Genomic DNA, 56,827 nt, shown 5'->3' with positions numbered 1-56,827 from the left:
TGCCGAACACGTCCGAGCCGTTGCACTCGTCGTGCACGCGCACCGCCAGCGGGACGTCCGGGTTGGAGATGGTGTCCATGTCCCCGAAGAAGTAGAGCGTGAGCCCGCCAATGGGCGGCAGGAACACCTCCAGGTCCGAGCGGGTGATGAGCTCGGGGAACATGCCGCCCGTCTGCTCGAAGAGGCCGCGGCGCAGCTGCGCCTCCGTGAGGCCGAAGCGCCTGGCGACGCCGGGCAGGTACCACACCGGCTCCACCGCGGCCTTCACCACGCTCACGTCACCGTTGGCGCAGAGGATGTGCCCGTCCGGCTTGAGGCGGCCGGCGGTGATGGCATCGCGCAGCTCGGGCATGTTGATGTGCGCGCGGGTGATGGCGATGGTGGGCCGGATGTCCACGCCCTGCTCCAACCAGGCGCGGAAGGCCTGCGGCGCCACCGCGCCCCACGGATCCATCGACACGATGCGCTCGGGGTCCGCCCAGGCCTTGTGGGGGCCAATCTGCACCGCGGGCGCGGTGTTGGTGAGATCCGGCCGGTGGTCCTGCGTCAGCTGCCCGGCGGCCACGGCCACGGCCCGGTAGATGGCGTACGAGCCCGAGTGCGTGCCGATGACGTTGCGCTGCGAGGGATCCGTCAGCGTGGCGATGACGGGGCCACGGCGCATCGGCTCCGGGTCTGCCCAACGGATGGGGGTGACCTGGGCGTCGCTGTCCGGATGCGAGGTGAGACGGATGTGATTGACGGGTTTCTTATCAGCCATGGGAATTCGATCCTCTCAGCTCATCCAGCTGCCATCGGTCCGCGAGGTCCACTTGCGGGTGACCTTCTTCAAGTCCGTCCAGAAACCGAGGCTGGACGCCCCCGTGATGTCACCGTGGCCGAACTTGGACTCACCGGTACCACCAAACGAAAAGGGCTCGCGAGGCACGGGCACGCCCACGTTCACGCCCACCATGCCCACGCGCGCGCCCTCGACCACCGCCTGCGCCACCGCGCCATTGGTGGTGAAGATGGACGCCGCGTTGCCATAGGGCGAGGCGTTCTCCACCTCGAGCGCCGCCGACAGCGTGGGCACGCGGACGATGGACAGCACCGGGCCGAACAGCTCCCGCTGCGCCGCCTCCATCTCCGGGCGCACCCCATCCAGAATCGTGGGCCCGAGCCAGTAGCCGCCCGCCCACTTCTCCCCGGCCGGCTTCTTCCCGCGCCCATCCAGCAGCACCCGCGCGCCCGCGCGCTCCGCGGCGGCGATGGCCGTCTCCAGGCGGGTGAGGCTCGCGCGGTCGATGAGGGCGCCCATGCCGGGCCCCACCTCCAGCCGCGAGGCGCGCTCACGCACCTGCTCGATGATCCGCTGCACGTCTCCCACCGCGAGCAGCACGCTGGCCGCCATGCAGCGCTGGCCGGCGCACCCGGTGAAGGAGTCCACCACGGACTGCGCGGTGAGCGCCTCGTCCGCGTCGGGCACGACGATGAGGTGGTTCTTCGCCCCGCCGAGCGCCAGCACGCGCTTGCCCTGCGCGCTGCCCTCCGCGTACACGCGCCGCGCCACCGCGGACGAGCCGACGAAGCCCACCGCGCGCACGTCCGGGTGGGCCACCAGGGCCTCCACCGTCTCGCGGCCTCCGTGCACCACGGAGAAGACTCCGCGCGGAATGCCCGCCTCCACCATCAGCTCGCCGAGCGCGCACGCCGTCAGCGGCACCTTCTCCGAGGGCTTGAGGATGAAGGCATTGCCCACCGTCACCGCGATGGGGAACATCCACATCGGCACCATGGCCGGGAAGTTGAACGGGGTAATCCCCGCCACCACGCCGAGCGGCTCGCGCCGGAACTCGCACGAGACACCGCGGCTCACCTCCATCGCGCCGCCGCTGTCCAGGTTCTGCAGCGAGAGCGCGAAGTCACACACCTCCAGGCCCTTGAGCAGGCCCGCGCGCGCCTCGGCCACCGTCTTGCCCGCCTCGCTCGCCGCCAGATGTGACAGGCGATCCAGGTTCGACTCGAGCAGGGTGCGGAAGCGGCTCATGAGCGTGGTGCGCTCGCGCAGGGGCGTGGCGCGCCAGCCGGGCGCCGCGGCCCGGGCCGCCTCCACCGCCTGGGCCACCCCCTCCGCGGGCGTCAGCGGCACGCGGCCAATGACTCCTCCGGTATATGGACTGTGGACGTCGAGCAGAGAGGCGTCTCGCGGCACCAGCCACTCGCCTCCCACGAGGTTGCGGCAGGTGGTGACGCTCTCGGGCAACTGGACGAAGGACACTCGCGCTCCCCCACTGTGACGACTGTGTGAATCCGAAGCATAACAACTGCTTGGCCAAACCCGGTAATCCGAGGGGAGCAAGCAGGCCCGGAAAGAAGGTCTGTTTCCCAACATTCGGCCCCTACGACGCGCCGCGCAGTGACAGCGGCGGGCCCCTGCGTCCCGGAGCGCTCGCACGGTGGGCTGCCGTTGAGCGCCGTCAGTTCAACGCGGCCGCACCGGCCCCGCCGTCTCCCACGTCCGCCACCAGCTCGCGCACCTGCTCGAGCTCCACCGGCTTGACGAGGTGCGCATCGAAGCCCGCCTCGCGCGCGTGCTGCCGGTCCGACGCCTGCCCATAACCCGTCACGGCCACCAGCCTCGGGCCCGCGCCGCCCGAGCGCTCGCGAATCCTGCGCGCCACCTCGTACCCATCCATCCCCGGCAGGCCGATGTCGAGGAAGACGACCTCGGGAGCCTCGGCGCCCAGGCGCTCCAGCGCCGCCATGCCGTCGTGCACCACCGTCACCCGGTGCCCATCCATCTCCAGCACCTCGCCCAGCAGCTCCGCGGCGTCCACGTTGTCGTCCACCACGAGCACGCGGCGTCCCCCGGTGGATGCCTCTCCCTCGGCTGGAGCCTCCACCGGCGCCACCGGCACGCGCGCCTCGGGCAGCAGCGGCAGGCGCACCGTGAAGACACTGCCCTTGCCCACGCCCTCGCTCGCGGCCTCCACACGGCCGCCGTGCATCTCCACCAGCTGCTTCACCAGCGTCAGCCCCAGGCCCAGGCCTCCCTGCGCCCGGTCCAGCGTGCGCGCCACCTGCATGAAGGGCTCGAAGAGGTGCGGCAGCGCCTCGGCCGGAATGCCCATGCCCGTGTCCGCCACCCGCACCACCGCCTCGCCGCCCTCGCGCGCCAGCGTCAGGGTGATGCGGCCCCCGGGCTCCGAGTACTTCGCCGCGTTGTGCAGCAGGTTGGTGAACACCTGCACCAGCCGCACCGGGTCCGCCTCCGTCCACACCGGCCCGTCCGGCAGCTCCACGCGCAACGTGTGCCCCCTCGAGTCCGCGAAGGGCCGCGCCGCCTCCACCGCCCTGCCCACCGAGGCCACCAGGTCCATCGGGTGCGTGCGCAGCTGAATCTTGCCCCGCGTCACCCGCGACACGTCGAGCAGGTCATCCACCAGCCGCCGCATGTGGTGCACCTGGCGCTCCACCACCTCGCGCTCCCGCTCCGTGCCCAGGCCCGCCTGCTGCTTGCGCTCCATGAGCTGCACGGCGGTGAGCACCGGCGCCAGGGGGTTGCGCAGCTCGTGCGCCAGCATGGCCAGGAAGTCGTCCTTGCGCCGGTCCGCCTCGCGCAGCTGCTCCTCCACGCGGGCCCGCTCGGCGAGCGCCACGCGCAGCCCGTCCGCGCTCCGCTCCGCCTCCCCGCGCGCCCGTACCTGCGCGAGCATCATCAAGAAGAAGACCAGGCTCACCAGCGTGCCCAGCCCCGAGAAGGGCAGCAGCACCATGGGCCGCGTGGCCGTCGCGTCGAAGGCCGGCAGCGAGGAGAAGGTCAGCGTCCAGGGCCGCCCCGCCACCAGCAGCGTGGTGGTGGTGGTGAACATCGGCTCGTACGCCAGCGCCTCGGGGCCGTGCGAGCGGTGCAGCAGCCGCGCCTCGTCCACCTCCAGGCCGTCGTAGAGCTGGAAGGCCACGCGCGGATGCCGCTCGGTGCCGAAGATGCCGTTGAGCAGATCATCCGCGCGGAAGGGGCAGTAGACGAAACCCAGGAGCCGCTCGCGCCGCTCCTCCAGCGTGGCCGGCACGTGCCCTCCCTCGTAGACGGGCAGGTACAGGAGGAAACCCGCCTGCTTGTCCTCGTGGATCTCCTGCTTGAGCGTCACCTTCCCGGTGAGCGCGGGCTGGCCCGTGTCCCGGGCGCGCGCCATCGCCTCGCGGCGGATGGGCTCGGAGTACATGTTGTAGCCCATGGCCGCCAGGTTCCTCAGGTCGCGCGGCTCCAGCAGGGTGATGGAGTGCAGCTCGTCCCCGGGCACCTCGGGCCAGGCCTGGAAGCCCGGCAGGCCCAGGGTGGCCCGCGCCCGGCGCTCGACCCGGGTGCGCTCCTCGCGCGAGAAGCGCCGCGTGAAGCCGAGCCCCTGGATGCCCGGGTACTGGGACTGGAGATCGAAGAGGTGCACGTACGCGGAGAACTCCGCCGGCGTCACCTCCTGCTGGGTGGCGAACAGGCCCTCGGTGCCCTGGAGGAGCGCGACGTACGTGTCCAGCCGGCGCTGGATGCGGTCGGACGTCGTCTGCACCAGGTTCTCGAAGCGCGCCTCGTCCCGCGCGCGCGCGGACAACCCCAGCAGCACACAGACACAGGCCGTGAGCAGCAGGCTGAGGGCGAGCACGCCCACGGGCACCAGGTGCCGGGGCAGGCGATGGAACGGTGAATGGCGGAGGAGCTTCATCAAGGCGATCAGGTAGACCAGCGTCCGCTGCCATCCCCGCTCACGTGCGGACCTGACTGGCCCGCCAGCCGGGGATGGACGGACCCGGTGCTCGGTGCACAACCCTTGTAGAAGCCCGCTCCATCCCCGGTGCGAACCGCCTGGCGGAAGTCACCCGGCCCGCGACGGGACTCTCTCCAGGGAGTGGATGGCCAACGCCTTCCTGCCCCGCCGGGCCACTTGCATTGCCCGGGGTCTGGACGCTCTCTACCTTGGGGCCCAGCCATGCCGGGTGCCGGGATGCTGGGGGAAGACCATGCCGGGAAACACCGGTCGCACTGGCGATGGAGACGGCTCGGGCTCCGGGTTCGAGGACTCGGACTTCGGGGATGACCTGCTCCAGGCCGTCTCCCAGGAGTCCGCCCTGCTGCGCATCCCCGCGCTCGGCGAGCGGTTGGGCGGGAAGGACGGCCAGCGGTTCGAGATTCTCGAGCCGCTCGGCGGTGGCTCCATGGGCCGGGTGTTCCGCGCCTGGGACGCGCGGCTGCGGCGCGAGGTGGCGCTCAAATTCCTGCTCCCCGGCACGCCCCTGGACGAGCGCCAGCTGTTCTCCCTGCTGCGGCAGGAGGCCCTGGCCATCGCGCAGCTCGCCCACCCGAACATCGTCCGCCTCTTCGACACGTCCGAGTGGGTGGGCGCCGCCTGGGAGCCGCGCGTCCCCTTCCTCATCATGGAGTGCCTGCGGGGCGAGTCCCTCTCGGCGCTGCTGCAACGCGAGCCCCGGTTGGAGCCCCGGCGCGCCCTCGCCCTCCTGGCGGGCATCGCCGCGGGGCTGGCCCACGCTCACGAGCACCACGTCATCCACCGCGACCTCAAGCCGAGCAACGTCTTCCTCACGAAGCAGGGCGAGGTGAAGCTGCTCGACTTCGGCCTGGCGTGGCTGCTGGAGGAGGGCAGCGCGCCGGGCTTCGAGGACCTGCCCAACGCCGGCACGCCGGCCTACATGGCGCCGGAGCAATGGCGGAGCGAGCGGCAGGACGAGCGCACGGACATCTGGTCCACCGGCATCGTGCTGTACGAGATGCTCACCGGGGGCACGCCCTACCCGAGCGCCAGCCTGCAGGAGCTGCGGGCCCGGGTGCTCTCGGCCGAGCCCGTCCCATCCGTGCGCGAGCACCACCCGGAGCTGCCCCGGGAGGTGGAGCCGCTCTTGCGCACGATGCTGGCCAAGGCGCCCGAGCGGCGCTTCCAGACGGGGCAGGAGCTCGTCGAGGAGCTGCGCGAGGTGAGGGAGTCGCTCGGGATGCGCTGGCAGGCCCCGCGCCGCGTGAGGCCCGAGCGGCGGCAGGTGACGCTGGTGGCGTGCCGGCTGACGGGACTGGCCATGCCCGGGCAGGTGCTGGACGCCGAGGACATCGGCGAGCTGGAGGAGGCCTTCCACCAACGGAGCGCGGAGCTCGTCCAGCGGTACGGGGGCTCCATCGTCCTGGCCATGGGTGACGAGGTGCTGGCCTGCTTCGGCTACCCGCTGGTGCGCGAGAACGACTCGGAGCACGCGGTGCAGGCGGGGCTGGCGCTGGCCCGCGAGCTGCCCGCCGCGCTCCAGCGCAAGCTGCCCCGGCTCGCCTCGGACGTGCTGGCGGTGAAGGTGGGCCTGCACACGGACCAGGTGACGCTGAGCGAGCCCACGCGCGAGCACGGCAACCGGACGCTCGTGCTCCAGGGCGAGGCCCCGAAGGTGGTCACCTGGCTGGCGGCCCAGGCCGGGCCCCACACCGTGACCGCCAGCGAGGCCACCTGGGCGCTGGTGCGCGGGAGGTTCGAGGCCGAGCCGCTCGGCACCTTCGTCTACGAGGGCCTGTCGGGGACGTCGCGCCTGGGGCTGTACCGCGTGCTGAGCGAGCGGCCCGCGTCGTACCGCTTCGAGAAGGCCATCGTCACCGGGGGCCTCACGCCGCTGGTGGGACGCGAGCAGGAGCTGCAACGGCTGCTCACGTATTGGGAGAGGGCGCGGCGGGGCCAGGACGGCTTCGTGCTCGTCACCGGCGAGCCGGGGGTCGGCAAGTCCCGGCTCATCCAGGAGCTGCACGCGCGCGTCTGCCAGGACTTCTGCATCCACTTCCAATGCCAGTGCTGGCCGCAGTCCAGCACCAGTGCCTTCCAACCCATCATCGAGGTGCTGCGCCGCCTCTTCGCCTCTCACGCGGTATGGCCGGAGTCCCTGGGGCTCTCCGCGGAGCACGTGTCCTTGTTGGGGCAATTGCTGTCCCTGCCCGAGTCCGAGGAGCGGCCTCCGCTCCAGCTCTCGCCGGAGCGGCGCAAGGAGCGCACCCTGGAGGCGCTGGCGTCGCTGCTGTCGAGCGTGGCCCGGGAGCACCCGGTGCTCGCCGTGGTGGAGGATCTGCACTGGGCGGACCCCTCCACGCTGGAGCTGCTCGAGTACCTCGTGGAGCGCGTGGAGCCCCAGCGCATCCTCTTCGTCCTCAGCGCCCGGCCCGACTTCCACCCGCCCTGGCCCATCCACCCGCGGCTGCACCGGCTCGTGCTGGAGCGGCTGTCTCCGGAGCACACCGCGGCCCTGGTGCGCGAGGCGGCGGGAGGCCGCGGCCTGCCCCCCGAGGTGGTCCAGCAACTGGTGGCCCGGACGGATGGCGTCCCCCTCTTCGTGGAGGAGCTGACACACATGGTGCTGGAGCGCGGCACCCCGGACGCCATCCCCATCACCCTGCACGAGCTGCTGCTGGCGCGGTTGGATCTCCTGCCTCCCCGGCAGAAATCACTGGCCCAGGAGTGCGCGGCCATCGGGCGCAGCTTCTCGCACGCGCTGCTGGCCACGTTGACCCGGCGGAGCCCAGCGGCGCTCCAGCGCGACCTGGAGGGACTGATCGAGGCCGGACTCCTGCAGCCCCTCCACGAGCGGGCGGGGCCAGGCTACCGGTTCCGTCATGCCCTCATGCAGGACGCGGCCTGTCAGTCGCTGCCGCGAAGCGCGCGCCGCAAGCTGCACCACCGCATCACCGAGGCCCTGCTGGAGCAGTCCCCCGAGGTGCGCCAGACGCAGCCGGAGCTGCTCGCCCACCACTACACCGAGGCCGGTGAGGACGCGCCAGCCATCCGCTACTGGTTCCAGGCCGGACAGCGCGCCAGCGTGCGCTCGGCCAACCAGGAAGCGGTGAGCCACTTCCAGCAGGCCCTGCGGCTGTTGCGCCTGCAGCCGGACACACCGGAGCGGATGCAGGAGGAGCTGCGGCTGCTCATCGCCCTGGGCATCCCGCTGGCCCAGGTGCAGGGCTACCGCTCGCCGGAGGTGGAGCGCACGTACGCTCGGGCGCGCGAGCTCATCCACCAGGTGGGCGAGGCACTGCCGCGGCTGCAACTGTCCTACTGGGGGCTCTTCGTCTACTCGTTCTCGCGCGCCGAGTACGGCGTGGCGCACGAGCTCGCGGGACAGCTCGTGGCACAGGGCGAGCGCCACCAGGACATGGAGCTGCTCGCGCTGGGACACCGGATGATGGCGGCCACCTTCTACATCTGGGGAGAGCTGGCCGCCGCGCGGGAGCACGTGGAGCGGGGACTGGCCTGCCCGGACCTGCCGCTCGAGGCGCACCGGGCCATCGCCGAGAAACAGTGGATCAACCCACGCGCCACGACGCTGGCCTTCGGGGCCATGGTGTATTCGGCGCTCGGCCGCGAGCAGGAGGCCTGGCGCTCCAGCCAGGAGGCGCTGGAGCTGGCACGGCGCATCGGCCACCCGCACACGACGGCCACCGTGCTGAACTACATCTGCGTGGCCTGCCAGCTGCGCCGCGAGGCCCGGTGTGCCCTGGAGTGGTCCGCCCAGGCGATCTCCCTCGCGCACGAGCACGGCTTCCGGGCCTCGGAGATCTGGGCCACGCTCATCCACGGCTGGGCCCTGGCCGAGCTGGGACAGGCGCACGCGGGGCTGAAGCTCATCCGTGAGGGCATCGCGGCCTGGAGGGGACCGGGGATCAGCGCCGGCCTGTTCCACCACGACCTCGGCCTGCTGGCGGAGCTGCACCTGAAGCTGGGACAGCCGCACGAGGCGCTGGCGCTCCTCAACGAGGCGCTGGAGCGGGCACCCACGGAGGGCCAGCACTTCTACGAGGCGGAGCTGCACCGGCTGCGAGGCGAGGCGCTGCGGGAGCTCGGCCACGAGCTGGACGCGCGCGAGTGCTTCCTGCGCGCCATCCAGGTGGCCCACGAGCAGGGGGCCCGCGCCTTCGAGCAACGGGCCCGGGAGGCACTGGGGGCCGTCCCCCCGGAGCACCATGCCCACTAATGGGAGCCAGAAGCGTCTGGTGGGGGGCCCAGGCGCGACGTATCCCAGACGAACTCCTCCGTGGGAATCAACTTCATGTTCGTCAGCGCATGGCGTTGGACGAAAGAGGCGAAACGCTCGGAGACGAAGATGAAACCCTGGATGCCCCGGGGGCGGAACACGTCCTCGCCCGCCCAGGTGCCCGGCATCAGCGAGAGGCCATGGATGGAATTCACTGCGATGGAGCGGCACTCGGCGCAGGTCATGGGCTCGCGAATGCGCAAGCGGCTGCGCGCCTCATCGACGGCGGCTCGGCCGAAACAGGGACTGGCAACGAAGTAACGAGGCACCTCGAGAGGTTGCGGATTCTTGCGCCTGACGCGCACGCGCGTCACCTCCACCGGGTGGAAGCCTTGCAACCCGGTCAGCCCGTCTGCCCGGAAGGCCTCGGCCATGCGCTCGGAGATGAGGATGTCATAGGCCGGCCCGTCCATGAAGTCGCCGAAGGCCTTGCCATACAGTTCCACTTCGCCTTGGTAGGGCGGCAGCCACAGCCGCATGCCGAGGATGGTTCCGCACACCGGGCACCGAGGGGCCGCTGCGAAATTGGCAGGAGAAGCCCTGTCGAACATCGTGTCGTGGGCTCCCCACGCCTCGTGCTCGAGCACGAAGAAGCGCGGGGTGGACGGTTGCTCAGTAGCCATCGCGGGTGCGGCCGAGCATAGGCGCAACACAGCCTCTGTGAGCCCCCCTTCAGGGGGCCTCCCCATCAGAAGGGCCGCTGGAGCCGGTGGTCCAGACGTCCCGCCGCGTGGACCTCCACCCCATCCAGGCCGGGCTGGAACCTGCCCTCGAAGCGCCCCCGGCGCAGGCCCCTGTCCAGCCGGAACACCGCGTTGTTCAGCCAGCCGCCCTCGAGGAGGAACTCCGCCATCTGCTGGGACTCCCAGCCCAGCCGCAGCTTCACCTTCTCGAACTCCTCCGGTCCGGCCGCCAGCAACCCGAGCACGTTGTTCCAGACACGGTCGCGGTAGTACCGCAGCCCCGCGCTGGTGAGCAGCTCGTCGAGCTGTCCGCCCATCCTGCTCAAGAGCCTCATGGCCCCCCGGAACTCCCGGCCCAGAATCTCCTGGATCTTCGGGTTGGTGCGCACGAGGACGTTGTTCATCTGGTCATGGTCGAACTTCCACCGCGCCATCTGCTCCGCGACCCGGCGGTCCCGCGTCTCCGGATCCTTCAACTCCTGCCGTAGGCGCCGCAGATCCTCCCGGACGATCTCATGAATGCCCTGGGCCAGGTCGAAGTTGATGTGCGCGTTGATGCCGAGCAGCATGCACAGAAGGATGCTCGGCCGGCGCCGGGCGGCCTGCTCCATCGCCATCCCCCAGGCCGCGCAGATGGGCTTGTTGTCGGGGGAGCACGCACGCGAGCGCGTGAGGGACTCGAAGTAGAGCGCCGCGAACCGGCCCGCGAGCCTGTCCACCCAGGCGGGGTCGAAGAAGATGGGGCCCGTCTGCTCGAAGTCCCCCGTCCCATGGACCGCCGCGTTCACCTGCGTGGTCATCACGAAGTAGGCGCGCAGGAAGATGGCGCGGCCATCATTGCGCGCGTAGAGCTGCTCCAGCTCCTTCTTCATGCAGAGCAGCGCCTCGCCCGTGTTCCGGGGCTTGTGCTGTCCGTCCTTGCAATCAGAGCCGCAAGCGAGCGTCGAAGCGGTGAAGGTATCGGCCATGGCCACTCTCCCTCTCGGTGCCGTCGTCCAGGAGGGATGGAGAGGGAGAGCGCCAGGTGTGACGCGGGCCGCCATCGCCCGCCTGCCCGCTCAGTCGCGGCGGTACATCGTCACCACGCACGCACCGCCGAGGCCCAGGTTGTGCTGCAGCGCCACGCGGGCGCCCTCGACCTGGCGCTGCTCGGCCTGGCCCCGAAGCTGCCAGACGAGCTCCGTGCACTGCGCGAGCCCCGTGGCACCCAGCGGGTGGCCCTTGGAGAGCAGCCCGCCCGAGGGGTTGGTGACGAACTTCCCGCCGTAGGTGTTGTCCCCGTCCCAGATGAACTTCTCCGCCTCGCCCTCCTTGCACAGGGCGAGCGCCTCGTAGGTGAGCAGCTCGTTGGCGGTGAAGCAGTCGTGCAGCTCGACGACGTCCACGTCCTCGGGGCCGAGGCCCGACTTCTCGTACACCTGCTTCGCGGCGAGGGCCGCCATGTCGAAGCCGACCATCTTGATCATGCTGTCGCCGAAGCTGGAGGGCAGGTCCGTGGTCATCGACTGGGCGGCGATGTACACGGGGTTGGAGTGCCCCAGCTTCCGGGCGAACTCATCCGAGCAGACGATGGCCGCGGCGGCGCCGCACGTGGGCGGGCAGCACTGGTAGCGGGTGAGCGGATCGAAGACCTCGTCCGAGGCGAGGATCTCCTCCACCGAGAGCGTCTGGGTGAAGAGCGCGAAGGGGTTCTTGCTCGCGTGCTTGCGGGCCTTCTCCGAAATCTTGGCGAAGGTCTCGCGCTTCGTGCCGTACTTCCAGCGGTACTCACGGCCGGCGCCGCCGAACATCTGCGCGGCGAAGGGCGACTGGTTCATGCCCTGGGCGCGGTTCATGGTGTCCACGTGGCGCTCGAGCGGATTGGCGCGGTCGTCGAACTTGGAGGCGAGCGCGCCCTTCTCCATCTTCTCGAAGCCGAGCGCGAGGACGCACTCGGCCATGCCGCCCTCGACGGCCTGGCGCGCGAGGTAGAGCGCGGTGGAGCCGGTGGAGCAGTTGTTGTTCACGTTGATGACGGGGATACCGGTGAGGCCCACCGAGTACACGGCGCGCTGGCCACAGGTGCTGTCACCGAAGACGTAACCGGTATAGGCCTGCTGGATGTCGCCATAGGAGATGCCCGCGTCCTTGATGGCCGCCTGGGCCGCCTTGGAGGCCATGACGTCGTACTCCTCGCTGGCGCCCGGCTTGGCGAACTTCACCATCCCCACTCCGATGACATTGACTCGACGTCCCATGGTTGTTGTTCCTTTTCGTGTGGGTTCACGTGACCGTCAGATGAGCTGCTTGAGGAAGCCCAGGCGCGAGGCCACCCGGACATCTCCGTCCACCCGCAGCTTGCCGTGCTGGTAGAGCCGCTGCACGGCCTGCGGATCCTGCACCAGGGCCGCCAGGTCCTCGTCCGAGAGGCGAAGCGTCAGGTCCGCCTTGCCGGCCTTCCCCTCGCGCACGCCGGGAGTGTCCCTGCCATCCACCACCCAGGAGCCCTGGGGCTCGGTGACGTGGAACTGGATGACGGCGCCCAGCTCGCGGGCCAGCTCGGGCTTCTGCGCCAGCCGCTCGCCGAGCGCCTTGAAGATGGCGGGAGCACGGCCGTTGCCCGTCTTCTCGCTGCCCGAGGCCGGAGCCGGAGCCGCGGCCGCCTTCGCGGGAGCATCCCCCGCGGGGCCCACCTTCGCGAGGAAGCCGAGCTTCTGCGAGGCCATGACGTTGCCGGTGATCTTGAGCTTGCCGCCGAAGTAGAGCTTCTGCGGATCGGCCTTGCCGGAGGTCATGGCGAGGAAGTCCGCGTCGGTGAGCTCCAGCGAGCAGTCGGCCTTGCCCTGCGCGCCCTCCTGCACCGAGCCCGCGCCGTTCTTCAGGTCCAGGGTCCAGGTGCTGTCCGGCTGGGTGAGCTTGAAGAGGTAGACGTTGGCCACCTTGGCGACGAGCTCGGGGTGCTGGGCCACGTAGGCGCGGATGGCGCCGAACACCTTCGCGCTGGCGGAGCTTCCACCGGCCGCGGCGGGAGCGCTCGCCTGCGCGGCGGGCTTCGCCTGGGCCGAGGGAACCTCCTTGTGGAGCTCCACGGCGGCGTTGCTGATGACGACCTTGTCGCGCTCGACGACCTTGCAGCGGATGATGACGCGCTCGCCGTCCTTCCACATCTCGGTGCGGAGCGTCTCGCCGGGCAGCACGGTGTCGGCGAAGCGCACGCGGATGCTCTTGAAGAGGCGCGGGTCGCCATTGGCGAAGGCCTTGATGACGTGGCGGCCCACGTAGCCGAAGGTGCACAGGCCGTGGAGGATGGGCTTCTGGAAGCCGAAGTTCCGGGCGAACTCGGGGTCGGCGTGCAGCGGGTTCCAGTCTCCGGACAGCCGGTAGAGGAGCGCCTGGTTCTCGTGCGTCTTCTCGGTGATGACGGCGTCGGGCGCGCGCTCCGGAGGAGGAATGTCCGTCACCGGCCCACGCTCGCCGCCCCAGCCGCCCGCGCCACGGACGAAGGTGGTGATCTCATTGCGCACGAGCGGCTCGCCCGTCTGCGCGTCGTAGCTGGTGACCTCGGTGACGACGAGCGCGTTCTTGCCCTTGTCGAAGATGTCCTTGATGCGGCCCTTGTGGCGCAGCGTGGCCTTGGCGGGCAGCGGGCGGAGCAGCTCCGTGTACTGCTCGCCGTGGAGGACGCGGTCCAGGCCGTAGTTGAGGCCCGGGGCCTGCTTGCCCTCGGCGGACATCTTCAGGACGGAGTTGAGGGCGGGGATGACACCGTAGGTGGGCAGCGGGCGGAAGCCCTCGCCGTGGAGCTCGTAGACGTACTGGAGCTCCTTCGTGTCGAGCGGATCCTGCGCGGCGCCCACGCCCAGGGCGTAGAGCGAGAGGTCGCGCTCGTCATAGGCGGAGCGCGTCTCGGGGAACTCGTAGCCGAGCGCGGCGTCGACGTCGATGAGCTCGTTACCGCCCTTGCTCTGGGAGGTGAGGTTGTCCATGACGGGCTGCATGCCGCCCGCCACGTCGGTGGGGTGGGTGGCGCCGGTGAAGTCGGTGATGGACTCCCAGGACTTCTGGACGGCCTCGGGAGTGATGGCGCGGCCGAGCTTGAACACCTTGCCGCGCGTGCGCTCCCAGCGCAGCTTGGCCATGAAGCCGCCGCCGACCTCGAAGAGGGCACCGGTCTCCTGACAGTCCTCGTGGCAGAGCCAGGCGGCGAGCGGACTGACGTACTCGGGGCGGAGCGCATCGACGACCTCCTTGGGGAGGACGGTCTCGGTCATGCGGCTGCCGGCGATGGGGGCGATGGCGTTGACGAGGATGTTCTTCTTGCGGCCCTCGATGGCGAGGGTGTTGGCGAAGCCGACGAGGCCGAGCTTGGCCATGCTGTAGTTGGCTTGGCCGAAGTTGCCGTAGATGCCGGCGGCGGAGGCGGTGAAGAGGATGCGGCCGTAGCCCTGGTCGCGCAGGTGGGGCCAGGCGGCCTGGGTGACGCGGAAGGCGCCGAGCACGTGGACGCGGTAGATGAGCTCCCAGTCCTGCTCGGTCATCTTCTGGAAGCTGGTGTCGCGGAGGATGCCGGCGTTGTTGATGACGATGTCCACGCGCTTCCACGTATCGAGCGCGGACTGGACGATCTTCGCGCCGTCCTCGACGGAGTCGTAGTTGGCGATGGCCTCGCCACCAGCGGCCTTGATTTCAGCGACCACCTTGTCGGCGGCCTCGGAGCCGCGGCCGCCGCCGGTGCTGGAACCGCCGAGGTCATTGACGACCACCTTCGCTCCACGGCTCGCGAGCAGCAGCGCGTGAGAGCGGCCCAGGCCGTTACCGGCACCGGTGACGATGGCGACCTTCCCGTCGAAACGAAGCTCGTTGCCCATTCAGTCTCCTTGCGGAGCGGGAGCAGACGACGAGCCGGTCACTTTGACAAGTGAGTCAATCCAGCACCCCACCAGAAGCCAGGCACCGCAAACAACCCCAGGACGCCATGTTCCCAGGTTCCCCAAGAACCCCTCTCCCCTCGGGAGAGGGACGGGGTGAGGGTGCCACGGCCCCCGGGTTTTGACTCCGTGTGCGCCCCAGTGGCTCCCGGGTTTCGCCGAGCGACACGACGCTCCGCGTTACGGATGCGCGGAGCGCTCACTGTCGAGGTGCTTCATCTGTTCCGCGCCGTACCGTTCACCCGAGATGGTCACGATGGAATCGAGGGCGGCGAGGTCCGCCTTCGACAAGGTCCGCGACAGCGCCCCGAGCGAGTCCTCGAGCTGAGCCACGGTCTTCGCGCCCACGACGGGAACGAAGCCGGGCTGGCGCGCGAGCACCCAGGCGATGGCGAGCTGTCCAGGCGTCCGTGACTGCCCGGGACTGAGCAGGCGTGCGGAGGAGCGTTCCTCCCGCCCGCGAGTGCAATTCACGCGTGAGAGCGGGAGCAGAGCCCCCACCCCGTCGCCCCATGGAAGAGGGCACCTCCGGGTCCCCACCCTGAAGACAGGAGGCGGGCACCTCGACTCGGCCCGCCAGCATGCGGCACGGAGGGAAGGGACATGCGGGGAACCTGGACGAAGACGGCGCTCTTCACGCTGGTGGCGATGCTGGGAGTCTCGGGTTGCGGTGGCCCGATGGAGGAGGAGGACCCCCTCGACGAGCAGGAGGAGCTGACGCTGGACGACGGAGACGGCGTGAGCGCGCAGTGGGACGACTCCTCCTGCAAGAGCGTGAAGGCGGACCCGAAGCTGCTCTGGCCGCCGAACCACAAGCTCCACACCGTCACGCTGAGCGGGAAGGACGAGTACGGAAAGTCCTTCAAGGTGACCATCAAGAAGGTGCTGCAGGACGAGCCCGTGGATGGCCTGGGTGACGGTGACACGGCACCGGACGCGAAGTGGGTGGGCGACTACCGGGATCGGGTGCAGGTGCGAGCGGAGCGCAGCGGCCGGGAAGACGGGCGCGTGTACTGCATCACCTTCACGGCGAAGGACAGCAAGGGCAGGACGTGCACGGGCACGGTGGAGGTCGGCGTCCCGCACGACATGGGCGGACATTCGGAGCCGATCAACTCCGGGTGCAGGTACAACTCGTTCGGCCACTGAAGTGGGAGCACCTCACGGGCCCACGAAACACCAGCGGCCGGCACCTGGGTGACAGGGGCCGGCCGCCGGGGCACGACAGTTCAGCGGTCTGTCAGTTCAACCAGCGGCGGCGGCGCAGCAGGCCGAGGAGCGCCAGGCCGAGCACGCTGGCCGGGGCGCCCGTGCCGGTGGAGGAGCAGCCGCCCGGCTCCGGCGTGGAGGTGGACAGCGTGGCCGTGGCCTCCACGGTGGCGTTGTGCGAGGCCCCGCGGGCATCCGTCACGGTGAGACGGAAGCTGTAGGTACCGGTCGCGGGCACGTCCACGTTCAGCACCGCCTGGTTGGCGTTGCTGAACTGCACGGACGGGCCGTTGATCTGCTCCCACCTGTAGGTGAGCGCGTCCCCCTCCCCATCGCTGGAGGCCGAGCCATCGAGCGTCATGGACTCCTGGCTGCCGGAGAGGAGGATGCGGGCGCGGGCCACGGGCGCCTGGTTGTCGGCGGGCGAGACGGTGACCGTCACCGTCGAGGGCTCGCTGGAGAGCGAGCCATCCCGCACCACCAGCCGGAAGACGAGGTCGGTGTTGGACCTCACGGCCGGAGCGGTGAAGGACGGCGTGGCGGTGTCCGCCCCCGCCAGCGTCACCCACGGACCCCCCACCTGCGTCCACTGGTACGTCAGGGTGCCGCCATCGGCGTCCGCGCTCGTGCTGCCGTCGAGGTTGACGGTGGCATTGGACACCGCGGAGAGCGCGGTCCCCGCCCTGGCCACGGGCGCGCGGTTGACGTTGCGCACGGTCACCGACACGTCACGGGTGGCCGAGGCCTTGCCGTCGCTCACCGTCACGCGGAAGGTGAGCACGCGGTCCGAGGGCACCTCGCCGGTGGCGAAGGTGGCCGTCGCCGTGTTGGCGCCGGAGAGCGTGACCGACGGGCCGGTCAGCTGCGTCCAGGCGTAGGTCAGCGCATCGCCGTCCGGGTCCGAGGCGATGGCCACGAGGGAGGCGGTGCTCCGCTCGTCCACCGTCACCGGAGACGCCGTCACCACCGGCGCGCGGTTCACGTCGTTGACCACCACGTCCACCGTGTCGCTGGCGGACAGCTTGCCGTCGCTCACCGTCAGCATGAAGGAGAGCGTCTCGCCGGAAGCCGTCTCCGGCGCGATGAAGCTGGCGGACGCCGTGCTGGCACCGGTCAGCGCCACCGGGGTACCGGACACCTGCACCCAGGCGTAGCTGAGAGCGTCACCGTCCACGTCGCTCGCGGAGCCGCTCAGCGTGTAGACGCTCCGCTCGTTCGCGGTGCCATCCACACCCGCGTTCACCGTGGGCGCGCGGTTGACGGTGACGTTGCGCACCGTCACCGCCACGTCGGAGCTGGCGGTGGTGAAGCCATCGAACACCTCCACGCGGAAGGTGAGCACGCTGTCGGCGCTCACCTCGCCCGCGGAGAAGGTGACCCGGGCCGTGTCGGCCCCGGAGAGCACCACCGGCGTGCCGGTCAGCTGCGTCCAGCTATAGGTCAGCCTGTCACCATCCGCGTCCGAGGCGATGGCCTCGAGCGTGGCGGTGCTGAGCTCGTCCACCGTCACCGCGGGCACCGTCACCACCGGCGCGCGGTTCACCGTGTCCACCACCACGTTCACCGTATCGCTGGCGCTGCTCTGGCCGTCGCTCACCGTCAGGCGGAAGGAGAGCGTCTCACCGGACACCGTCTCCGGCGCGGTGAAGGTGGCCCGGGCCGAGGTGGCACCGGACAGCGCCACCGGCGTGCCGGACACCTGCACCCAGCTGTAGCTCAGCGTGTCGCCGTCCTCGTCGCTGGCGGAGCCGGAGAGCGTATAGGACGCGCGCTCGTTGACGACGCCGTCCACGCCCGCGTTCACCGTGGGCGCGCGGTTGACCTGGCGCACGTTCACCACCACGTCCTGGGTGGCCGTGGCGCCGCGGCCGTCGCTCACCGTCACGCGGAAGGTGAGCACGCTGTCGGCGCTCACCTCGCCCGTGGAGAAGGTGGCCCGGGCCGTGTTGGCCCCGGAGAGCGTCACCGCCGTGCCGGACACCTGCGTCCAGCTGTAGCTCAGCGTGTCCCCGTCCGCGTCCGAGGCGGTGGCCTCGAGCGTGGCGGTGCTGCGCTCGTCCACCGTCACCGAGGACGCCGTCACCACTGGCGCGCGGTTCACGTCATTCACCGTCACGCTCACCATGTCGCTGCTGGTCACCTTGCCGTCGCTCACCGTCAGGCGGAAGGTGAGCGTCTCACCGGACGCCGTGTCCGGCGCGGTGAAGGTGGCGGAGGCCGAGGTGGCACCGCTCAGCGCCACCGGCGTGCCGGACACCTGCACCCAGCTGTAGCTCAGCGTGTCCCCGTCCGGGTCGCTCGCGGAGCCGGAGAGCGTGTAGGACTCGCGCTCGTTCACGGAGCCATCCACGCCCGCGTTCACGGCCGGCGCGCGGTTGACCTGGCGCACGTTCACCACCACGTCCTGGGTGGCCGTGGCCCGGCCGTCGCTCACCGTCACGCGGAAGGTGAGCACGCTGTCGGCGCTCACCTCGCCCGTGGAGAAGGTGGCCCGGGCCGTGTTGGCCCCGGAGAGCGTCACCGCCGTACCGGTCAGCTGCGTCCAGCTGTAGCTCAGCGTGTCCCCGTCCGCGTCCGAGGCGGTGGCCTCGAGCGTGGCGGTGCTGCGCTCATCCACCGTCACCGAGGACGCCGTCACCACCGGCGCGCGGTTCACGTCGTGGATGGCCACGTCCACCGTGTCGCTGACGCTGCTCTGCCCGTCGCTCACCGTCAGGCGGAAGGTGAGCACCTCGTCGAACGCGACCTCCGGCGTGGCGAAGGTGGCGGACGCCTTGTCGTAGTTGCTCAGCGCCACCGGCGTGCCGGACACCTGCGTCCAGAGGAAGCTGAGGGTGTCGCCGTCCGCGTCGCTCGCGGAGCCGGAGAGCGTGTAGCCGCCGCGCTCGCTGGCCGAGCCATCCAGGCCCGCGTTCACCGTGGGCGCGCGGTTGACGTTCAGCACGCGCACCGTCACGGTGTCGCTGGCGGTGAGGGTGCCGTCGCTGACGGTCAGCCGCAGCACCACGTCGCTGTCACCCGTCACCTCGGGGGCCGTGAAGGACGGGGTGGCCGTGTCCTCGCCCGTGAGCGTCACCGCCGGGCCGGACACCTGCGCCCAGCTGTAGCTCACGCTGTCCCCATCCACGTCCGACGCGCTGCCGGACAGCGTCACGCGCGAGCGCTCGTTCGCCGTCAGGTCCGTGCCCGCGTTGGCCACGGGCGGACGGTTCATGCACACGCCGTCCTCGCCGACGATGCTCGTGAAGGGCGTGCCGATGATGCCGGTGAAGGCCAGGTCATCCAGCAACCAGCCCGTGCGCGCCGCGGCGTCGTCGGAGCCGATGCGGAAGCGGATTTGAACCGTCTGGCCCGCGTAGGCGGTCCCCAGGTCCAGCGTCGCGGGCGCCAGCGTGGGGAAGCCCGCCGAGGTCCCCACGAAGCCGCGGCGGCCCTTCAACGGGTTCTTGCCCGTCGTGGTGTTGATGATCGTACCGGTGTACAGCGAGTCACCGATGTCCACCCACGTCGCCCCTCCATCGCTGGAGAGCTCGATGACGGCACCGTCGTAGTAGCCGGTGGCGTCGAACTCGAGGTCATACGCGTGACGGAAGGAGAGGACGAGCGGCTCCGTGGCGCTCACCTCCAGCGGCGGGGTGACGAGGCGGATGTCGCCCGGGGCGCCCAGGTTCGGGCCGAAGAAGGCCCGGTTGAGGTCGGCGATGAACTCGACGACCTGGAAGGAGCCCGGGGTCAGCGTGGTGTCGGACTCGAAGCCCCACGGCAGCGTCCGGCCCTCCACCGTCTCCGTGGCGGTGGTGGCGGGCGCCTCGTCGTACTGCGTCTCGAGGCCGAACGCGTGGACCTTGTCCCCCGGAATCGCCTGGGCCTCGTCACGGAAGGCGAGGCTGAAGTTGACGACCTGTCCCTTCGTCGCGCCGCGCAGCGTCACGGGCACGGACACCTCGGCCTGCCCGCCCACGGGAATCACCGGGAAGCGCATGGAGCCGCCGTTGCCCACCGTCACGCCCGCGGAGGGAGAGAACACGGTGACGCTGGTGTTGCTGGCCTCCTTCGAGCCCGAGTTGCGCACGGTGACGATGATGCGGCCCGTCTCCCCGTTGTCCAGGACGCCGTCCTTGTCGCAGGAGCCGGTCGCCAGGTCATCGGCGAACACGGCGGAGACGAGCTCCAGGTTCGTCCCGACGCTGAAGCTCTCCACCACGCCGGCGTGGTTGGTGGAGTAGCGGTCCGGAGCCACCGCGCCCACGCCCGCGCCGCGCCGGGCGAAGGCCGCCCAGAAGCGCTCGCCGTCGGCCGGGTCGTTGGCGTTGGCCGCCGCGATGATGGCGTCACGCGCCTCCAGGTAGGTGGGCGCCACGGGCGTCATCTTGAACCCGTTCACCAGGTAGCTCTTCATGCGGCGCTGCGCCTCCTCGAACGGATGCGCGCGCAGGAGCGACACGTAGCACTCCCACAGCATGGTGGCCCACACCTCACCGGAGTTGTGGACCTGGGAGTTGACGCCGCCCGGGGAGATGGGCGCCGAGGTGGGCAGCGCCACGCCATCGGAGATGTGGCGGAACATCAGCGCGTTCCGGGCCATGTCCGCCGAGTACGTCACGCGGCGGATGCCGAAGAAGGCGGAGTCCGGGGAGCTGCCACGCGTGGCGAACTCGGCCGCGGCGTAGGCCCCGTTCCAGTTCGCGTTGGAGGCCACCAGGGCGTCCTCCGCGCGCGTCACCATCAGCAGCGCGGTGAAGTCACCCCAGCCCTCCCCCATGGCGCGGCCCTGGTTGTTGACCAGACCGGCCGCGTTGCCGATGAGGCGGTTGCTGATGTAGTGGCCCCACTCGTGCGCCACGATGATGTTGTCCACCGTGCCGTCCAGGTACGGAGCCGCCGCGCGGTACAGCCGCACGTTGACGCCGGTGGCCTCGCGCAGCACCTTGCCCTCCGCCATCGTGAGGCGCAGCGAGGGAATGGTGATGGTGGTGGAGGTGCCGCCCATGTTCGAGCGCAGACCGTCCACGTTGTCCACGAGGATGACGCCGATGGCCCCCGCGTTCTGCGCGTTCGTCATCTTGACGGTGAAGTCGCAGTTGCCACGGTCGATCAGGGCGATCTTCCCGGCCACCTCCGCCGCGTTGGACAGCGCGGTGCACGCGTCGGTGCTGGTGGCCACGCCGTCCTGCGCCCCCACCACGTCCCCGGTGGTGTCGAAGGACTGCGGACCGAAGCCCCCGGCGATACCCGCCGCGAAGTCACGCGCGATGCTCTCGGGCGCGTTCACCGTCACGCGCGCGTCGCGGCCGGAGAAGCGGTACATCTGCATGCGCGGGGACCTGCCGTCCGCCGGCGTGGACATGTTCGCGTTGTTGAGGCCGCTGTAGTCCTGCGCCTGCGCGCGGATGGCGTCGCCGCCCAGGCCTCCGCGGCCGTAGTTGTCCGTCTGCGCGTTGCCGGACGCCTCGTCGAAGCCCGAGTCGTAGAACCAGTCGTGCAGCCAGTTGTTCAGGAAGAACAGGCTGGTGGTGGCCGCGGCGATCTGCTCCGCATCGGCGTTCGGCTCGATGTCGAAGCGCATGGTCCGGTCGAACACGCCCGGCGCGGTGACGGAGGGACGCAGGTCTCCCGCGTTGTAGTTGTCCGGCGCGACGAGGTCCGCGTACGCGTCCACGTTGTTACCGGTGGTCTCCGTGGCGCCGTCCGGCAGCCAGGGATCGTTCTGGCTGAAGGGAGCGTTCCGCAGGGTGACCAGCGAGGGCGGCACGAACGCCGGGAAGAAGCCGCTCGGCGTGCCCGTGGGGTGCGGCGTGGCCTGGGTGCCCGAGGGGCCGTCATGCGGGGTGTACGGCGGCGTGGCGTCCGCGAAGACGCGGTAGCTGTACTCCGCGTCCGCCGTCAGGTTGTTGCGCAGCAGCAGCCGGCCATCCGCCGCGGACACGACGTACGCGTAGTAGTCCGACTCCTTGCTGTCCGCGCGTCCCGTGTTGAGCTCCACGTAGTACGCGGGCACGAGTCCGCCCGGCAGCGAGTAGAGCACCTGCTTGGCCCGGGCCGGCAGCAGGAACTGCTCCGTCAGCGGGCGCGCGTAGGACACCGGCTCGTAGTGCGAGTAGCGGCCGGTCTCCAGCTTCGTGTCCACCGGCGCGAGCAGGCTCTTGTCCAGCGCGTGCCCCGTCAGGTCCTGGTAGGCCAGGGCGATGACCTCGGAGGCCGTCAGCTGGAAGCGCACGCGCGAGGCGGGCACGTCCGCGGAGACATGCTTGGAGAGGGTGCCGGAGACGGCCACCAGGTCATTGCTCCGGTTGAGCAGCAGGCGGAGCGACTGCCGGAAGACCTCGATGCCCGCGGCCTCCTGGGCGATCGTCACCACCTTGACGCCCTGCTCGTTCTGGCTGACGGACTGCACCCGCGCCCCCGCCGACTCGAGGGAGCTCAGGCCGTAGAGGCTGGCGTGCTCGGAGAGCTGCGCCAGGGCGGCCTCCCCCGGCGCCATGCGCGCGAAGGGCGCCATCAACCGCGCCGGGGGACTGCCCTTGTTGACCCAGAGGAACGTGGGCGAACCCGTCCGCTCGTCCTGATGGGCAACGCGCGCACCCGGCTCCTCCACCGGCCTGAAGCTCGGGCCCGTGGGTTTCACGTCCTGCAGTGCATCGTAGTTCGGCAACGACCGGGCCGCGGCGCCTGTACCCGACAACACCAGCGCCAGCCCTGACAGCGTGGCAACCAACCTTCTCACGTGGGGGAGCTCCCTTTGCGTACGACAGCGGGACGGGGAGCGTCTCCGAGACTTCTCGCGACCTGAGAATCCACCCCGGCATCCACGCCGGAGCGCCCGGTCACCTCGGGTCACTCCCAGGTGACAAAGTGTCACCTGGTGAAAATCGTAGTGCCCCGGCGCATGTGGGTTCAAATGCGACAACCGCTTTTTCAGCGGGCCTGCTACAGCCGGGACGGAATCACGGTCTCTCCCGGGCGGGCCGCCTACACCTCGGGGGCGAGCTTCAGGCCGCGCGCCCTGCGAGCCCGGCGCTGCTCGCGATCGGCCTGGTGGCGGGACACCATGCCGTAGGTGATGCGGTAGCCGAGCCAGGCGGTGGGCACGCCCAGCACGACGCCGCCGATGACGAGGCCGAGCCCCACCTCGAGCGCATCCGGTCCGGAGAGGGACAGCGCGCTCAAGTCCAAGGCGCTGGCCGTCGCCACGCCCTGGGGGGAAGCCGGGAGGAGGCGGTGCGCGATGGGGCGGCCGATGAGGTAGCACAGGCCGTAGACGGGGGCGGCGGTGACGGGGTTGTTGAGCCACACGCCCGCGGCGGCGGCGACGCGCGAGAGCTGGAAGTGCGTCAGCCGGCGCACCAGCTCGGAGGCGGCGAGGGCCAGGGGCAGTTGGAGGCCCATGACGGGCAGCACGGCGATGAACAAGCCGAGCGCCATGCCACCGGCGATCTCACCCGGAGCTCCCGAGCCGCGCAGCAATCGCACGCGCGCGCGCCGGAGCTTCCTCTTGGCAACCTTCCACCACGACGACACGGGGCACCACGCTTCTTCGGAACCGGGACACTCTCGGGGGACGGCGCCAGGATAATGCGAAGCCCGGGCGCGCGCAGGACATCATGGCGGAGCGCGATGGGCTGCCTGCCACCAGACATCAGATGGCGTGAAGCGCGCTCGGGAAGGGGCGGAAGCCGAGCGCGGCCTCCACGAAGGCGCGCAGCTCCCCGGCGGCCCACGGCGTGGCGAGCGCGAAGTGGATGATGCTGGCCTGGCTGAGGGTGGAGGCTTCCTCGGGGCGGAACTTGGTGGACAAAAGAACGCGCGGACCGGGGTAGCCGCGCTCCACCAGGGCGGCGAGGAAGTCCGCCGCGCCCTTCGCGTCCGCCAGCCCCATGTCGATGACGACGGCGGTGGGCGCCGGCTCGAGGTCGAGCAGGGGCAGGGCGAGGGAGAAGGTGTTGACGGGGAGCAGCTCGAAGGCCGGCGACAGCTCCCTGCGGGCGGTGTCGCGCAGCACGGGATCGTCCGCCACGAAGAGGACACGCAGGGGCCCGGAGGTGGCCCGGCCTTGGGACGAGGAAGGCACGGACGCAGGGTACCGCCGGAGAGGAAGCAGGGGCAACGCTTCCTCGGGCCAGGACAACCCGTGAACAGGGCGCGGACGCGAGCCCTCCACTCACGAGGAGGATGACGGCCCCCACACCGGGCGCGCCCGGCAACCGGGCGGCCGCTCGCCGTGCCGTCCTGGCGGAGCACGCCATCCCCTCCTCCCCACGAGCGGGCGGCCGGGGGTCCGGCACACGGGAGTGCCTCCATTCCTATCCTCCCCGCATGAATTCCTCGTACACCCAGCGAATCGGTCGAGCGCTCGGGATGACCGCCCTGCTCGCAATGGGAACGGCGGCCGCTCAGGGCTGGGACCAGTACCTCTACCTGCGCACCCCGAACGCCGCCATCACGGCGCGCGTGACGGGCGACAGCATCTCCAGCCCGGACCTCCAGCTCTCGCGGGATGGAAAGACGCTGCGCGGGAGGGCCTTCGGCCAGACGGTGTTCCTCGGCCTCAACGGCAAGGAGCTGGGAGGCACCGTGGGCCGGGAGCTGACGCGGTTGAGCTTCGAGGACCACGACGGCGTCACCCACGCGCGGGGCTCCTTCTACGGCCGCGTCTCGGAGCTGAACATCAGCGCGGAGGAGCTCACCGGGACGGTGGGCGCGTGCAGCTACGACTTGAAGGCCACGAAGGACGGGAGCTACGTGGGCTCGCGCAGCTGCGGAGGCGTGCCGGAGCGGCCCGTCATCCTCGACATTCCGCCCGCGCTCGCGAAGCAGGGCACGGCGATGACGCTGGCCACGCTCGGGCTCATCCTCGGCGTGCCTTGAGCGGCTCGGGCTCCGGAGCGTAGGCGCGGAGGAACGTGTCCAGGTGGTCCTCCAGGAAGCGCTCCACGTCCAGCGGACGGCAGCGCGAGCCCGCGAGCTGCACCTGGTGCAACATGCCGAGCACCACCGGGCACACCAGCTCCAGCGCGGCGTGGCGCACGTCGCAGCGGCGCAGCTCCCCGTCGGCGATGTGGCGGGACAACCGGGCCTCGGTGGCCTGCAGCGTGGGCTCCAGCAACTCCTGCACGTAGACGGGGCCCAGCTTCTCGTGGCCCAGGCTCGAGGTGAGGCCGAAGGCGTGCACCTCCCCCACCCCGGCGCGCCAGCCCACGAGGAACTGTTGGAGCAACCACTGGAGCGACTCGCGCACCGGGCCGTGGAACTCCGTGGCGGTGGCGTGCAGGTAGGGCAGGCCGCGCTGGTGCATGTCCGCCATCACCTCCGACAGCAGCGCCTCGCGCGAGCCGAAGTAGTGACGCAGCGTGGCCACGCTCACCCCGGCCACCTCGGCCAGCTCGCGGAAGCTCGCCTGCGCCCCGTCCTTCGCGAGCAGGCGTTCGCGCACGGCGTGCAGCAGGCGCTCGCGCTCCTTCTCGTAGTCGGCGTTGCGGCTTCCCTTCACCCGGGCCATGCGTTCTGAATAACCCGCGTGGGGTATGAAATCCACTCTCCGCCCGGTCGGGGGCCGCGCTCCGACGCACTTCGACTTGAAATTAAATAAACCAACGTGAATATTCTATACCCGGAGCGGTACCTGCGGGAGGACTTCATGCTGGACGGTTTCGCCGACGAGGGTTTCGCGGACGTATGGACGCCGGTGGCGATGTCGAAGGAGGTGCGCAAGGCGCCCTACGCACTGACGCTGGCGGGGGAGCGGCTCGTGCTCTTCCGGGACGCCCAGGGCCGGGTGTCGGCGCTGCATGACCAGTGTCCGCACCGCGGGGTGAGGCTGTCGCTGGGGAAGGTGGGCAAGGACGGGTGCCTGGAGTGCCCCTTCCACGGGTGGCGCTTCGCCTCGGGCGGGGCGTGCACGCACATTCCGCTCAACCCCATGCCCGAGGAGAAGCGCCAGCGCTACGCCGCCACGGCCTTCCCGGTGCAGGAGCGCGGAGGCCTCATCTGGGTCTACACGCGCCCGGGAGCCGAGGCCCCGGAGGAGCTGTCCGTGCCCGCCGTGATGGAGCAGCCGGGCGTGCACGTGTGGCACTACGCCGAGACGTGGAACGCGCACTGGACGCGGGCGATGGAGAACATGCTGGACTCGCCGCACCTGCCCTTCGTGCACCGGCGCACCATCGGTGGAGCGCTGGCGAAGCGGATGAAGCCGGACTCGAGGATGGAGATCGAGGTGCACCCCACGCCCACGGGGTTCCGCACCTCGGCGGACATGGATGGAGCAGGCTCGGAAGGCTTCCTGGACTGGCTGCGGCCCAATGGCATGTCGCTGAACATTCCCGTGCCCAAGCGCATCATGAACCTGTTCATGTGGTGCGTGCCGGTGGATGAGAGCCACACGCGGATGATGCTGGTGAGCACGCGCGACTTCCTGAAGGTCCAGCCGCTCGCGGCCGCGATCGACCACTTCAACAAGCGCATCCTCAAGGAGGACCAGGCGGTGGTGGAGTCGAGCCGCCCGATGGAAGCGCCGCCGGTGACCGAGGAGCGCAGCGTGGGGACGGACCGGGCCACGCTGACGTTCCGCCGCTGGTACCTGGAGCGCAAGAAGCGGGGCCCCCGAGAGGCCACCGCCCTCACCGAGGTCCCGCCGCTCGCGAGCTGACACACGAAGGCCCCGCCTCCATCCTCCGGAGACGGGGCCCTGGCACGAGCCCGTTACGCCTTGGCGGCGGCCGAGGCCTTCTGCGCCACGTCCTGCGCGGTGAGCACCGCCGTGGTGGCGACGTTCTGGGTGTTGGGGAGCAGGTCGGACTTCGTCTTGCTCGCCAGCTCGTTCAGGTACGCGCTGAACAGGCCGAAGTAGACGTTGAGGTGATAGAGCACGCGCTCCTCGTCCTGCTTGCCGTTCACCATCGTCATCAGCACGTTCCACACGTCGGTCGAGTGGTCCTCGTTCACGTCGTAGTTGAGGTGCGCCTCGGCCCCGCGCACGGCCTTGTCACCCAGCGAGCGCTTGATGTTCTCGTTCCAGGAGCCCTGCGTCTTGCGGGTGGTGTACTCGACGAAGTACGACTTGGTGATGAGGCCGCGGGGCCCCTCGTGCTCGAGCGTGTAGTAGAGGTAGCCCTGCAGCAGCTTGGTGGCCAGCAGCGGATCCGTGCCGTAGACCTCCTCCTCGGTCATCCCGATGTTCGTCAGGTCCTTGAGGAAGAGCCGGTCGTGCAGCATCTCCTCCTCGGTGTACTTGGCCCACTTGTGCGCGGCCACCGGGTCCGTCTTGGTGAACAGGCACAGCGCCTTGCTGTCGGCCACGCGCGCCAGGCGGATGCGGAGGATCGTCTCCACCGTGTGGCGCTTGAACATCGTCAGGTCCACCTGGTTGGAGCTGGCGAGGTAACGCGCCGCCGGCGCGGCCTTGTAGACGGACTCGATCATGGAATCGAGGAGCGCATCGACCTTGGTACGGAACTCGGGATTCACGGCTTGCGACATGATGTCTCTCCTTGGAACTGCGATCTTCGAAGGGTGATGAGGGGTACTCTGGCGGACTCGGGAAGTACAGCGTCAGGAAGCGCGGGCGCTGCTCAGCATCCGGCCCGCGAGGCTTCCCAACCACCGCGGCACCGAGAACAACACTTCCCTGGAGAGCTCGCCCTTGAGGAGCTGGTAGGCGTGCTCCCCTCTCTCGGGAATCGTGAAGCTGGGGGCATTCTGTGACAACTGGAAGCCCGAGAAGGACTTGCGCCCATGCGGCCGGGCATACCCGAAGTACTTGCGGTAGGGCGTGAGCCCATGCAGGTACAGGCCGGCGTAGGTGAGCAGCGCCGGAGTGAGCCGGTTGAAGCCCTCGGTGGAGTCCACCAGCAGGCGTCCCCACTCGAGGAAGTCGGTGTCCCAGCCCTCCTTCATCCAGCTGGAGAGGGCCGGCTCGGGCACGTACCGCAACGTCTCGTAGGGATAGCGGGTGGTGCGGACGGTCGCCACCACCCGGTCCTTCCACCAGGTGGCGAAGATGAAGGAGTGGGCGTCATACGCGTCCATCCCCTCCGGGGAGAGCTCCTTGAGCAGGTAGGGCAGCTTCGCCCCATACACGCGCAGGCGCATCCGTCCCACCGCCGCGAATTCCTCCGGCTCCCTCACCAGCCCAAAGCGCAGCGTCTCCGAGCGCGGCTTCTGCACCACGAGGTGGGCGGCCCCCTGCGCGAAGGCATGAACCCACCGCTCCCGCAGGCCGGGCTCCCGGCCCGGAGCCGCAATGGCTCTCAGGGACCGGGCGGCGCCCTGTGAGGGCAATACCTCATTGACCACCTCGAACGAGGCGGCCAGCTGTTCCGTCGAACTCATGATGACCTTCTCCCAGGGATGTCGGCGCCAGCACCGCTGGCGGCCGTCCTGTACGAAAAAATTCCGGACAACTCAGGCCCGGCGCTCGGCTCCCTTCACCGGCTCGTAGACGAGCCCGAGCCGCTGCTGCCATCCGGCCTGCTTCACGGCCGGCGTCTTCTCCATCGGCAGCAGGGAAACACGCTCCCCCTCATGGAACTGGATGAAGGGATGAAGCTGATAGCCCATCACCCGGCCCCGGTTCGCCCCCCGCGTCCCGACCCGGACCTCGAGCAGGGAGATGAGCTTCACCGCCCAGGCGAAACCCAGGCCGCAGAAGTTGCCCAGGCTGTAGGCACACAGCCCGTCGTCGAACCACTCCATCGGCTGCACCACGTGGGGGTGACATCCCACGATGAGCTTGAAATTGCGGGCGTTGAGCTGCCGCGCCAGCTCCCGGGTGGAGCGGTGCGGGAAGTGCTGGAACTCGTACTCCCAATGGGGGAAGGCCACCACGAGGTCCAGACCGTGGCGCCGCTTCAGCTCCTCCGCGTCCAGCCCGTCCAGGTGCGTGTGCCGCCACACGCCGGGCTCTTCCCGCCGCGGCTCGATGTTCATCCACTGCGTCCAGGAGACCACCCCCACCGCCATGCCCTCCACCTCCACCCGCACCACCGGCGACGTGCCTCCATTCCACAGCCCGAGGGGCTGGATGCCCAGCGCGGCGAAGCGCTCCTGGGTGGAGAAGTAGCCGGCCTCGCCCTGGTCGAAGGTGTGGTTGTTGGCCACCGAGAGCAGGAGCCGCCCCGGCTTCACGCCCAGCTGCTCCACGATGGCCCGCAGGTATTCGTGGGACATGTTGAACACGAAGCCGTTGCGGGTGACGTTGCTGAGCGGGCGGTTCATCACCGGCGCCTCGCAATTGCCAATCACCAGGTCCGCGCCGGAGAGCAGCTCGCTGATGGCGGGGTCCACGCGGGAGATGCGGTCCCCGTGCAGGGACATGATGTCGCCGAGGAAGAGCAACCGGAGCGGTTTGTCTTCCGGATCGGACACGAAGGTGTGCTCGAGCGGGCGCTGTCCGAGCTGGGTGCGGTTCCAGATGGAGGGGCGGCAGAAATAGAACGGCCACCGCACGGTGTAGTGCCAGGGATAGGGGGAAGGCATGTGCGCTTGGGAGTGCGGAGAGCAGTCGCCGGGCGTCAGGAAAGTCCAGGAGCCGGAAGCGCCGGGGCGGAGGCTCGCGGGTGGAGCGCCAGGGGAAAGAGGGAATGAGAGAGCAGCCCATAGAGGGCGAAGGAGGCCGCGATGGCGGCGGCGGCGAGCCCGGCGGAGCCACCGGACCAGACCGCCAGAGCGACCCCGGGCAGTGCGACCAGGGCCACGCGGGTGAAACCAAACAGGAGCCCCCACTCCGCCCGGGCGAGCGTCTGGTAGGCATAGTTGTACATGAGGCCCAGGGCGTAGAAGGGATAGGCCAGGGCCACCACCCGGAAGTACGCGCTCCCCGCGGCCACGACGGCCTGCTCCGTCTCGAAGAGGGAGAACCACACCTGGGGAAGGAAGAACAGCACCAGCGCCCCCACGCCCACCGCGCCGGCCGAGAGCCCCGCGGCGGTGCGGACCACCCGGCGGAATCCCTCCCGGTTGCCGGCGCCCAGCTCCTCCCCGCCCAACGTCACCACCGCGCTCCCCAGCCCGTAGAGGGTGAGGATGAGCACGTACTCGAAACGGCTGGCCAGCCCGTAACCCGCGACCGCCTCCGTCCCGAAATGGGCCCAGGAGAAGGCCAGCAACATGTACGTCACGTTGTTCACCACGTAGGTGAGGATGGTCGGCAGGGCGATGCGGATGATGTCGCGCGCGGCCGCCCCGTCCCATCGCAGCCGCGAGGGCCGGAGGGTGAGACGCGAACGGCCCATCATCACCCAGGCGCCCAGCAGACTCGACGCCACGAAGCCCGCCACCGTGGCCCACCCCGCGCCCTTCAACCCGAGGGCCGGCACCGGTCCCCACCCGAACATCAGCACCTGGGCCGCCACCGCGTTCACCACGCCTCCCACCACCATCATCACCGAGGGCACCACCAGATTGCGCTCGGAGCGCAGCATGTTGGTCAGCGTGAGCGAGAAGCCCAGCACCGGACTGCCCAGGAAGATGGGCAGCGAGAAGTCCAGGGCGGCCTGCACCAACGCCGGCTCCGGGCTCGCCCTCCTGAGCACCACCTCACCCAGCAACAGGTAGAGCACCGAGAAGAAGACCGCGACGAGCAGCCCCAATCCCAGACATGTCCCCACACACGCCTGCGCGTCCTCCACCCCTCCCCTGCCCAGCCGCCGCGAGATGACCGCGGAGATGCCAATGCCTATCCCACCCCCGAGGGCGGTGAGGAGGATCATGAACACGGGAAAGACAAGCGTGGCGCCCGCGAGCTCCGTCGTCCCCAGGCGGGCAATGAACCAGGTGTCCACCACCAGGAACAAACCAGACAACATCATCACCACGGTGGCCGGCACCGCGAAGCGGACCAGCGCTCCGATGGGTTTCAATACGGTCGTCGACACACCCTCACCTCGTCCCACATGACGGCCGCTCGGCCCGTGTTTCACAAGCGTTGCACAGGCGTTGCAAAGGCGCGGAACTCCCCAAGGAATCCAGCTTTTCCAGATATATCTACCCATTCGACTATCAACCGGTCAACAGATAATTCAGTTCTTGATATCTGAAAAACCAAGGGATGTCAGACTGCTGTGCTGACCGTCCGCCAGGTGTGGGCCGTGCACGGAGGTGGCCGTGGCCAGGTGAAGGCCGCTCGGGTATAGGGGCCGCCATGGACAAGGCGTTGACAAGGGATTTGCACGAGCTCGCGGCCCTGTTGGAGCGGACGAAGACCGAGGCCCAGCGATTCCTCGGCGAGTTGGATCGCACACCCGCGGCGGTGAAGGCCAGCGAGAAAACACAGCTGGAGCTGCCGTCGGAGGGGCTGGGAGCGGAGAAGGCTTTCAACCTCTTCCTGGACCGATACGGAAAGGAGATGGGCGGCTGCACGGGCCCGCGCTACTTCGGTTTCGTGCAGGGAGGCTCCACCCCGGCCGCCCTGGCTGGAGACTGGATGGCGAGCGCACTGGACCAGAACCCGTTCAGCCCGGGGAGCTCCGCCGCGCCGCAGGTGGAGTTGGAGACCCTGAAGTTGCTGCGCGAGCTGCTGGGCCTGCCCGACAGCTTCTTCGGCAGCTTCGTGTCGGGCGCCACCATGTCGAACTTCGTCGGGCTGGCGAGCGCGAGACAGTGGGTGGCCCGGCAGCGGGGAGTGGATGTGGCGAAGGAGGGGCTGTACGGGATGAAGCCCATCTCCGTGCTGAGCGCCCTGCCCCACTCGAGCACCCTCAAGTCGCTGTCCATGCTCGGCATGGGACGCGGCTGCCTGGTGAAGGTGCCCTGCCTTCCGGGCCGGGAGTCCGTGGACCTCGCCGCGCTCCAGGCCCGTCTCGAGGCGCTCGGGGGTGAGCCCTGCATCGTCGTGGCGAGCGCCGGCACGGTGAACACCGGGGACTATGACGACCTGGAGGCGATGGGCCGGCTCAAGGAGAGGCACTCCTTCTGGCTCCACATCGACGGGGCCTTCGGAGGATTCGCGGCGTGCTCGCCCCGGTTCGCGCACCTGACGCGCGGCATGGAGCTGGCGGACTCGCTCACCGTGGACGCACACAAGTGGCTGAACGTGCCGTATGACTCGGCCCTGCAGTTCACCCGCCACCCGGAGTTGCTGCACGAGGTCTTCCGCAACGGGGCCGCCTACCTCGATGTGAGGCAGGGTGCGCCGTCATTCGCGGACATGGGGCCGGAGAACTCCCGCCGCTTCCGGGCCCTGCCCGCGTGGCTCACCCTCATGGCCTATGGGCGCACGGGGTACCAGGACATCATCGAGCGCAACTGCCAGCTCGCACGTGAGCTGGGAGCGCGCATCGAGGGCTCCGGCGCCTTCAGGCTGCTGGCGCCCGTGCGGCTCAACATCGCCTGCTTCACCCTGCGCCGGCCGGAGCAGGGACCGTCCCAGGAGGAGGTCCGGGCGTTCCTGGATCGGCTCCGGGATGACGGCCGCGTGTTCCTCACCCCCACCGTCTACGACGGGGTGCAGGGCATCCGCGCCGCCATCTCCAATTGGAGAACCACCCCTCAGGACATCGATATCGCCTGGGCGGCCATGACCGAGCGGGTCTCCTCCGCCCTGTAGCTGCCCGGCCTTGTGGCTCACCTGCGTGACGGGTGGGCCACCGTGCGGTGGAGTGCACCCCACGGGTCGCGGGACTATGCTCCCGGAGACGGGGTGCAACCGTGGCGAAGACGGAAGAGCGCGAGCTGAGGGATCTGCTCGAGGCAACACAGTCGGAGGTGAAACGCCTCAAGGCCGAGCTGGCGGCACGCGAGAAGGCGGCCCCCGTGGCCCCCCCCCGCGACGAGAAGCAGGAGGCGGCGGAGCTCCAGGCCCTGCGGACGCAGGTGCAGTCGCTGGAGAAGGAGAACACCGCCCTCCGCTCCGCGCGCACGGAGGTGGAGCAGCAGCTCGCCACACTCACGGCCGAACTGAGCGAGTCCCGGCGGGAAGCCACCCTGGCGCGTGACGAGGTGAAGCAACTGAAGAAGCAGCTGGAGGCCACGAATCAGGCGCTGACGAAGGCCAGGGCGAAGCGCGGTTCCCGCTCATCCAACAAACGCTCGTTGTTGGAGCGGCTCCGGGAGCTCTTCGGTGGCACGAAGCCGTCGGAGGAGCTCGAGGCCGCGCGGAAGGAGATCGCCCGGCTGAACCAGCAGCTCAGCCTGGCGCAGTTCAAGCGGCGGGGACGCTGACGGGCCTCAGTCCCTCTCCGGCTTGTTCTCCAACGCCTCCCTGTTCTGGGGCGCGAAGAAGCGCTCGCGCAGGAGCTTCGGGAGGGAGCGCTTGTCCACGCACAGGAGCTGGAGCGCATCGTTCCACTCGCCGAGCAGGGCGATGGCGCGCACGTCGGGAGCGTCGCGGTAGAGGCTGTTGAGGTTGTGCACGAGCGCCCAGAGGTCCTCCACCTCCCAGCGCTCGGACGTCTCTCCGGCGAGGACGTGGAGCTCGAGGCGCGGGCGCTCGCGGACATCGACGACCTTGAAGCGCTTCGCGGCGCCACCCATGGCCATGGTGAGCGGACCCACGAGCTCATCGGGCCGCACGCCGAAGGCCACGGTGAGGCCGCCCTCGAGCAGCCCGGCGTCGCACAGGCGCAGCAGGGAGACATGAGGAGGCTCGGCGGGGTTGAGGACCTCCCGCGCCGCTTCCCGGTCCTTGAGGAGGCGCGAGCGTTCGAGTGAGTCCAGGAGGGAGGCCATGGGACGGCGAGGGTGCCACGGCGTCTCCCCGAGGCTCAACCTTCCTCGCCGTCCCAGTAGCCCACCTGTGAGGCAAGAGGCAGGTACGCCTCCAGGGTGCGCGCGGCCTTGTTGCCCCCGGGAGCGGCCCCGGCGAGCACGCCCACCTTGTTGGAGTCCGGGTACACGATGACATCGGGCTCGAGCATGGTGGAGAGGGCGAGGTAGCGCAGGGGCGAGTCGCCGTCATTGCGAAGCTGGTGCGCGCACGAGGGCCCGGCGGGGAGGGCCACGTAATCCCCGGCCTTCAGGGGCACGGTCTGCTCGCCGAGCCGCAGTGTGCCGGAGCCCTCGAGGATGAAGAGGGCCTCCTCGTTGGCGAGGTGGTAGTGGCGGGGCCAGGAGTACCTGCTCCTTCCCTCTCGACTCGACGCGCCATCGAGTCGAGTCGACAATGCGCGCCGGGAGGCATGACGCATGGTGAAGGCGAGAGGGCCCAGGGCTCAATCTCGATTCGACAGTCGAGATGAGGAGCTGGTGCCGGCGGCGGAGGCGGCGGCGCTGCTGGGGGTGAAGCGGGCAACGCTCTACACGTACGTGAGCCGGGGCCTGGTGCGGTGCGTGCCGGAGCCGGGGACGAAGGAGAACCGGTACGTCCGGTCGGACCTCGAGCGGCTGAAGGCGCGGCACGATGCACGGGCGGGACACGCGGCGGTGGCGGCGGGAGCGCTGCGCTGGGGCGAGCCCGTCATCGACTCGGCGGTGTCCCGGGTGGGGGCGGAGGGGCTGGCATACCGGGGGTACCCGGCGGTGCGGCTCGCCGTGGAGGGGCGGAGCTTCGAGGACGTGGCGGAGCTGCTCTGGACGGGAACGCTGCCAACGCAGCCGGTGCGATGGCCCTCGCCGGAGCTGCCCGTGCAGCCCTCGGCGGTGGCGGGGCTGGTGCCGAAGCGCTCGCCTCCGCTGGCGGTGTTGCTGGCGGTGGTGCCCTTGCTGGGAGCCTGGGACGAGGTGCGCTTCGCGGCCCCGGCGGAGCAGGAGCGGCTGCGGGGGCGCCGGCTGTTGCGGCACCTGGCGGCCTGGGTGTGCGCGGCGCACGCGCCGGCGCGGGTGGCCCGGGCGCTGAAGGAGGAGACGGTGGCGGCCTCGCTGGCGGTGGCGTGGGGAGCGACGGCGAAGCGGGCACCGGAGATGCTGGACCGGGCGCTGGTGCTGTGCGCGGACCACGAGCTGAACGTGTCCACGTTCGCGGCGCGGGTGACGGCGTCCTCGGGGGCGGACCTGTACGCGTGCATGAGCGCGGCGCTGGCGGCGGTCTCGGGGCCGAAGCACGGAGGCGCGAGTGACCGCATCGAGGCCCTGCTGCAGGAGGTGGGAAGGCCGGAGCGGGCGCGCACGGTGGTGCACGAGCGGCTGCGGCGGGGCGAGTCGGTACCGGGCTTCGGACACCGGCTGTATCCGGAGGGAGATCCACGCACCCCGCCGCTGCTCGAGGCGGCATATGCCTTCCGTCCGGAGACGGTGGGCGTCCGGGTGCTGCGCGCGGTGGAGGAGACGATGCGGGAGGCGGGCCACCCGGCGCCGACGGTGGACTTCGGCCTGGTGGCGCTGGCATCGGCGCTGGAGCTGCCCGCGGGAGCGGCGGCGGCGCTGTTCGCGGTAGGGCGAGCGGCGGGCTGGATAGCGCACGTGCTGGAGCAACGCGAGCAGGGACACCTGCTACGCCCGAGGGCCCGCTACGTGGGAGCCCCGGTCACCCCGCCCTCGAGCTGAAGCCTCGCCAGAACGCCATCAGCGCGGGGCGAGCAGCATCTTCTCGAGGCGCTCGAGCTGCTCGTCCGTGCCCAGCGCGAGGAGCCGGTCCCCCGTGGCCAGCACCAGGTCCGGCTTCGGTGCGGCGATGGCCGTGTTGTCCCGCAGCACCGCCAGCAACGTGGCCCCCGTCTCCTGCGACAGCTCCGCGAGCGGCCTGCCCACCATCCTCGACCCGGACACCAGGACGATCTCCCCGATGTTGAGCGCCTGGTTGCCCCGGCGCATGGCCGTCTCGAAGAACTCCACCGCACCCGGGCTCAACATCAGGTGCGCCAGCCGCCTGCCTCCAATGGCATACGGGCTCATCGCCCGGTCCGCCCCCGCGCGCATCAGCTTGGGCACGCTGTCCTCTTCATCCGCTCGCGCGACGATGAAGAGGTTCGGATTGAGGATGCGAGCGGAGAGCACCACGTAGAGATTCGTCGCGTCGTTGTTCGTGGTGACGATGAGCCCCTTCGCCCGGCGGATTCCCGCCCGCTCCAGCACCTCGTCCTCGGTCGCGTCCCCCTGCAGGTGCAGGTAGTCCCGCTCCCCCGCCAGCGCCTCCACCTCTTCCGAGGGGTCCACCACCACCACCGCTGCCTTCGCCTCCCGCAGCTCCTCGGCCGCGCGGCGCCCGACCCGGCCCAGCCCCGCCACCACGTAGTGGCCACTCAGCGCGTCGATCCGATTCTGCATGCGTCTCCTCCCCCGCACGTCCAGGAACCGCTGCGTCACCAGGTAGTCCATCACCACGCTGAACAGGAAGAAGGCGCCGCCAATCCCCGTCACCCCCACCGCCATGGTGAGCCACCGGCCCGCCGCATCCAGCGGCCTCACCTCCTTGAAGCCCACCGTCGCCAGCGTGTTGAACGTCATGTACAGCGCGTCCAGCCACGTCCCCCCCTGCTCCCGCCACAGCACGTAGAAGCCCACCGTCCCGCCCAGTCCCGCGATGCAGATCGCGGTCAGCGGGATCAGCACGCGGATGCGCAGCGAACGCAGCTCGTCCTGACGGGCCATCTCCCGGCCATCCTACGCCTCCGTGCGCGCCCTCCCGCCCACCGGCCGTCTCCTGGCGCACGCCGGATGACAATGCGCTGGACTCCGCCCCCGCCCCGCCTTACCCGAGCACCCCATGAGCCCCTTCGCCCGCCTCCAACTGCTGCTCCTGCTCGGCAACGTCGCCTTCATCGGCGCCTGGGCCGTGGCCGTCTCCCGCCCCCCGGGATGGAAGTGGATCGGCGCCGCCCTGCTCGCCTGCTTCGTCGCCATCCGCGTGGGCGGCATGTGGGTGCGCGCCCGGAAGTTTCCCGACGAGGGCCGCTCCCGCCGCGCCGCCCTCTTCTCCACCGCCGTCGCCGCGCTCGCCGTCGCCATGTGGCTCTACACCGCGTTCCGCGGGCCGGCGTAGTCGCTGAAAACACAGAGGGTGCCGGGACCCCTTCGGTCCTCTCGGCACCCTCTCTTCGGGCACAGTGGGTTCAACCCCTGGTCCCCGATACCCTCACCCCGTCCCTCTCCCGAGGGGAGAGGGGAAATGGGCTCGGGTCGTCTGGCTGGTATGGCTACACGTTGAAGCGGAAGTGCATGCAGTCACCGTCCTGCACCACGTACTCCTTGCCTTCCACGCGCAGCAGACCCTTCTCCTTCACCGCCGACTCGCTGCCGTACTTCAGCAGGTCCTCCCACCTCATCACCTCGGCCTTGATGAAGCCGCGCTCGAAGTCCGAGTGGATGACGCCCGCCGCCTGCGGCGCCTTGTCACCCTTGTGGATGGTCCACGCCCGGCACTCCTGCTCGCCCACCGTGAAGTACGTCTGCAGGCCCAGCAGCTTGTAGCCCTCGCGCACCACCTTGTGCAGGCCCGGCTCCGTCAGCCCCGCGCTCTCCAGGAAGCCCGGACGCTCCTCCTCGGGCAGCTGCTGGATCTCCGCCTCCATCGCCGCCGCCAGCACCACCACCCCCGCGCCCTCCTTCGCCGCCATCTCCCGCACCCGCTGCACCATCGGGTCCGAGTCTTCCTTCCCAATCTGCTTCTCGCTGATGTTCGCCACGTACAGCACCGGCTTGTCCGTCAGCAGGAAGAGGTCGCGCAGCAGCGCCCGCTCGTCGGACGTCAGCTTCTGCGCGCGCACGGTGATGGCCGCGTCCAGCCCCGCCTTCACCTTGTCCAGCAGCGCCAGCTCCGCCTTCGCCTCGTCGCCCGCCTTGCCGCCCATCTTGGCGTTCTTCTGCGAGCGCTCGCGGCGCTTCTCCACCGTCTCCATGTCCTTGAGGCACAGCTCGGTGTCCACCACGTCCCGGTCCCGCACCGGGTCCACGCCCCCCTCCACGTGGGTGACGTTGTCGTCCACGAAGCAGCGCAGCACGTGCAGCACCGCGTCCACCTGGCGGATGTTGCCGAGGAACTGGTTGCCCAGTCCCTCGCCCTTCGAGGCGCCGCGCACCAAGCCCGCGATGTCCACGAACTCGAGCGAGGTGGGAATCTTCTTCAGCGGCTTCACCAGGGCGGACAGCTTGTCCAGCCGCTCGTCCGGCACCGGCACCACGCCCACGTTGGGCTCGATGGTGCAGAACGGGTAGTTGGCCGCCTGGGCCCCCGCCGCCGAGAGTGCGTTGAACAGGGTGGACTTGCCCACGTTGGGCAGACCGACGATGCCGATGGAAAGCGCCATATTGGATTCCTGAACAGCGGTGCGCGGACCCGGAAATCCGGTGGGCTACGCCCGGCCCTGCTTGACCGGCAGGCCCTGCACGAACTGCTCGGCCAGGGCGCGGTGCTTCGTGTCGTCCAGGCGCTCGTTGAGCAGCTTGCTGGCCACTTCCATGGACAGGTCCACCGCCATGGCCTTCACCTCGGCGATGGCCTTGGACTTCTGCTCTTCAATCTCGCGCGTGGCGGACGCCTTGAACTCCTCGGCCTCCTTGCGGCTCCTGGCCATCAGCTCCTCGCGGAACTTCTCCACCTCCTGCTGATTGCGGCGGAGCATCTCCTGCGCGTCGCGGCGGGCCTCGGCGATGGCCGTCTTCTGCTCGGCGAGCAGCTTCTCGGCCTCGGCGCGCTCGCGCTTGGCCGCCTCGATGGAGCTGGCGATCTGCTTCTCGCGCTCCTCGACCAGCGACAGGATGGGGCCCCACGCCTTCGCCCGCAGGATGATGGCGACGATGATGAAGGTGACGAGGGTCCAGAAGATGAGGCCCGGGCGGACCTCCACGAAGCTGCTGGCGGCGAGAACGTTGGGCAGGAGCATGGCGGCCTTCGGCGGTGCGGCAGGGGGACTGCAGGGAATCTCTACATGATGCAAGGGCCGGCGCCCCCCGTCTGGAGCGGGCGCCGGACCCCGGGTCCTACTCGACAGCGAGAACCTGAATCAGGTCTTGATGGCGAGGAGGATGCAGACGACCAGCGCGAACAGCGTGGCGCCTTCGATGAGGGCCGCGGCGATGATCATGGTGGTGCGGATGTCACCACCGGCGGCCGGCTGACGGCCCGTGGCGTCCATGGCGGCGGCGGCCAGGCGGCCGATACCGAGGGCGGCACCGATGATGGCGAGGCCGGCACCGATGCCGGCGGCGAGGAAGGCGAGAGCGACGTTGGTCATGGGAGTGCTTCTTCTTTCTTCGGAGGGGGACCCACTTGTGGGGGGGTCGTTGCTGCCCTTTGGGACGACCTCCGGCGACCTTTCGAATCGCCGGGTACTCACCGGGGCCCCGGACCGCCGGGCCCCGCTCACTCAGGAAGGGACTCAGGAGCCCAGCATGTGGGCCTTGCCGTGGTCGTGGCTGTGACCCGCCTCGCCATGGCCGTGCTCCTCGGCGTGCTCGTGGCCGTGGTGGCCCATGGCCACGCCCATGCCGATGAAGAGCGCCGAGAGCATGGTGAAGACGTACGCCTGCACGAAGGCCACGAAGAGCTCCAGCAGGTAGATGCCGAGCGCGAAGGGCACGCTCACCAGCGCCACCGCCGGGTGGCCGAGCATGAAGATGAGGCCCAGCAGGAAGAAGATGACGATGTGGCCCGCCAGCATGTTGGCGAAGAGACGGATGGTGAGGGCGAAGGGCTTGGTGAAGAGGCCCAGGATTTCCACCGGCACCATGATGGGCCACAGCCAGGGGGCCACGCCGCCCGTCAGGTGCGCCAGGTAGCCGCCGAAGCCCGCGGCGCGGATGCCCGCCACCTGCGTCAGCACGAAGGTGCACAGCGCCAGGCCGCACGTGACGGCGATGTTGCCCGTGGCCGTCGCCATCCAGGGGAACAGGCCCAGCAGGTTCATGAAGAGGATGAAGAAGAAGGCCGTCAGCAGGTAGGGCGTGTAACGCGGACCCTCCTCCTTGCCGATGTTCTTGATGGCCAGCTCGTCGCGCACGAAGAGCACGAGCATCTCGAAGAGGTTGGCCGCCGCGCCGCGGGGCACCAGCTTCGTCTTGTCGCGGTTGCTCCAGATGAGCAGCGAGCCGATGAGCAGCGCCGCCGCCAGCCACATCATCACCATGTGCTTGGTGATGGAGAGGTCCAGGCAGCCCGCGCCCAGGCCGGGGACGGTCTCGCCGTGGTCCGTCATCTGCTTCTCACACGCCCCGGCCTTCAGGGGGACGAGGATCTCCGGCAGGTGGATGGGGATGTGGTTGCGGCTGAGCGGAACCTCGATCTCCAGCTCCCGCGAGTCGGAGACGTGGTGGAGGATGTAGCCCGCGACGTCCTGCTCCTCATGCTCCAGGCGCGTCTCGGCCTTGCCGTGCTCGCCGCCCACGGGCTGCACGTGCTCATCGTGTGCGGGGGCGGCCAGCGCCACACCCGCCATCAGCCCGGCGACAAGAATCATTGCCTTGCGCATCACTCGTCTCCGCCCGCCGCGTCCCGGGACGCGGCCATCACGTAACTCACTTCAATCCACTGCAGCGCGAAGTAGGTCCCGAAGAACCCCGCCACGAACGCCACCGGACTCAGCCCCGACTCCACCGCCCACAACAGCCCCACCACCACTCCCACCGCCCTCAGCCCGAACACCACCCCTACCGCCTTCAGCGCCGCCTTCAAGTCCTTGCGCACCGCCCGCCGCTTGAGCACCAGGGCCACCACCCCCGTCGCCGCCGCCAGCGCCACCCCGATGAAGGCCGACTGCCTGGCCTCCGGCACCTTCGGGAGGAAGGCCGCCACCGCCAGCCCCGCCACCGCCACTCCCGCCGCCATCCCGGCATGCTTCCGGAAGGCCTTCTCCGCGTCGTGCTCGCTCACCGCTTGCGCTTCCCCAACCGTGCCATCTCGCGGAGGAATCCGTAGAAGCCCACGGAGATGCCCACCAGACTCAGCCCCAGCAGCAGCCAGGGCGACGTGCCCAGCTTCCCGTCCAGGAAGTAGCCTCCCAGCACCCCCACCACCGCCCCGCCCACCAGCTTCCACACCGCCGCGATGTACGGCTCCGCCGCCCTCATCTGCCGGGCCGTCTCGCCCAGCTCGCTTCCGTCCGAGTCCTTCCGGGGCTCCTGCTCCGCCATCGCCACAACCCCCGGGAAAACCTCGGGTTTGCCTTCCGACCACCCCGCCGTTCCTACGCGCGGGCGCCGCTTAGCATTGAAGGCGAGCAGCGCGCAACCGCCACGCTCCCGGAGTGCTCCCATCTAGAAGGGGGCGGAATACCTAGGGCAAGCCGAAGTCCGGTTGGAAATCCGCCGTGAAGCTGACGGTGGAGCCGGCGGGCTGGACGAGCAGCTCGATGCGCTTCACCTGCCGGAGCACCCCCTGGACGTCCGAGGTGCTGTTGCTCCCGATGACCCAATCTCCCCCGTCCGTCGGGGGGAGGGGGAGGATCTTGCCGAGGGTCTCGGTCCCCCCGGACGGGGTGAGCAGGGGCGTGCGGTGCACCAGCCGCAGGAACCCCCCCGGCCCGCACACGAGCACCACCGGCTGGTTGTGGACGGCCCAACGGCTCGTCCCCCCATCCGGGAGCGCCCCCCCCGTACTGGTGAAGGTGACGAACAGATTGAGCCGGGTCATCGAGCGCGAAAGGTCCCACGTGCCGCCATCGCGCTCCGCCCAGAAGACGTGGCTGGTCGAGCCCGAGCCCGCCCACACATCGCCCGTGACGCTATCGTCCGGGGAGAGGGTGCCGTACGCGGAGTCCTTCAGGCAGCCACCCGGCACGCCCTGGAGGGCCGAGTCCAGGTGACGCGCCCCCTTCACCACCGAGGGGTCCGAGAAGAAGCGGATGGGCCCGCCACAGTCCGGCTTCTCGTCCGTGGTGCCGTCGCAGTCGTCGTCCTTCGCGTTGCACGTGTCGAGCGCCGCGGGGGCCCTGACGGAGTTGCAGACGTCCTTGCCGCCGACACAGGCCCGGGTGCCCTCGGCGCACACCCCGAGCTTGCCGGGGGCGGTGCACGCCTGGCCAATCTGGGCGGTGTCGTCCATCGCGCCGTTGCAGTCATCGTCCAGGCCGTTGCAGACCTCGAGGGCCCCCGGATAGGAGGTGCCACTGTCCGGGACGCAGTCATTGCGGTTGTCCGCCCAGCCCACCGGCCGCTGGCAGAACGTGCCCGGGCGCGCGGGGTCTCCAAAACCGTCGTTGTCGTCGTCGAGGTAGTAGAGCCCGCCGTCGAGCCCCTCGTCGGCGACGCCATCGCAGCTGTTGTCGAAGCCGTCGCACTGCTCGGGGGCTCCCGGGAAGAAGAGCCGGCCGCTCGCGTTGGGGTTGTCGTTGCAGTCCTGGCCGTTGGTGGCCGTCGGCACCGACTGGGGCGGGGAGCAGCGGTAGAGGGGCCTGGTGAGGTTGCCGAAGCCGTCCTCGTCCAGGTCCTCGTAGAAGGTCTGGGGCGCGCCGCCATCCAGGCAGGTGCCCCCGTCCGAGCCTCCGTCCAGCACCCGGCCGATGCAGAGGGGGTCCTCCCGCTCGCGGCAGCACACGCCGTCGTCGCAGACGAAGCCCCCGTCACCGCACTCCGCGTCCTCCTTGCAGGAGTAGTAGTCGCGAACCTCGGGCACCTCGTAGCAGGCGAGCGCCAGCACCCCGCAGGCGCCCAGGGCGAGGAGGACGGAACGGACGAGACGGTCGATGGGAGGCATGGGCACTACTCGGAGTGGGAGGAGAGGAGATCGAAGACGAAGAGGCCGGCGCCCACCGTGGCGAGGCCCGCGCCCGCGCCGAGCAGCACGTTGCCCGTGCGCGCGTAGCGGCCCGCCCGCTCATAGACGGGGCCCGCCTCGGGGAAGGAGGTGCAGCTGCGGGGGTACCCCGCGCAGGGCTCCACGCCGCGCAGCGCCCCCCGGGACAGCCCACCCGCCACCAGCGAGCCCGCCACCGCGAGCGCCCCCAGGCTGAAGGTGACATAGGAGGCCGTGCGCAGCCCCTTGCCCCGCGGCGCCCGGGACTCCCCCGGCTGGGGCACGAAGTCCGGCCGGGCCTCCAGGCGCAGGCGCACGCCCTCGGGAATCCGCTCGCGGGAGAGGGACGCCTCGCCCGAGGGCAGCAGCAGGTCCACCTCGTGCGGCCCCGCCGTCAGCGCCACCACCTCGCCCGGCTCGGTCATCCGCCCGTCCACGCGCAGCCGGGCCGAGCCCGGTGCCACCACGCCGCCCCAGCCCTTGCGCGCGAAGGCCGGCACCAGCCCCGCCACCACCGGCCGCAGCTCCTTCGCCAGCGCCGCGGGCGCCACGGTGCCCACCGCGCGCCGCGCGATGCTGCCCCGCACCGTGTCCACCCAGGCCACGTCCACGTCCAGCGTGCCCTGGCGCTTCGGCGTCAACCCCACCACCAGGACGTGCTCCGTCTTCACCTCCGCCGCCACCGCCCGCAGGCACGCGTCCTGCGCCCCGCATCGGCCCGACAGCAACCCTTCCGGGGCCTGGGTGACCTCGAGGCCCGTCAGCTCCCGGGCCACGTCCTCCGTCAGGCCGAGCACGCGTTGGGACTCGGCCGCGCCGAGCGTGCCCCCGTGCTGCAGCCGCACGGCGAGCCGCTCCGCCGCAGCCGCGGGCAGGGAGAGGAGGAGGAACAGGAGCAGGGTCCGCTTCACGGCGCGCCACTGTAGCGCAGGTGACCCGGGGTCCCACTCGGGCCTTGAATTTAGATGTCCGTCTAAATAGATGATCATCTAAACATGGCCCGCTCTTCCCGCAGCCCCTTCGAGGCACTCGCAGACCCCAACCGCCGCGCCATCCTCCGGCTGCTGCGCCAGGGCTCGCTCACCGCCGGCGAGGTCGCCGCCGCCTTCGAGCTGACGCGCCCCACCCTCTCCCACCACTTCAAGGTGCTCGAGTCCGCCGGGCTGGTGCGCTCGGAGAAGCGCGGCACCCACGTCGTCTACACGCTGCGGAGCAATGTCCTCGAGGACCTGGCCTCGGAGCTGCTGGAGCTGACCGCCTCGGTGAAGGCCGCCACCCGCCGGAAGGGCAAGGCATGAGACCGCCCCGCTTCAACCACGCGGACATGGCCAGCCTTGGCCTCGCCGCCTTGGGGTTGGGGCTCTCCACCCTCCTCTACCCCCGCCTGCCCGGGCTCGTCTCCGGCCAGGTCATCCCCCGGCTCCGGCGCAATCCCTTCGCCGGCTTCCGCAACCCCTGGGCCCTGCGCTCGGACGAGGTGTGGCAGCGCACCCAGCGCTTCGGCGGCTACAGCCTGACGCTCGGCGGGCTCGCCACCCTGGCCCTCGCGCCCTTCTCCACCCCCGCCGCCCTCGGGGCCCTCGTCGTGTCCGGCCTCGCGCCGGCCCTCTACTCCTTCCTCCTCTCCACCTCGCCCGTGCGCGAGCGCTGACAGCCTGGAGCCCACGCCATGCACTCCTCTTCCCGGCTCGATACGCGCGGTGTCGCCGCCTTCGTGGCCATCGCCTATGGCTTCTCCTGGCTGTGCGTCCTCGGCTTCGTGCTGGGTTTCGGCACCGAGGTGGAGAAGTCGCCCGGCGTGTTCAAGGCCTTCGCCGCCCTGTCCATGTTCGGCCCCACCGTGGCCACCCTCCTCGTGGCCCGCAAGGTGTCCCCCCTGCCCTCGCTCAAGCGGGACACGGGCCTGGGGCTCGGCCAGCACCGGCTGCGCTTCTTCCTGCTGGCATGGCTGGGCACTCCCGTGGTGGTGCTCGGGGCCCTGCTCCTCTCCGCCCTCGTCTACCCCCAGGCGCTGGACCTCGCCGGGCTCTCCAGCGTGCGCGCCCTGATCGCGCAGCTGCCTCCCGGGGCCGTGGAGAAGCTCGGGAAGCTCGCCGAGCCCCACGTCTTCCTCGCCCTCCAGGTGGTGCAGGGCGCGCTGCTGGGTCCTCTGATCAACGCACCCGTCATCTTCGGCGAGGAGTGGGGCTGGCGCGGCTACCTGCTCCCCCGGCTGCTGCCGCTCGGACAGTGGCGCGCGCTCGTGCTCAGCGGCGTCATCTGGGGCCTGTGGCACGCCCCCCTCATCCTGCTGGGCTACAACTATCCCCAGCACCCCGTGCTCGGTGTCCTCTTGTTCATCGTGGTGTGCGTGCTGCTCGGCATCCTCCTCGGTTGGATGCGGCTGGCCACCGGCAGCATCTGGTCCGCGATGATCGCCCATGGCTCCCTCAACGCCCTGGGGCCTGTCGTCATGGTGCTCGGTCACGCGGGCTCGCCGCCCGACACCGCCCTGGTAGGAGTGACGGGCTGGCCCGGGTGGCTGGTGCTCGCCGCGCTCGTCGGCGTGCTGGTGCTCACCCGGCAGCTGCCGGTGCGCCCGCCCGATGAGAACCAGGATGTGCCCGGCGGTGCCCACGCCTCGCGGGCGTAGGCGGCCTCTGGCCAGGTGCAGCCTCCCGCCAGGGTTGGCTCGCTTGCGACTTCTCGTTCCAATGGCACAGTCGTCCAGCGCCATAGGGCACGCTGCGTGCATGACGTTTTTCGCCCCGTGAGGGCCCCTAAGGTGGGGGCCCGGGCGGGGCCCCGGCCCGGGCTACAGGACAAGTGGCATTGCGCATGCTTGTCGTGACCCAGTGCTGGGTGGGTTCGAAGCCTCACGGCTCGAGAGCCCATCACACGCAGAACGGAGGCAGGTCATGAATCCGCAACGACTTGAAGCCCTCGAACTCGTCCTTGACTGCCTAGACGCACGCCGCTTGCGAGCCACGTACGGTGCGCTCGCGCCCTTTCTCGATGTCGCCAGTGGGCACCAAGTGGGTTCGATCCTTTATCGGCGGCCCAAGGATCCTCGCCACTCCTGGATCGTAGCAAAGAGAACGCGTCGTCCTACGGGATACAGCCCCAGTCAGTGGCACCCTCAGTTGTTCGAGTCCCAATGGGTGATTGAAAACCCGAGCACCTTGGCAGACTTGCTGCTCGCTTGGCTTGAGGCGCTACCCACCCCAGTTTGACGGAGCTGGGGTGCATCCGCGATTTCCAAAACCAAGGCAGATGCCAAAAGACTCTTGAGAAGTTCCGTGGTGCATCATCCACCTCTGTCGGATTCTCGGTGGAGGTGGGCAATATCGATGTCCGAGGGCGTAGCTCGTCCATGCCGAAGCAGAACCTCGAGACCCAGATTCATCTGCCTCCAGATACCCCCTCGAGCTCCGGGGCCCGAGAACTCCTGGCACTCGTCTTCAACGAGTTCCAGTGGTTCGCTCCCTCCCGGTATGGAGATGCCGATCTGTCCGAGCCAGTCCCTCCGGGCAAATCCATGCTCGATGTGCTCATGGCTTATTACGAGGAGCACGGTCACCTGTGCGTGGCGGCGAGAACGGACCAGGACTACCTCTGGCTCTTCCCGTGCGAATCCAGCCCCGAGCCCTACCATGGCAGCATCATCTGGGTGACCTCCGCGGCCCACACGAAGAAGGCCGCCTGGCGAGCAGCACATGCCGAGCAGGTCCTCGCTCTGATGCGCCTCGTCCAGTCACCTCTTGCCCTGTCCACAGTGGAAGAGGACTTCAAGCGGAAGACACAACGGCTGGTGCCCGAAGGCATCGGCTCGAAGCGCATCCCTACCGTCCGCGACTACAGCGAGGGCCTTCCGGGCCTCCTCTGGCGCAACTTCTACGGGCCCCCCTTCGTGCGCATGTTCGGCCAACGGCTCGATACGCTGCCCACTGAATGTCGCAAGCCGCTCGGTGAGGACATCGTCCTCGTGCAGCCCTACGCATTACCCACCGAGGCAAGCACCGAAGCAGGCATGGCCCGCGAACGCGAGCTCATCTCCCTGCTCGGCCCCGAGTGCTTCTACGACCACGAGCACCACACCCTGCCGTCCCGCCGCCCCGTTCTCGACGCCCTCGGTCAGGCCATCCACTGAATCGCGGGAACGGTGCTCACGCATCGCGGGCGTAGGGCTCAAGGCCCTCGCCGCAGCAACCAGAGCGCGTTCAACAGGTCCGTCGTGAGCAGCCGGCTCTGGCGCTCCTGCTCCGCGACGAACCCTCGCACCCACTCCGCCGCCTCCGGGTGGCGCAGGGCGAGCGCCTCGGCCCGGTGGGCAGGAAGGGCAGCAGCTCCGGGGTGGTCTCCAGCGCCGTCGCCACCTGCTCCTCCAACGGTACGCTCCGGTTCATGAGGCGACGCTCACACGCCTGCCCCCGGCCATCCAGGGGAAACGGCCAGCGCAGCGCCCCGGAGCATGGGTGGCACCGCAGCCGCCCAGCGGGCCTTCCTCGCCAGGAGGTGTCCCCGTTCCCAGCTTGCACTTGGACCTCTTTCCCAGAGCCGGAGGACCCACGGATGCCCATCCCATTCCAACTCACCTCGCCCCGCTTCAAGGACGGAGAGACGATTCCCATCGCCTATACCTGCGAAGGAGATGACCTCCCCCCGCCCCTCCACTGGGAGGGCGAGCCTCCAGGCACGCGCAGCTTCGCGCTCGTGATGCAGGACCCCGACGCGCCGGACCCGGACAACCCCCAGACCACCTGGACGCATTGGGTGCTCTACAACCTGCCGCCCAACATCCACGACATCCCCGAGTCCATGCTCCCCGAGAGCCTCCCCGCGGGCGCCCGCGAGGCCCTCAATGACTGGAAGAACCTGGGCTACGGCGGCCCGTGTCCTCCCATCGGCCGCCACCGCTACTTCTACCGCGTGTTCGCCCTGGACACCGTGCTGCCGGACATGGGCCATGCCACCTGGAAGCAACTCGAGGCCGCCATGCGGGGCCACGTCCTCGCCCAGACGGAGCTCATCGGCACCTACGAGAAGGTGCAGGGCTTCAAGGAGCGCCAGAAGGAGGAGGTCCGCCACCATCGCCGGCACTGACCCCCGCCCGGCCCGGCCCGGAAAACATCCGGGCCTGCTTCCCCCGACCGGTCCGGAGTGCCATCCTCGCCCCGTGACGACGCCCGACGGAGCGGGGGGGGCCCCGTACCAGCACCTGGACACGCTGCCATTCGCCCTGGCCATCGTCCGCGAGCGAAGCATCGTCCACGCCAACACGGCGCTGCTCGAGCTGCTCGGCTTTCCCCGTGAGGAGGTGGTCGGCAAGCTCTTCGAGCTCTTCTCGCCGCAACAGCGGGCCTTCCTCGCCGAGCGGCACACGCGCCGGCGCCGGGGCGAGCCCGTCCCCGACACCTACGAGACGGTGATGCGCACCTCCACCGGCGAGCGGCGCGTGGAGCTGTCCATCTCCATGAAGGGGCCGGAGACGTGGATGCTCGTGCGCGACCTCTCCGGCCGCGTCGTCCACCGCCAGCTCCTCCAGCGCGTGGCCACGCTCGGCGCCTCGCTGCCGGGCCTGCATGACGAGGAGGAGGTGCTCAGCCACGTCTTCCAGGGCCTGGCCGAGCTAGAGGTGTCCTACGGCTACCTCGTGCCGGACGCGGAGCGGGTGTGGCTGGGCCATGCCTTCGTGGCCACCGGCACCGCCGCGGGCCAGGCGCGCCTGAGCGGCCAGCACCTGGTGGATGTGCCCGGCACCTGGAGCCCCATGCTGCGGCTCGCGTGGACGGAGGGCTCCGCCTACGGGGACGACTTCGCCCGCGAGACGGCCCAGTTCGTGGGCCCCGACTGGTCCGAGCCGGTGCTCACCCACCTGCGGCGCGTGGGGCCCCTGCGCTCGCTCTGCGTCCGCATCGACCAGGCCGGCAAACCCCGCTCCCTGCTGGTGCTCGCCGCGGACTGGCTCAGCGAGGAGGAGCTGCCGCCGCTGCGCCTCTTCGCCGCCCAGGTGTCCGCCGCCCTCGAGGCCGCGCACACCATCTCCCGCCTGTCCACGCACAACACCGCCCTCACCGCGCTCAGCCGGCTGGCCGCCGTGGCCGCCACCGCCCCCGAGCCCCGCGCCTTCTTCGGGCCCGGCACCGAGGAGATCATCGGCCTGCTGCACTGCGACTCGGTGCTCCTGCTGCTGCGCACCGAGAGCAACGACGAGCTGGAGCTCGTCTGGCAACAGGGCGGCAGCGAGGAGTCGGTGCGGCCCTTCCTCCGGCTGTCCATGAGCGGCACCATGTCCGGCAAGGTCATCGAGCTGGGCATCCCCATGGTGCTCCAGGTGGATGACTTCCCCGAGTCCGTGCGCGAGCACCTGCGCAAGCATGGCCGCTCCACCGTGGCCATGGTGCCCCTGCAGGTGCGCTCGCGCATGGTGGGCACGCTCGTCATCACCTTCGCCCAGCACCGCCTGCTGTCCGCCATGGAGCTGGAGACGCTCCAGGCCATGGGCTCCCACTTCGCCGCCGCCATCGAGTCCCACCGGCTCCTCCAGCAGGTGCGCGGGCGCGCCGAGGAGCTCGCCCGGCTCCACGCGGAGCTCAAGCACACCCAGCGCCAGCTGGTGGAGCACGAGAGGCTGGCCGCGCTCGGCGAGCTGTCCGCCGTGGTGGCCCACGAGGTGCGCAACCCCCTGGGCGCCATCTTCAACGCCGTGGCCACCCTGCGCCGCTTCGTCGAGCCCAACGCCCCCGCCCGCACCCTCGTCACCATCCTCGAGGAGGAGGCCAACCGCCTCAACCGGCTGGTGGATGACCTGCTCGACTTCGCCCGCCCCTCCGCCCCCGAGTTCTACCCCGTGCCCCTGGCGCGCATGCTCGAGGAGGCCGTGCGCATCGCCACCAGTGGCCAGCCGCGCATCCGCGTGGAGTGGGCCCTGCAACCCGACGTGCCGCCCGTGCCCGTGGACGAGCGGAAGATGCGCCAGAGCTTCCTCAACCTCGCCCTCAACGCCGTGCAGGCCATGCCCCACGGCGGCACGCTGCGCGTGGCCGCGTACCGCTGCACCGAGCAGCCCGGCGCGGTGGTGGAGTTCACCGACACCGGCACCGGCATCCCCCGCGAGCTGCGCGAGCGCCTCTTCCAACCCTTCTTCACCACCAAGGCCACCGGCACCGGCCTGGGACTCACCATCGTCCAGCGCACCCTGGAGGCCCACGGCGGCCACATCCACGCCGACTCGCCTCCCGGCGGCGGCACCACCTTCCGGCTCGTGCTGCCCCTCGGGCCCGAGGCCGAGAGCCAGGCCGGCTGACACGGCGGGGAAGCGCAGCGGCCGCTCTCCTGGCTGCCCTGCTGCCCGCCGGTTTCCAGTGTCGGCTTCCACACGCTCCCGGGCCCGGGCATAATCACTTTCAATCCCTTGTCAAGGAATTCTTCCAGCGAGCCCTGGCCAGCGCTTGCCGGACGGAGTAGAACGAACGAATCCCCAGGTACCGTTCCGTCGCTCGGTGTGGCCGGCCCCTGTCGCCGCCTGGGAAGAGTGCCTCGAGACGCCGGACCACCCACCGAGCCCATCCCGTCGTCCGGGAGGAGTCGTGATGCGTCGTCTGCTCGTAGGGAGTGTCGCAGTGTCCGCGCTGATGTTGGCGGGAGCCGCCCACGCCAAGGGGGAGTGTGGCTCGACATCCGCTGGCTGGAACGCGCCCAACGGCGCGGTGGTGTTCGACCGGAGCTTCGGCCCCATCCGCGACGTGCTGGATGCCATCGGCGAGTACCGCACGCACTCGATGCTCTCGCATGGCCCCGGCTCCACCGTCTCGCACGCCACCATGGCCAACCCCACCCAGGAGCCCTGGCCCGGCGTGTGTAGCAAGCCCATCAGCGGCTTCGACTTGCGCTACGGCTACCCGGGCCTGGAGCAGATCAACCAGGGCGGCATCTACATGTCGCTGTTCGGCAAGGGCACCGGCCCCGAGTGGACCGGCTGGCAGCAGGGGGACCCCACCCAGGCCGCGCTGATTGGCGACTCCATCTGGTACAACCACGCGTACACCAGCGACGTGTCCCGGTTCGACTCCGGCCAGTACCTCGACCGGCCGGTGCGCAACGGCGCCCGCGTCAACTACTCGCTCTTCCAGTACCGGACGCTCGAGACCGCCAACCTGATTCCGGGCAATGCCTCCAACAACGGCATGGTGTGCTCCACCTTCATGGCCTACGCGCACAACTACGCGGGCCGGGGCGTGGTGACGCCGCACACGTACTCGCACGCGCAGATCGCCAACGCCTCCAACTCGCTCTACACGGGCATCTACAACGAGTGCAAATCCTCGCTCGGCTGGTTCGTCGACGCGGCGCTCACCATCGCCTGCCCCACCTACAACGTCTGCGGCAACGCCGGCAACCAGGTGGCCAACTGCATGTCCGCCAACATGTGCGACTCCTCCGACGGCCGCTACTGGAAGAGCGTGCGCGATGATCCCAACGCCACCGCCACCTCCATCAGCCCGGACCGCATCGGCGGCTGGGGCGTGCACCCCCTCAACAACACCGTCTGGGGCCCGGACTACACGCACCAGCTCCAGTGGAACTCGGGCGGCAACGTCTACGGCTGCTGGCAGTAACCCACCGTCACCCGTTCCCCCCCTCGCTTCCCCTCGCAGAGGAGCCCCTCCCCGATGAGCCCGACCCCCGAGAACCGTTCCCAGCGGCCCTGGCGATGGGTGCTGCTGCTCGCACTCCTCGCCCTCGGGGGCCTGGTGGGCTGGCTCCTCTCGCGGGAGCGGCCCGCGCCGGCCGCCCCCGTCATCCAGGTGCGCACCCGCGCTCCGTCCTCGCCGGAGCAGGAGTCCGCTCCCGCGCTCGCCGCCGCGCCGAAGCCTCCCGAGGCCGAGGCCCCCGCCGCCCCCGAGCCCGCGCCGCCCATCGTGGATGAGATTCTCGTGGAGAAGCAGGAGGTGTGCTCGGGCGAGGACAACCTCATCACCGTGCGCGCCCACACGCCGGATGGCAACGACGCGTACCTGCACTACACCGTGGGCGATGGCACCGGCCAGCGCATCCCCCTCCGCGTCTGGCGCAACGACGCGGACGGCTCGTATGAGCTTCCGCGCGTCACCGTCTTCACCAAGGACAACGTCTCCGTCACCGTCCCCGTCCCGCCCTACCGCGTGAAGGACTGTGAGCCCGAGCGGCTCATCCACGTGATGTCCCGGCGCCAGCCCAACTCCGAGGATGACTTCGAGTTCTTCGCGAAGTTGATGGAGCGGCCCGTCCGCCCCGGACAGCCCGCGCCCAAGCCCTTCGTCGCCGTGCGCTACGTGTGGACCTTCGACGACGAGGCCCCCGTGACGACCACGAGCCCCATCGTCTCGCACTCCATGCTGAGCAACACGGGCGCCAGCGGCATGTACACCCAGCACCTCATCCGCGTGGACGCCTACGACGCCGCGGGCCGCAAGGAGACCGGCCGCTCCTCGCTCCAGGTGCTCAACACCTCCTTCGAGAACTTCGACAAGAAGGGCATCGTCACCCTGCTCGCCGTGGGCACGCCCCGATTCCCCGTGCTCGATGCGGACGGCGTGGTGCGCCAGACGTTCCGCCTCTACCACCGCTTCCGCGGGCCCGTGCGCATCACCCGGGTCCGCGCCATCCGCGCCTTCCGCGGCACCGACGAGGCCCCTCCCCCTCCCGAGCAGGTGGACGTCGCCTCCCTCCCCGTGAGCGAGGTCCCCGAAGGCAAGGGCACCGAGGTGAAGGTGTCCTTCGACACCAGGGCCGAGCCCGAGGTCTTCGCCATCACCTATGCCCTGGAGGGCCTCAGCGCCGAGGGCCACCCCGCTCGCGGCACCTTCTCCGTCATGCGCCCGCCTCCCCGGCCCACCCAGGAGAACAGCACCCCCATCAGCGACCCCGTCCTGCTCGCCAAGGTCAAACGCGCGCGCGAGCTGCTCCAGCAGGAGTTCGTCACCGACGAGGACATCTTCCGCCTCGAGCGCGAGGGGAAGTTCGCCGGCTTGAAGGTGGAGAAGCCCTCGGGCGAGGTGGCTCCCGCCGCGGGCACGCTCAACGGACGCCCGAGGAATCCCTCGCGGTAGCACGGAGGAAAACCCGGGGCCCGGATACCCTCACCCCGACCCTCTCCCGGAGGGCGAGGGAGTGGGCCCACGGAGAGGGCTTATGGAGAGGATGCCCCCGGTTGGAGTTGGTGGAACGCAGTGACATGCTCTGGCCATGTCCCTCTTCGATGCCGTGGCCGCGGGTGACCTGGCCCAGGTGGAGGCGCTGCTCGCCGGTGGCGCCGACCCCAATCCCTTCGACTCCGAAGGCCGTACCCCCCTCATCCTCGCCGCCGAGAAAGGTCACGAGGAGCTCGTGCGCACCCTGCTCGCCGGTGGTGCCGATCCCTCCCTCAGCGACCGCATGGGCGAGTCCGCCCTCATCAAGGCCGCCGCCCATGAGTACCCGCGCGTCGCCGCCCTCCTCTACCCCCACGCCTCCGAGGACGATCAGGCCATGGCTCGCACCCTCCTGAGGGTGGGCACCGACTTCTTCAACCTCCCGCGCGCCCCTCCCCCTCCCCCCGACGACTTCCGCCGCAAGCTCGCCTCCGCCAGCGCCTACCTCTCCCACAAGCTCGGCGACTCCAACCCCGCCGAACGCCTCGAGCGCCTCCACCGCGCGGAGAAGAACTCCAAGAAGTCCTGAAACTCCCGTCCACAGGTTTTTCGCGAAATCGGGCCCCTCTGTCGGGTTTTCAACGCCCCATCCGCTCACCGCTCAACACTTTCCCCGGCCAGTTTCAGGCGGACCACCCCCTTCCATGTCACCATGGGTGCTGTCTGGTGCGGCCTTGTGAGCCGCACGGTGCCACGCAGCCCCTCGTGTAGGGGCTCTCGCTACCGGGGGTCATGCATGATGATGATGGATGAGCGTGTGGTGTTCGGTAATACCTTCGACGGCCTCTTCCAGATTGCCCTGCACGGAAGGCTCTCCATGGCGGCCCGGCATGCGCTCGGGCGCATGGGCCTGCACGTCGACCGGCAGCCGCTCCCCTTCTACCCGGCGTCCGTCTGGCGCCCCTCCCTCGACATCATCGTCCGGGATCTCTTCCCCGAGCTGCACCGCGAGGAGGCCTACCGCCGGCTCGGCCAGAAGATGGTGACGGACGTCAGCGAGACGGTGCTCGGCCGCGGAATGCTCGCGCTCGGCCGCGCGCTCGGGCCCCGCCGGCTGCTCATGCGGCTGAACCACAACTTCCGCAACGCCGACAACTACGTGCAGATGCAGCTCAAGGAGCTGGCCCCCACCACGTACGAGGTCCACATCAACGAGACGCTCGGCATCCCCTCGTACTACCAGGGCATGCTCGAGGCGGCGCTCGGAGCCGCCGGCGCCCGCCAGCCCCACGTGCACCCCGCGCACGCCGACGGCAGTGGGTGCACCTACCGCGTCGAGTGGCACTAGACGAGGCGCTGCAACACACCCCTCCAGCCCGACAGCCGCACGTCCTCGCACTCCTCGCGGATCAGCGCCCAGCAGCCCTCCTTCGCGTCCGCGAGCAGCTCGTGGCTGGAGCCCGGAGGCGCACTGCCCCAGTCGCCCGCCTCCAGGAAGCGGCCCCGGTCCCAGACGCCTCCGGCCAGCACCATCCCCTCCTCTCCGCCCCGGTGCGCATGCCTCGGGAAGCGCGCCCCCGGCTTCATCCGCACCAGGAAGAGCCCACACCCGCCCGGCGCCTCGCGCACCAGTCGCGCCGTCTGGCTGCCGCTGCCCGGCACCGTGTGCCAGCGCCAACCCTCCACCGGCGGCAGCTCCGCCAGCACCGACGGCGGCAGCGGCACGCCCTCCACCGGGCGCGGCGGCTCGCGCTGGGAGGCCTCCGTCCAGATGCGCTCGAAGAGCCCGGCCGGCACGGGCTCCTCGGGCACGGCCTCGAGCAGCGTGCCTCCGGGCGCCGTGAGCCGCCCCACCTCGCGCTCGCAGGCGGGGCAGAGGGACAGGTGCGTCTCCAGCAGCAGGCGCAGGGGCACGTCCGCGGCGCCCGTGGCGTACGCCAGCAACCGCTCGGAGGGGGGATGGTTCACGGGCATCATCGCTTCACTCCGTCAGCAGGGCCCGCATGTGGCGCAGGGCCATCCGGATGCGGGACTTCAGGGTGCCCAGCGGCACCGCGAGCTCCGTCGCCGCCTCCTCGTGTGTGTAGCCACCCAGCACCGCCAGCTCGACGGCCTGGCGCTGCTCCGGGCTGAGTCCTTCCAGCGCCCGCTCCAGGCTCATCGACAGCTCGGGGTCCGCCTGCACGAGCGCCAGCACCGGCCGCTCCGCCTCCGGGGCCACCGGCGGCCCGCGCCGCCACCGGTCCACGAGCTTGTTGCGGGCAATGCGGTACGTCCACGCCAGGGGCGTGCCCTGCGCGGCGTGGTAGCTGGAGGCCTTCTGCCAGATGGCGGTGAAGACCTCCTGCACCACGTCCTCGGCGAGCGAGCGGTCCCTCGTCACGCGCAGCACGTAGCCCAGCAGCCGGCCCGCGTGCCGCTCGTAATACGACTGGAAGGCCGCCTTGCTGCCCCGGGCGATGGCGCCGAGTAGCGCCCCATCCTCCTCCATGGCTCCCCCACCAGGTTCATCCAGAGGCACTACGCGGGAAAGGTGGGTTTGGATGCGGGCATGAAAAAGGGGAGGACGCTCGTCAGCGCCTCCCCCGGGGGACGGGCAACCCGCCGTCAGCGGTTGCCTGGACTCAGAACTGGTTGTTGCGCGCCTGCTCGAAGGGCACGCGGTGATTCAGGTAGGTCTCCTGGAGGCTGTGGTTCTTGAGGAGGTTGAGGCCGCCATCGCCGAAGCGGTGGATGACCGCGTCCTTGCCGGCCTTCTTGGCGAAGGCGAGCGGATCCACGCTGCCACCCAGGCCGGTGACGGTGGGGACCGCGTCGCGGTTGTTGATGTAGTGCACGTACTTGGGGCCGTCCGGGTAGGTGGCCGCGGCCGCCCCGAAGGTCTCCACGTTCAGCTTGCTCATCACCTTCTCGGTGTCCGCCTTGGACAACCCATCTTCGATGCGCAGCCGGTTGTAGACATCCTTGAGCGCGCGGCTGGTGATGAGACCGCCCTGGCTGTAGCCCATGAGGTGCACTTCACGGCCGGCCTTGAGCTCGGAGTAGACGGTGTCGGCCAGGGTGTCCACGGCCGGGTTGGTGCCCTTGTCCAGCTTGTCCTTCACGCACTGGGCCAGGTCGGAGATGAAGCCCTCGGTGGAGTTGTGGATGCCGATGGCCTTGGCGTTCGTCTTGTCGGCGATGGCCTGGAGGTCGCTGGACTGGCCCGCCTTGTCCGTCATGATGCCGTTGACGTAGATGACGGTCTTGGCCGGGTTGGGGTTGTTGCGCGGGGTGACGCCGGGGATGTCCTTGAGCGGCGTGCCGGGCGGGAAGGTCTGGCCCCCGGCGCCCACGAACTGGCCGTCGAACACCTTGTCCTTGGGCTTGCTGCCGCCCAGGAGGCTCGCCGACACCTGGCGCGCCGGACCGGACTCGAAGGTGTCACCGGCCTGCTTCGTCACCTTGGCGGAGTCGGCCTTCACGGTGTTCACCGCCGGAGCCACGGCCGGCTGGGCCTTCTCGACGGTCTGGCGGCCCGCCGGGGTGAGCGCGTTGCGGTTGCGGTCAATGGAGGTCATGGGGGCTCCTACGAAGTCTTGTGTGAAATCCGTTGATCCATTCTCCCATGGACCCCTGTGGAAGTTGCGTACCCCCGTCACTTTTCAGGGTGGGTCGGTGGACCGGCGGATCAGGAGGCCTGGACACCGGGCTGGCCCCGTGCTCTCAGTCCGTGAGAATGAGGGGGCCCGGGAGCGCGGACGAACGCGGATGGCACCGGCATGGGCAGCGCGGTCATCAATGCTTGCCCGCTCGCGCGTCGTGCCGCATCCAGGTCAGGCGCTCTCAACACGAGGACAGCCGTGCTCTTTGCACGTCTGATGCTTCGGGATAACCTCCCACCTCAGTGAGCAATCTTTACATGAAAGTGAATTCCCGGAGGCTTGCTGGTCAAGGAGCACTCGCCCTTGTCCTGGCCTTGGTCCTTCCCTTCGCCTCGCCCGCTGAGAATGGTAACGAGATCCGCAACCACATCACCTCGATCAACCGCCTGTACGAAAACCTCGATTACGAGGTTGCGCTCAGCCGGATTGCACTTGCACGCAAACTGCCTCGCGGGGCGGATGAAGAGATCACCCTCACCCTCTATGAAGGCATCCTCCTGTACGAGTTGGGAAGGCATGAATCGAGCGCCTCCAGCTTCAGAGCCGCCCTCCTGCGGAGGCCCGACTCGAAACTGCCTGTGCAGGTCGCCCCTAATACTACAGTGGGACTTTGGCGCGAGGGTCTCTGCGTCGGTAATGGCAGCGTTTGGCGATGGCCTGATGGCGGCGTCGCCAGCGGCTCCAGTGCAGGACGAAGTCCAAGGCCGGCCGCACCACC

The 56,827-nt window shown here is 69.9% G+C and carries 48 protein-coding genes and 1 pseudogene (1 of these 49 cut by a window edge); 19 read left to right on the top strand and 30 right to left on the bottom strand.

What is annotated here, in order from left to right; all coding sequences use genetic code 11:
- The 3 genes from AC16DP_RS42605 to AC16DP_RS42595 all read right to left on the bottom strand — a co-directional run.
- Nucleotides 1-760: the 5' portion of a GTP cyclohydrolase II gene (locus AC16DP_RS42605; protein ID WP_329733272.1), read on the bottom strand. The gene continues 494 nt to the left of window position 1, outside the view; the window shows 760 of its 1,254 coding nt (coding positions 1-760); its start codon is at nt 758-760; the stop codon falls past the left edge of the window.
- A 15-nt stretch (nt 761-775) separates the two neighbouring features.
- Nucleotides 776-2,260: a CoA-acylating methylmalonate-semialdehyde dehydrogenase gene (gene mmsA, locus AC16DP_RS42600; RefSeq protein WP_329733273.1), complete on the bottom strand. Its 1,485-nt coding sequence runs from the start codon at nt 2,258-2,260 to the stop codon at nt 776-778.
- 199 nt (nt 2,261-2,459) lie between these two features.
- A complete protein-coding gene (locus AC16DP_RS42595) occupies nt 2,460-4,703 on the bottom strand; it encodes a CHASE domain-containing protein (protein ID WP_329733274.1) in 2,244 nt (747 codons plus the stop codon).
- Nucleotides 4,704-4,998: 295 nt separating this feature from the next.
- Between AC16DP_RS42595 and AC16DP_RS42590 the strand changes: the two genes are divergently transcribed.
- Complete coding sequence (locus AC16DP_RS42590; RefSeq protein ID WP_329733275.1) at nt 4,999-8,982, top strand: protein kinase domain-containing protein; 3,984 nt, start codon at nt 4,999-5,001, stop codon at nt 8,980-8,982.
- Here the strand turns inward: AC16DP_RS42590 and AC16DP_RS42585 are convergent.
- From AC16DP_RS42585 to AC16DP_RS42565, 5 genes are all read right to left on the bottom strand, one after another.
- Nucleotides 8,979-9,629, bottom strand: coding sequence for an imm11 family protein (locus AC16DP_RS42585; protein ID WP_483957054.1), 651 nt, complete (start codon nt 9,627-9,629; stop codon nt 8,979-8,981). The two genes, AC16DP_RS42590 and AC16DP_RS42585, sit on opposite strands and share 4 nt — an antisense overlap.
- A 101-nt stretch (nt 9,630-9,730) precedes the next feature.
- Complete coding sequence (locus tag AC16DP_RS42580; protein ID WP_329733277.1) at nt 9,731-10,693, bottom strand: DUF5995 family protein; 963 nt, start codon at nt 10,691-10,693, stop codon at nt 9,731-9,733.
- Between the two features lie 90 nt (nt 10,694-10,783).
- Nucleotides 10,784-11,962 (bottom strand): lipid-transfer protein, encoded by a 1,179-nt coding sequence (locus AC16DP_RS42575; RefSeq protein ID WP_329733278.1) that lies wholly within the window; start codon nt 11,960-11,962, stop codon nt 10,784-10,786.
- Between the two features lie 36 nt (nt 11,963-11,998).
- A complete protein-coding gene (locus tag AC16DP_RS42570) occupies nt 11,999-14,572 on the bottom strand; it encodes a peroxisomal multifunctional enzyme type 2 (protein WP_329733279.1) in 2,574 nt (857 codons plus the stop codon).
- Between the two features lie 240 nt (nt 14,573-14,812).
- The gene (locus AC16DP_RS42565) at nt 14,813-15,106 is read right to left on the bottom strand and encodes an aldo/keto reductase (protein ID WP_329733280.1); all 294 of its coding nucleotides are present in this window, start codon (nt 15,104-15,106) and stop codon (nt 14,813-14,815) included.
- 129 nt (nt 15,107-15,235) lie between these two features.
- On the opposite strand from AC16DP_RS42565, the gene AC16DP_RS42560 reads away from it, so the two are divergent.
- A complete protein-coding gene (locus tag AC16DP_RS42560) occupies nt 15,236-15,781 on the top strand; it encodes a hypothetical protein (RefSeq protein ID WP_329733281.1) in 546 nt (181 codons plus the stop codon).
- Between the two features lie 91 nt (nt 15,782-15,872).
- Here AC16DP_RS42560 and AC16DP_RS42555 read toward each other — a convergent pair whose 3' ends face one another.
- From AC16DP_RS42555 to AC16DP_RS42545, 3 genes are all read right to left on the bottom strand, one after another.
- The gene (locus AC16DP_RS42555; RefSeq protein WP_329733282.1) at nt 15,873-22,565 is read right to left on the bottom strand and encodes a myxosortase-dependent M36 family metallopeptidase; all 6,693 of its coding nucleotides are present in this window, start codon (nt 22,563-22,565) and stop codon (nt 15,873-15,875) included.
- A 245-nt stretch (nt 22,566-22,810) separates the two neighbouring features.
- A complete protein-coding gene (locus AC16DP_RS42550) occupies nt 22,811-23,359 on the bottom strand; it encodes a DUF2062 domain-containing protein (protein WP_329733283.1) in 549 nt (182 codons plus the stop codon).
- 118 nt (nt 23,360-23,477) lie between these two features.
- A complete protein-coding gene (locus AC16DP_RS42545; RefSeq protein WP_329733284.1) occupies nt 23,478-23,909 on the bottom strand; it encodes a DNA-binding transcriptional response regulator in 432 nt (143 codons plus the stop codon).
- A gap of 287 nt (nt 23,910-24,196) precedes the next feature.
- On the opposite strand from AC16DP_RS42545, the gene AC16DP_RS42540 reads away from it, so the two are divergent.
- Nucleotides 24,197-24,706: a hypothetical protein gene (locus tag AC16DP_RS42540; RefSeq protein ID WP_329733285.1), complete on the top strand. Its 510-nt coding sequence runs from the start codon at nt 24,197-24,199 to the stop codon at nt 24,704-24,706.
- Here AC16DP_RS42540 and AC16DP_RS42535 read toward each other — a convergent pair.
- Nucleotides 24,687-25,337, bottom strand: coding sequence for a TetR/AcrR family transcriptional regulator (locus AC16DP_RS42535; RefSeq protein WP_329733286.1), 651 nt, complete (start codon nt 25,335-25,337; stop codon nt 24,687-24,689). The two genes, AC16DP_RS42540 and AC16DP_RS42535, sit on opposite strands and share 20 nt — an antisense overlap.
- 138 nt (nt 25,338-25,475) lie before the next feature.
- Here AC16DP_RS42535 and AC16DP_RS42530 point away from each other — a divergent pair, with 138 nt between their 5' ends.
- Nucleotides 25,476-26,486: an aromatic ring-hydroxylating dioxygenase subunit alpha gene (locus AC16DP_RS42530; RefSeq protein ID WP_329733287.1), complete on the top strand. Its 1,011-nt coding sequence runs from the start codon at nt 25,476-25,478 to the stop codon at nt 26,484-26,486.
- Nucleotides 26,487-26,539: 53 nt separating this feature from the next.
- Here the strand turns inward: AC16DP_RS42530 and AC16DP_RS42525 are convergent, their stop codons facing one another.
- The 4 genes from AC16DP_RS42525 to AC16DP_RS42510 all read right to left on the bottom strand — a co-directional run bounded on the left by AC16DP_RS42525 (nt 26,540) and on the right by AC16DP_RS42510 (nt 30,711).
- Complete coding sequence (locus AC16DP_RS42525) at nt 26,540-27,316, bottom strand: hypothetical protein (protein ID WP_329733288.1); 777 nt, start codon at nt 27,314-27,316, stop codon at nt 26,540-26,542.
- Between the two features lie 72 nt (nt 27,317-27,388).
- The gene (locus AC16DP_RS42520) at nt 27,389-28,168 is read right to left on the bottom strand and encodes a hypothetical protein (protein ID WP_329733289.1); all 780 of its coding nucleotides are present in this window, start codon (nt 28,166-28,168) and stop codon (nt 27,389-27,391) included.
- 72 nt (nt 28,169-28,240) lie between these two features.
- Entirely contained in the window at nt 28,241-29,314 is a 1,074-nt protein-coding gene (locus AC16DP_RS42515) for a CapA family protein (protein ID WP_329733290.1), read from the bottom strand.
- Nucleotides 29,315-29,349: 35 nt separating this feature from the next.
- On the bottom strand, nt 29,350-30,711 hold the full coding sequence (locus AC16DP_RS42510) for an MATE family efflux transporter (RefSeq protein ID WP_329733291.1): 1,362 nt from the start codon (nt 30,709-30,711) through the stop codon (nt 29,350-29,352).
- 266 nt (nt 30,712-30,977) lie between these two features.
- On the opposite strand from AC16DP_RS42510, the gene AC16DP_RS42505 reads away from it, so the two are divergent.
- Both AC16DP_RS42505 and AC16DP_RS42500 read left to right on the top strand, forming a co-directional pair.
- Entirely contained in the window at nt 30,978-32,381 is a 1,404-nt protein-coding gene (locus AC16DP_RS42505; protein WP_329733292.1) for a pyridoxal phosphate-dependent decarboxylase family protein, read from the top strand.
- A gap of 101 nt (nt 32,382-32,482) precedes the next feature.
- Nucleotides 32,483-32,995: a hypothetical protein gene (locus AC16DP_RS42500; RefSeq protein ID WP_329733293.1), complete on the top strand. Its 513-nt coding sequence runs from the start codon at nt 32,483-32,485 to the stop codon at nt 32,993-32,995.
- A gap of 6 nt (nt 32,996-33,001) precedes the next feature.
- Here the strand turns inward: AC16DP_RS42500 and AC16DP_RS42495 are convergent, their stop codons facing one another.
- Nucleotides 33,002-33,502 carry a hypothetical protein gene (locus AC16DP_RS42495; RefSeq protein ID WP_329733294.1) on the bottom strand — a complete coding sequence of 167 codons (501 nt, stop codon included), beginning with the start codon at nt 33,500-33,502 and terminating at the stop codon, nt 33,002-33,004.
- 35 nt (nt 33,503-33,537) lie between these two features.
- Nucleotides 33,538-33,936, bottom strand: a complete 399-nt coding sequence (locus AC16DP_RS42490) for a cupin domain-containing protein (RefSeq protein WP_329733295.1) — start codon at nt 33,934-33,936, stop codon at nt 33,538-33,540.
- Nucleotides 33,937-33,958: 22 nt separating this feature from the next.
- On the opposite strand from AC16DP_RS42490, the gene AC16DP_RS42485 reads away from it, so the two are divergent.
- Complete coding sequence (locus AC16DP_RS42485; RefSeq protein ID WP_329733296.1) at nt 33,959-35,254, top strand: citrate/2-methylcitrate synthase; 1,296 nt, start codon at nt 33,959-33,961, stop codon at nt 35,252-35,254.
- A gap of 18 nt (nt 35,255-35,272) precedes the next feature.
- Here AC16DP_RS42485 and AC16DP_RS42480 read toward each other — a convergent pair whose 3' ends face one another.
- A complete protein-coding gene (locus tag AC16DP_RS42480; protein ID WP_329733297.1) occupies nt 35,273-36,298 on the bottom strand; it encodes a potassium channel family protein in 1,026 nt (341 codons plus the stop codon).
- Nucleotides 36,299-36,413: 115 nt separating this feature from the next.
- Between AC16DP_RS42480 and AC16DP_RS42475 the strand changes: the two genes are divergently transcribed.
- On the top strand, nt 36,414-36,689 hold the full coding sequence (locus AC16DP_RS42475) for a hypothetical protein (protein WP_329733298.1): 276 nt from the start codon (nt 36,414-36,416) through the stop codon (nt 36,687-36,689).
- A gap of 154 nt (nt 36,690-36,843) precedes the next feature.
- Here AC16DP_RS42475 and ychF read toward each other — a convergent pair whose 3' ends face one another.
- The 8 genes from ychF to AC16DP_RS42435 all read right to left on the bottom strand — a co-directional run bounded on the left by ychF (nt 36,844) and on the right by AC16DP_RS42435 (nt 43,285).
- Nucleotides 36,844-37,953 (bottom strand): redox-regulated ATPase YchF, encoded by a 1,110-nt coding sequence (gene ychF, locus AC16DP_RS42470; protein WP_329733299.1) that lies wholly within the window; start codon nt 37,951-37,953, stop codon nt 36,844-36,846.
- A gap of 45 nt (nt 37,954-37,998) precedes the next feature.
- Nucleotides 37,999-38,529: a F0F1 ATP synthase subunit B gene (gene atpF / locus AC16DP_RS42465; protein WP_329733300.1), complete on the bottom strand. Its 531-nt coding sequence runs from the start codon at nt 38,527-38,529 to the stop codon at nt 37,999-38,001.
- 120 nt (nt 38,530-38,649) lie between these two features.
- Entirely contained in the window at nt 38,650-38,880 is a 231-nt protein-coding gene (locus tag AC16DP_RS42460; protein ID WP_047854685.1) for an ATP synthase F0 subunit C, read from the bottom strand.
- A gap of 144 nt (nt 38,881-39,024) precedes the next feature.
- On the bottom strand, nt 39,025-40,113 hold the full coding sequence (gene atpB, locus AC16DP_RS42455) for a F0F1 ATP synthase subunit A (protein WP_329733301.1): 1,089 nt from the start codon (nt 40,111-40,113) through the stop codon (nt 39,025-39,027).
- Entirely contained in the window at nt 40,113-40,469 is a 357-nt protein-coding gene (locus tag AC16DP_RS42450; RefSeq protein ID WP_329733320.1) for a hypothetical protein, read from the bottom strand. Before AC16DP_RS42450 ends, atpB begins: the two co-directional genes overlap by 1 nt.
- A gap of 41 nt (nt 40,470-40,510) precedes the next feature.
- Nucleotides 40,511-40,774, bottom strand: a complete 264-nt coding sequence (locus AC16DP_RS42445; RefSeq protein WP_329733302.1) for an AtpZ/AtpI family protein — start codon at nt 40,772-40,774, stop codon at nt 40,511-40,513.
- Between the two features lie 142 nt (nt 40,775-40,916).
- Nucleotides 40,917-42,335 carry a putative metal-binding motif-containing protein gene (locus AC16DP_RS42440; protein WP_329733303.1) on the bottom strand — a complete coding sequence of 473 codons (1,419 nt, stop codon included), beginning with the start codon at nt 42,333-42,335 and terminating at the stop codon, nt 40,917-40,919.
- A 5-nt stretch (nt 42,336-42,340) separates the two neighbouring features.
- Nucleotides 42,341-43,285 (bottom strand): hypothetical protein, encoded by a 945-nt coding sequence (locus AC16DP_RS42435; protein WP_329733304.1) that lies wholly within the window; start codon nt 43,283-43,285, stop codon nt 42,341-42,343.
- An 84-nt stretch (nt 43,286-43,369) separates the two neighbouring features.
- Between AC16DP_RS42435 and AC16DP_RS42430 the strand changes: the two genes are divergently transcribed.
- The 10 genes from AC16DP_RS42430 to AC16DP_RS42385 all read left to right on the top strand — a co-directional run bounded on the left by AC16DP_RS42430 (nt 43,370) and on the right by AC16DP_RS42385 (nt 53,813).
- The gene (locus AC16DP_RS42430; RefSeq protein ID WP_329733305.1) at nt 43,370-43,672 is read left to right on the top strand and encodes a metalloregulator ArsR/SmtB family transcription factor; all 303 of its coding nucleotides are present in this window, start codon (nt 43,370-43,372) and stop codon (nt 43,670-43,672) included.
- Nucleotides 43,669-44,025 carry an SdpI family protein gene (locus AC16DP_RS42425; RefSeq protein WP_329733306.1) on the top strand — a complete coding sequence of 119 codons (357 nt, stop codon included), beginning with the start codon at nt 43,669-43,671 and terminating at the stop codon, nt 44,023-44,025. Before AC16DP_RS42430 ends, AC16DP_RS42425 begins: the two co-directional genes overlap by 4 nt.
- Nucleotides 44,026-44,043: 18 nt before the next feature.
- On the top strand, nt 44,044-45,006 hold the full coding sequence (locus AC16DP_RS42420; protein WP_329733307.1) for a CPBP family intramembrane glutamic endopeptidase: 963 nt from the start codon (nt 44,044-44,046) through the stop codon (nt 45,004-45,006).
- A gap of 720 nt (nt 45,007-45,726) precedes the next feature.
- Nucleotides 45,727-46,503: a hypothetical protein gene (locus AC16DP_RS42415; RefSeq protein ID WP_329733308.1), complete on the top strand. Its 777-nt coding sequence runs from the start codon at nt 45,727-45,729 to the stop codon at nt 46,501-46,503.
- Nucleotides 46,504-46,925: 422 nt separating this feature from the next.
- Nucleotides 46,926-47,456 carry a YbhB/YbcL family Raf kinase inhibitor-like protein gene (locus AC16DP_RS42410; protein WP_329733309.1) on the top strand — a complete coding sequence of 177 codons (531 nt, stop codon included), beginning with the start codon at nt 46,926-46,928 and terminating at the stop codon, nt 47,454-47,456.
- Nucleotides 47,457-47,529: 73 nt separating this feature from the next.
- Entirely contained in the window at nt 47,530-49,659 is a 2,130-nt protein-coding gene (locus AC16DP_RS42405) for an ATP-binding protein (protein WP_329733310.1), read from the top strand.
- A gap of 286 nt (nt 49,660-49,945) precedes the next feature.
- Complete coding sequence (locus AC16DP_RS42400; RefSeq protein ID WP_329733311.1) at nt 49,946-50,971, top strand: metal ABC transporter substrate-binding protein; 1,026 nt, start codon at nt 49,946-49,948, stop codon at nt 50,969-50,971.
- A 54-nt stretch (nt 50,972-51,025) separates the two neighbouring features.
- Nucleotides 51,026-52,444 (top strand): hypothetical protein, encoded by a 1,419-nt coding sequence (locus AC16DP_RS42395; RefSeq protein ID WP_329733312.1) that lies wholly within the window; start codon nt 51,026-51,028, stop codon nt 52,442-52,444.
- Nucleotides 52,445-52,580: 136 nt separating this feature from the next.
- Nucleotides 52,581-53,054, top strand: a complete 474-nt coding sequence (locus tag AC16DP_RS42390; RefSeq protein WP_329733313.1) for an ankyrin repeat domain-containing protein — start codon at nt 52,581-52,583, stop codon at nt 53,052-53,054.
- Nucleotides 53,055-53,261: 207 nt separating this feature from the next.
- Complete coding sequence (locus AC16DP_RS42385; RefSeq protein ID WP_329733314.1) at nt 53,262-53,813, top strand: DUF2378 family protein; 552 nt, start codon at nt 53,262-53,264, stop codon at nt 53,811-53,813.
- Here the strand turns inward: AC16DP_RS42385 and AC16DP_RS42380 are convergent.
- The 3 genes from AC16DP_RS42380 to AC16DP_RS42370 all read right to left on the bottom strand — a co-directional run bounded on the left by AC16DP_RS42380 (nt 53,810) and on the right by AC16DP_RS42370 (nt 56,025).
- On the bottom strand, nt 53,810-54,442 hold the full coding sequence (locus AC16DP_RS42380) for a cupin domain-containing protein (RefSeq protein ID WP_329733315.1): 633 nt from the start codon (nt 54,440-54,442) through the stop codon (nt 53,810-53,812). The two genes, AC16DP_RS42385 and AC16DP_RS42380, sit on opposite strands and share 4 nt — an antisense overlap.
- 4 nt (nt 54,443-54,446) lie before the next feature.
- Nucleotides 54,447-54,956, bottom strand: a complete 510-nt coding sequence (locus tag AC16DP_RS42375; protein ID WP_329733316.1) for an RNA polymerase sigma factor — start codon at nt 54,954-54,956, stop codon at nt 54,447-54,449.
- Nucleotides 54,957-55,089: 133 nt separating this feature from the next.
- Nucleotides 55,090-56,025, bottom strand: a complete 936-nt coding sequence (locus tag AC16DP_RS42370) for a hypothetical protein (protein WP_329733317.1) — start codon at nt 56,023-56,025, stop codon at nt 55,090-55,092.
- Between the two features lie 326 nt (nt 56,026-56,351).
- Here AC16DP_RS42370 and AC16DP_RS42365 point away from each other — a divergent pair.
- A pseudogene (locus tag AC16DP_RS42365) lies at nt 56,352-56,827 on the top strand (hypothetical protein); the annotation flags it as partial.

It is taken from the genome of Archangium sp., assembly GCF_057119385.1.
Note: the sequence above shows the minus strand (reverse complement) of the source record. Positions and strands in the feature narration are given on the sequence as shown.

Bases quoted from the DNA above. Each gene is read 5' to 3' on its own strand.
- AC16DP_RS42370 (WP_329733317.1), bottom strand. From the start codon at position 56,025: ATGACCTCCATTGACCGCAACCGCAACGCGCTCACCCCGGCGGGCCGC.
- AC16DP_RS42540 (WP_329733285.1), top strand. From the start codon at position 24,197: ATGACCGCCCTGCTCGCAATGGGAACGGCGGCCGCTCAGGGCTGGGAC.
- AC16DP_RS42580 (WP_329733277.1), bottom strand. From the start codon at position 10,693: ATGGCCGATACCTTCACCGCTTCGACGCTCGCTTGCGGCTCTGATTGC.
- AC16DP_RS42450 (WP_329733320.1), bottom strand. From the start codon at position 40,469: ATGGCGGCGGGAGTGGCGGTGGCGGGGCTGGCGGTGGCGGCCTTCCTC.
- AC16DP_RS42515 (WP_329733290.1), bottom strand. From the start codon at position 29,314: ATGCCTTCCCCCTATCCCTGGCACTACACCGTGCGGTGGCCGTTCTAT.
- AC16DP_RS42385 (WP_329733314.1), top strand. From the start codon at position 53,262: ATGATGATGATGGATGAGCGTGTGGTGTTCGGTAATACCTTCGACGGC.
- AC16DP_RS42415 (WP_329733308.1), top strand. From the start codon at position 45,727: ATGCCGAAGCAGAACCTCGAGACCCAGATTCATCTGCCTCCAGATACC.
- AC16DP_RS42430 (WP_329733305.1), top strand. From the start codon at position 43,370: ATGGCCCGCTCTTCCCGCAGCCCCTTCGAGGCACTCGCAGACCCCAAC.
- AC16DP_RS42395 (WP_329733312.1), top strand. From the start codon at position 51,026: ATGAGCCCGACCCCCGAGAACCGTTCCCAGCGGCCCTGGCGATGGGTG.
- AC16DP_RS42445 (WP_329733302.1), bottom strand. From the start codon at position 40,774: ATGGCGGAGCAGGAGCCCCGGAAGGACTCGGACGGAAGCGAGCTGGGC.
- AC16DP_RS42575 (WP_329733278.1), bottom strand. From the start codon at position 11,962: ATGGGACGTCGAGTCAATGTCATCGGAGTGGGGATGGTGAAGTTCGCC.
- AC16DP_RS42425 (WP_329733306.1), top strand. From the start codon at position 43,669: ATGAGACCGCCCCGCTTCAACCACGCGGACATGGCCAGCCTTGGCCTC.
- ychF (WP_329733299.1), bottom strand. From the start codon at position 37,953: ATGGCGCTTTCCATCGGCATCGTCGGTCTGCCCAACGTGGGCAAGTCC.
- AC16DP_RS42485 (WP_329733296.1), top strand. From the start codon at position 33,959: ATGGTGAAGGCGAGAGGGCCCAGGGCTCAATCTCGATTCGACAGTCGA.
- AC16DP_RS42520 (WP_329733289.1), bottom strand. From the start codon at position 28,168: ATGAGTTCGACGGAACAGCTGGCCGCCTCGTTCGAGGTGGTCAATGAG.
- AC16DP_RS42460 (WP_047854685.1), bottom strand. From the start codon at position 38,880: ATGACCAACGTCGCTCTCGCCTTCCTCGCCGCCGGCATCGGTGCCGGC.
- AC16DP_RS42475 (WP_329733298.1), top strand. From the start codon at position 36,414: ATGAGCCCCTTCGCCCGCCTCCAACTGCTGCTCCTGCTCGGCAACGTC.
- AC16DP_RS42480 (WP_329733297.1), bottom strand. From the start codon at position 36,298: ATGGCCCGTCAGGACGAGCTGCGTTCGCTGCGCATCCGCGTGCTGATC.
- AC16DP_RS42590 (WP_329733275.1), top strand. From the start codon at position 4,999: ATGCCGGGAAACACCGGTCGCACTGGCGATGGAGACGGCTCGGGCTCC.
- AC16DP_RS42400 (WP_329733311.1), top strand. From the start codon at position 49,946: ATGCGTCGTCTGCTCGTAGGGAGTGTCGCAGTGTCCGCGCTGATGTTG.
- atpF (WP_329733300.1), bottom strand. From the start codon at position 38,529: ATGCTCCTGCCCAACGTTCTCGCCGCCAGCAGCTTCGTGGAGGTCCGC.
- AC16DP_RS42505 (WP_329733292.1), top strand. From the start codon at position 30,978: ATGGACAAGGCGTTGACAAGGGATTTGCACGAGCTCGCGGCCCTGTTG.
- atpB (WP_329733301.1), bottom strand. From the start codon at position 40,113: ATGCGCAAGGCAATGATTCTTGTCGCCGGGCTGATGGCGGGTGTGGCG.
- AC16DP_RS42595 (WP_329733274.1), bottom strand. From the start codon at position 4,703: ATGAAGCTCCTCCGCCATTCACCGTTCCATCGCCTGCCCCGGCACCTG.
- AC16DP_RS42530 (WP_329733287.1), top strand. From the start codon at position 25,476: ATGCTGGACGGTTTCGCCGACGAGGGTTTCGCGGACGTATGGACGCCG.
- AC16DP_RS42375 (WP_329733316.1), bottom strand. From the start codon at position 54,956: ATGGAGGAGGATGGGGCGCTACTCGGCGCCATCGCCCGGGGCAGCAAG.
- AC16DP_RS42570 (WP_329733279.1), bottom strand. From the start codon at position 14,572: ATGGGCAACGAGCTTCGTTTCGACGGGAAGGTCGCCATCGTCACCGGT.
- AC16DP_RS42440 (WP_329733303.1), bottom strand. From the start codon at position 42,335: ATGCCTCCCATCGACCGTCTCGTCCGTTCCGTCCTCCTCGCCCTGGGC.
- AC16DP_RS42410 (WP_329733309.1), top strand. From the start codon at position 46,926: ATGCCCATCCCATTCCAACTCACCTCGCCCCGCTTCAAGGACGGAGAG.
- AC16DP_RS42535 (WP_329733286.1), bottom strand. From the start codon at position 25,337: ATGGCCCGGGTGAAGGGAAGCCGCAACGCCGACTACGAGAAGGAGCGC.
- AC16DP_RS42390 (WP_329733313.1), top strand. From the start codon at position 52,581: ATGTCCCTCTTCGATGCCGTGGCCGCGGGTGACCTGGCCCAGGTGGAG.
- AC16DP_RS42380 (WP_329733315.1), bottom strand. From the start codon at position 54,442: ATGATGCCCGTGAACCATCCCCCCTCCGAGCGGTTGCTGGCGTACGCC.
- AC16DP_RS42495 (WP_329733294.1), bottom strand. From the start codon at position 33,502: ATGGCCTCCCTCCTGGACTCACTCGAACGCTCGCGCCTCCTCAAGGAC.
- AC16DP_RS42420 (WP_329733307.1), top strand. From the start codon at position 44,044: ATGCACTCCTCTTCCCGGCTCGATACGCGCGGTGTCGCCGCCTTCGTG.
- AC16DP_RS42560 (WP_329733281.1), top strand. From the start codon at position 15,236: ATGCGGGGAACCTGGACGAAGACGGCGCTCTTCACGCTGGTGGCGATG.
- AC16DP_RS42525 (WP_329733288.1), bottom strand. From the start codon at position 27,316: ATGTCGCAAGCCGTGAATCCCGAGTTCCGTACCAAGGTCGATGCGCTC.